This window comes from Companilactobacillus versmoldensis DSM 14857 = KCTC 3814, assembly GCF_001434295.1.
GTDB classification, from domain to species: domain Bacteria; phylum Bacillota; class Bacilli; order Lactobacillales; family Lactobacillaceae; genus Companilactobacillus; species Companilactobacillus versmoldensis.
In genome coordinates this window covers 1-49,869 of the sequence record NZ_AZFA01000016.1, presented here as the reverse complement: position 1 = coordinate 49,869, position 49,869 = coordinate 1, and the positions used below count along the sequence as shown (strand labels likewise).

The window sequence follows — 49,869 nt, the reverse complement described above, 5'->3', positions numbered from 1 at the left end:
TACAAGACAGATGCTCTGCCAGCTGAGCTAAGTCGGCAACACTTTGTTACGATTCAAATTGAAATGTAACTAATACGGGTGAAAGGACTTGAACCTTCATGTCCAAAGGGACACTAGAACCTAAATCTAGCGCGTCTGCCAATTCCGCCACACCCGCAAAACTAATTTAAAACCATTAAGCTTAATGGAGGATACAGGGATCGAACCTGTGACCTCCTGCTTGTAAGGCAGATGCTCTCCCAGCTGAGCTAATCCTCCATATCTTGCGAAACAACTATATAAGTATACCTAAAAGTAATAAAAGTTGTCAACGATAAATTGACGTCTTTTTAAAATATTTCGCAAGAAAAAATTTTTCCTAATAATTTACCTTATAAATAAGCACTTTCAAACAAAATAAAAACAGACATTCCTTGATATCTAGGGATGTCTGCTCGTTTAATTTTGCTATAAATAATTGTTTATATTACTCTTCGCTATCTGAATTATCTTCTGGTCTCATAGTTGGGAACAAAATAACATCACGGATCGATGGAGCATCAGTTAATAACATAACCAAACGATCGATTCCGATTCCAAGTCCACCAGTTGGTGGCATACCGTATTCCAATGCTTCCACGAAATCATCATCGATATGTTCCGCTTCATCATTACCCTTTTCACGTTCTTCAGCTTGTGCCTCAAAACGTTGCTTTTGGTCAATTGGATCATTTAATTCAGTAAAGGCATTTCCATATTCATGACCAAGAATATAAACTTCAAAACGATCGGTGAAATTAGGATTGTCTTGGCTCTTTTTAGCTAGTGGGGAAACTTCTAGAGGATATTCGTAAACAAACGTAGGTTCCTTGAGTGTTTCCTCGACAAATTCTTCGAAGAATTCAGCAATGATATGACCAACGCCCCAGAATTCTTCGTAATGAACGCCTTTATCATCAGCCAATTGACGTGCTTGTTCAAGATCCATATCTTGACTGAAGTCGATACCCGTTTGTTCTTTAATAGCATCAACCATCTTGATACGTTTGAAAGGCTTACTCAAGTCGATTGATTCGCCTTGATATGTGAATTGTTGCGTTCCTAAAGCCTTATCTGCTGCATGGCGGAACAATCCTTCAACTTCTTTCATAACGTCCGTCATATCCCAATATGCGGCATATGTCTCAAGCGAAGTATATTCAGGATTATGTTGTGTATCCAAGCCTTCATTTCTAAAAGCACGGCCAATTTCATAAACACGTTCAAAACCACCAACTACTAAACGTTTCAATGGTAGTTCCAAAGCTATTCTTAGATACATTTGCATATCTAATGCATTGTGGTGAGTGATGAATGGACGTGCAGTAGCACCACCAGCTTGTGTATTCAAGACTGGTGTCTCAACTGACATGAAACCTTCACCATCTAAATATTCACGAACAGCTGCAATGATCTTAGTCCGTTTCTTAAAACGGTCAAAACTATCTTGGTTGGCAATCAAGTCTAAATATCTTTGACGATAAATTTGTTCCACATTCGTCAAACCATGATATTTATCTGGCAAGGGACGTAAAGCCTTTGCCAACATGGTTACGTGAGTTGCTTTAACAGTCAATTCACCCATATCAGTCTTCATGATCTCACCATGAATTCCTAAATGATCACCAATGTCAGCACGTTTGAAGATGTGATAATTCTCTTCACCAACTTCATCCTTACGAACATAAATTTGAATTTTACCTGAGCGGTCACGGATATCAGCAAAGCCAACTTTACCTTTTCCACGTTTAGTCATCATTCTTCCAGCAATTACAACTGGGAGATCTTGTTCTTCCAAGGTCTCTTTATCTTCGTCACCATATTTGTCATGGATCTCTTGTGCTAGAGCAGTTCTTTCAAAACGTGAACCATATGGATCCACGCCTTCATCATAAAGCTCTTGCAATTTTTCACGACGAACTCGTAGTTGGTCGTTCATTTGTCTTTGTGCACCTGTTGGCTTCTTTTGATTACTCAAATTTCTTCCCCTTTTCCTACGAAACTCTACTTGATCTAGCTTCGCGTTTTTCGTAGTCTTCGATAAATTTATCCAGAATATCGAATACTTCCTTCATAGTATCTACTTCCATGACCTTTGCACGTGTTCGTACAGCATGGGGGATACCTTTTAGATAGTAAGCAGCCTGTGACCGAAATTCTGGTACAGCAACTTTCTCACCTTTTAAGTCTACCAGACGTTCGAGCTGAATTTTAGCAGTATTTATTTTTTCTCGAGGTTCTGGCTCTGGTAATAACTCACCTGTTTCCAAATAATGCTCCATGGCATTAAGTTTCCACAGATTACCCAAAACTGCCCGACCGACCATTGCTGCATCCGCACCGACTTGCTCGATCATATACTTAGCATCTTCTGGAGTTTTGATATCACCATTGCCCATAAATGGAATAGTTAGTTTCTCAGCAACGTCATGCAAAATGTCCCAATCAGCCCTACCTTGATAAAACTGTGCTTTAGTCCGACCGTGCATAGCAATAGCTGCTGCACCGCCTTCTTGTGCAGCCAAGGTATTTTCAACCGCATAAATATGGTCACTGTCCCAACCCGTCCGCATTTTTACGGTCAAAGGTTTATCGATTGCTGAGCTGACAGCTTTGACAACGTGATAAACCTTGTCAGGATCAAGTAGCCAGCGTGAGCCAGCGTCTTCCTTAGTTATTTTCTTAACTGGACAGCCCATATTGATATCAATGATATCAGCGTTCGAATTCTCTGAGACGTAGCGTGCAGCTTGGACCAAGGAATCTTGATCACCGCCAAAGATTTGAATGCTGACCGGCTTTTCTTGTGGATTGACATACAGCATGTCGAGTGTTTTTTTATTGCGGAATTTGATTCCCTTATCGCTGACCATTTCGCAAACCACTAATCCTGCCCCAAACTCCCGAGCAGTTAGTCGAAAGGACGAATTAGTGATTCCAGCCATCGGTGCTACCACGATTTGATTAGGAATCGTGACATTTCCAATTTTCCATTCCATAATTTGTACCTCTAAATTTTCAATTACAACTTGTCATGATAGCAAATTTTTAACTGTGATAGCAAATCACATTACTTCTTTGAAGCAATTATCTCAGCTAATTCTGCTTCTGAGAATTGATATTTATTACCACAGAACTTGCAAACAGCCTCAGCACCGTGATTTTCATCGATCATTGATTGCAATTCATCACCTGATAATGTAGCTAAGGATTTAGAGAATTTTTCTTTTGAACAATCACATTTGAATTGAACTGATTGTGTGGAGAGAACCTTCATTTTTATGCCATTCATCAATTTGTCCATGATGTCTTCGGGACTTAATCCCTCATTCATTAATTCAGAGATGTTAGGAACAATCTTCAAATTATTTTCGATCTTCGTGATTGCATCGTCATCGGCACCAGGTAGAGTCTGAATCAAGAAACCACCAGCTTTGCCGACTGATTCGTTTGGTTGAACAAAGACAGAAACTCCCACGGCTGAAGGTATTTGTTCAGATTTTGCCATATAGTAGGCAAAATCATCACCAATTTCTCCAGAAACGATTGGTGTTTGTCCTGTAAATGGTTCCTTCAAATGCAAATCTTTCGTAATGCTCAAGGTACCCTTAGTTCCGACTGCACCACGAACATCAATATGGTGTTTATCATTCAATGGCAAACTGACATGAGGATTTTGAATATAGCCTTTGACAGTTGCAGAAGCATCTGAGTCAACGACGATGGCACCTGAGGGTCCATCAGCAACGATCCTAGTTGTTAAAACTTCGTCTTCCTTCAAAGTCGAAGTTGCTACTAGAATCGAACCAATCATAGTTCTACCTAATGCAGCAGTGGAATTAGTCCAAGTATCATGACGTTTTTGTGCTTCAGCCACAGTTTGGGTAGCATCTACCACGTAGACACGAAACTTTCCATCAGTTGAAACAGCTTTTAATAGTTTATCTGCCATAAATTTACTCCTTCGTAAGAAAAAGCGACTCTTGCGAGTCGCTTCTTTTGTTATTTATTATTGTCGTCTGAATCATCTTTTTCAGAAGGGAATTCAATCTTATCGGGATCGTCATCGGACTTCTTTTCTTCAGATTGACTATTATTTGAATCCTTCGGTGCTTTTTCAGAACTTGCATCTGAATCTGAACTTGAATCAGCTGATCCTGAACCATTTGAGGAATTAGAGTCATCATTATCATCATCAGATTTAGTTGTTTCATTCTTTTGCTTTTCAGCATCTTTAGCTTCAACAGCGCGCTTAGCTTGTTCATAAGTAGCAGCACTTTCACTTGGGAATTCAGTATTCTTGTCATTTTCTGGCATCTTGCCGTGATCATATAAACTAAGAATTTCTTTTTCGTCAAGTGTTTCATATTTAAGAAGTGCCTCGGCAATCAACTTATGTTGATCACGGTGACTCTCAATGATCTCACGAGCTTGTTCATGACCTTCGTCAATAATACGTTTAACTTCTTGGTCAATAGCCTTAGCAGTATCTTGAGAATAAGTAGGTTCAGCACGATAACCACCAGCACCAACTGGCTGTCCATCTTTTTCAAGTTGAACCGTACCTAATCGATCAGTCATACCATATTCAGTGACCATTGTTCTAGCAATATTAGTTGCTTGCTCAAAGTCATTTGAAGCACCTGATGATTGTGAACCAAAGATAATCTCTTCAGCAGTACGTCCACCAAGCAAACCGGCGATTTGTTCAGTTAATTCTTTCTTAGTTAACAAGTTTTGATCATCCTTAGGAAGCATGATGGCATAACCACCAGCACGACCACGAGGAACGATAGTAACTTTTCTAACAACACGAGAATCATTCAAGACTAAACCAATCAAAGCATGTCCAGCTTCGTGATAAGCAACCATGTGACGCTCTTTATCAGAGATGACACGATTTCTCTTAGCTGGTCCAGCAATAACTCTATCTTCAGCTTCATCAATATCAGATGAATCGATTTTAGTCTTATGACGTCTAGCTGCAACTAAAGCAGCTTCGTTTAGAAGGTTTTCTAGGTCGGCACCAACGAAACCAGGAGTTTGTTGAGCGATAACCTTTAAATCAACATCATCTGTAAAGGTCTTGTTCTTAGAATGAACCTTCAAGATGGCTTCACGTCCCTTAACATCAGGACGACCAACTAAGATCTTTCTATCGAAACGACCTGGACGTAGTAAAGCAGGATCTAGGACATCAGAACGGTTAGTAGCAGCCATAACGATGACACCCTCATTACCAGTAAATCCATCCATTTCAATCAGCAATTGGTTCAACGTTTGTTCACGTTCATCATTACCGCCACCGGTACCAGCTCCACGCTGACGACCAACGGCATCAATTTCATCAATGAAGATGATTGAAGGAGCATCTTTTTTAGCGTTTTCGAACAAATCACGAACACGAGATGCACCAACACCAACGAACATTTCAACGAAATCTGAACCAGAGATTGAATAGAATGGTACTTTGGCTTCACCAGCAACAGCTTTAGCAAGTAAAGTCTTACCAGTACCAGGAGGACCTTCCAAGAGGACACCAGATGGTATACGAGCACCAAGTGAAACATATTTACGTGGATCTTTTAAGAAGTCAACGACTTCAACCAGTTCCTGTTTCTCTTCTTCCGCACCAGCAACGTCAGAGAAACGAACTTTATTTTTCTTAGGATCTTGCGGTTTGACTTTGGATTTTCCAAAGCTCATGACTCGGTTGGCACCGCCACCTTGTCCGCCACGACCCATTAAAGCGAAGAAAACAAAGAAAATAAGTACTAATGGTACAACGAATGAAATTATTAAGTATACCCATTGACTAGATTGTGACTTTGCTGCGGCAGTTGTTTTAACATTCTTCGCCATTGCAGCACTATTAATCTGTTTTAAAGTGTCATTGTTAGGAAGAACAGTTGAAGTAAATTGTGTAACCTTTGAACTTGAACTATTGTTACGACCTAATAATGAAACTGATTGGGTAGAATCAGATTTTTGAGCTTTCTTATAGTCACCGGTAACTTGATAAGCTCCACCGATTGGCTCAATTTTAAAGCTTTTGACCTTACCCTTTTTCAGTTGTGTAATGAATTGATCTTGGCTCAAAGTCTTTGATTGATCATTTGACTGACCGCCCGCAAACCAACTAGCAGCAAGAACCAATACAACAAATAATAAGATATAAAACAGACTATTATTAATTAGTCTATTTCGATTATTTTTCATATGTTTCCTCCTAAACTTAGACGTTACATATTGTAACATTAGTGGATATTAACACAATAATAATTGTACTGCTAATTTAACTATTTTGTGGAATAAATCTCTTGTTTTAAGACACCAACGTAAGGAAGATTACGATATCTCTCGTCATAATCCATACCGTAACCAACTACGAATTCATCAGGAATCTTAACACCATTATAATCAACATGAACATGCTTGATCCTTCGTGAAGGTTTATCCAAGAAAGAAACAATCTTAATTGAATTAGCGTGACGTGTCTTAAACAGCTCGATCAAACGGTCCAATGTATAACCAGTATCAATAATATCTTCAACAATGACCACATCACGATCACGCAATGAAGTATCAAGATCCTTAATGATCCGAACGTCTCCAGTTGTCACAGTGTTTTCACCGCCGTAACTTGAAACATCCATAAAATCATATTCCAAAGGAATATCAACATGCTTGATCAAGTCCATCATAAACATGGCCGCACCACGTAAAATACAAACGAACAAGGGATTCTTACCTTGATAGTCAGCAGTCAATTGCTGACCCAAGCGCTTATTGGCTGCAGCAATCTCTTCCTCTGAAACCAAAACTTTTTCTATATCGGGATTCATTCTTATACCTCATTAAAATCAATTTTGTAGAATATTTGTTTCTTAATTAAATAGTCACTTATATTATATATTTTTTCAACCCAAACAACTTGATTATCGAACAATAATATTGGGATTTGTGCTCGTTTTTTGGCTGGAACCTTCTCATTGATAAATCTTTTGCTCAATTTCTGATGTTTTTGATGGTCCAGCAACAGCCTGTCACCTGGCTTCCGAGTCCTTATTCGCATACTATCTGGTCTCTTGGTCACGGCAATGTCAGCATTCTCCTGGGTAGTCTCAAATATTTTGAATCTCCGTTTGCCCAACGAATATTCTTGACCAGGCTTGATTGCCAAATCAAAACTTGCTAATTCATCAGGTTGGGTGATTTCAAAATCGAGATAACTACGTCTGAAACGCCAGCCGTTCTCTAAATCGACTTCGCTATTAGGTTTTTCTGACTTGATGACTGCAATAATTTGTCTAATTTGTTTATTGCTGATCGACAAATGCGGCATTTTTTTAGTGAACAAGCGTCCCCAAAATAAACTTTGCTGATTAGCTGGAATTTCTTGAAGAGATCCAATCTGACCGGAAATGGTAGAATCGGTCTCTTGCAGTTTCATCTCTGACTCTAGTCGGTCGAATTTATCGGCGGCTATAGAAAGCAAAGCGTTCATTTGTTGATCAAACAAACCAAAATGTCGTAGCAACTGGCCATTCTCCGTTTGCAATTTGGGTAAAATATCACTCCTTAGACGATTACGCATGGTGATATCCTCAAAATTTGACTCATCTTGAACATAGTTGAGTGAGCGTTGCTGCGCATAATCATGTAAATCTTTTTTTGAAGCGGTCAGCAATGGTCGCACAATTTGTCCATGACCGAATTCCCGCTGACTTTTTAAACTGGTGATCTCATAAACGTTTCCTGATCTAACCAACTTCATCAAGATATTTTCTGATAAATCATTAGCGTGGTGGGCTGTCAGTAAAGTGTCAAAGCCATTTTCTCGCATGATTTGTTGAAAATAGTCATACCGAAACTCTCGAGCGGCTGCCTCAACACCGACATTTGCCTGATTATGATTCCACTTAGTAGTAAAAAATTGAATATCACGATTATGACAAAATTGTTGAACGAATTCGGTCTCTTTTGCACTGGTTGGTCGCAAGTCATGATCAACATTGACTATCCCCCAGGCTCTTTTGGACCAAATCTGGTCAACAATATCCGACAGGGCCATGGAGTCTACCCCGCCGGATACAGCGACTAGTATTTTCTTAGCTTTATTCTGCTGTAAAACATGTCTAACTTGACTGATTAAATCAATTTCTGCAGTCATTTACTCTCCTAATTAAAAAGGTTGAGACCAACAGTCCCAACCCCTAGATTATTTAGCTACGACGACCGCCACGACCGCCACGTTTGCCTTCAGTATTCTTACGAAGTGTACTCAAACGTTCCTCACTTTGTTTCATAAAGCCTGACATCATATCGTCAAAACTTTCAGCATGATGTTGTTGTGGTCTTGGCTTTCTTTCGTGGTGATGACGAGGTTTTGGTTTGTCGGATGCTTGCTTGATCGACAAAGCTATTTTCCCATCTTTGTCGTTCAAAACTAACACCTTTACAGTATCTCCGACTTTCAAAACATCATGGATATCTTTGACATAACTATCAGCAATCTCACTGATATGAACCATGCCGCTCTTATTATCTCCTAAATCCACAAATGCTCCAAAATTAGTAATGCCGGTAACCTTACCTTCTGTTTTGGATCCTACTTCAACTGTCATCTAAATTAATAATTCCCTTTCCCTATTTTTGTCCGATTGGGTCATTAACAGGTAAATTGTAAACCTGTTCACCCGGTTTAGAATACATATATTTATCACGAATAAATTTTTCCAAATAATTCGTATCTTGTAACTGATTAAGCTGAACCTTTAAATCTTTTTCGGTCGCCTTTTGCTTTTTCAATTTCTGCTCACTTTGCTCCACTTGGGCATTCGTTTGAGAATAGGTCCGTTGTGACAAAATGATTTGTGAACCAAAGAACAAGATCACAATGGCAAAGAGTGCGCCTAGAAGAATCAATCTTCGTTGATGGACTTTTGCCACATAATCAGATTCATTTTGATTGGTTTTTGCAATTGAATCACGTTTCGGAGTAAGTACCGAGACGTTTGAATTGGCTGTGTTTCTTATCTCCATGCCATGTTCTCCCCCTAAAAAAAATCATTAGGTTAAGTATACCAACAACCAGAGGGATTTTGTTAAATTTTTATATTTTTTAAACTTTGGTTAAGAAATTAACTAACTAATTTCTTCATACAAATCGGCTGATTCGTTCTTTTTAGTAGTCTCACGGGTGTTCAAGACACGGACTTTCATCGTTCTTTCACCAAAATGTAATTCAATAGTGTCACCTTCGGTAACATCAGTTGATGATTTGGCAACTCGGTCATTGACTAAAGCACGACCGTTATCTGTGAACTCTTTGGCGACAGTTCGTCTTTTAATAATTCGGCTTACCTTTAAAAATTTGTCTAATCTCATATCTTATTCCTCTATTTTAATAATCTTGGTCAACCATTTTCCAAGTGGAAGTATTTCCCACTCTTGTTTCTTCAATAACTTCAATAAAACCGCAAGGACCACAAAAATGATGATCCCTATCGGGATTAAAACAACATTCACAAAAATTGAAGAAAGACGATTCAAGGGAATGTAATAGACTATCAACTGTTCAATAGCTCTTACTGACAGTGACATCAATAGTCCAGCCCAAATGGCTTTCCCAAGAAATGTCCATTTCAATACTAAAAATCCCAATTGATTCCGATAAATAAATAGCATCCCCAATAAGATGACCAGTTCACTCATGACCGTTGCCAAGGCTGCGCCAGCAATATGGAAAGCTGGCACTAAAACGATATTCAAGCCAATCTTGACGATCAGGGAAATAATGAACAAAACCAACTTGGCTAAATTTTGTCGTGAATCACTGCTAGTTACCGCAACTAATAAATTGATGATCGATACAAAGAATATCGAGCACATATAAATTGCTAAAGCAACTGAGCCATTGGTATTAGTGAACAACATCGTATTGATATCCGGCATCAAAGCGACCAATCCGGCTGTCTCTGCAACAGCTATAACCGTACAGACACGAACCAAACGTTCAATCAAATTTTTGCGTGTTTGACTATCATCGCCCTTTTTCAGTTGCGGCATAATGGTTGAAATAAACGACAACGAAATGACGATACCTAATTGGATCAACGGCTGGGCCCGGTCAAAGACACCTTTAGCCACTTCAGCGGGTCCCAAAGCCATCCCATCCGACATCAATAGTCTAATCATACTAAAAGAATCTATAAATTGATAAAAAATCGTAATTCCTGTAAAAAAAATTATTAAAACGATTTCAAGACCCAGACCAGTTTCAAGTTTGATAACTGGCTGAGACTGCTTTTTCGTTATTGGTGCTTGTCTCAATAAATATGTAAAAAATAATATCACGACCGCAAACAGACCACCAACGAAAGCGCCACTATTAGCTAGTGCCCCCATTTGATATAAATCGATCGACTGGCGACTGAACATCAAGGCTGCAGCAATAATTAAAACGATCCGGACCAATTGCTCAATAACTTGTGAGATGGCGCTTGGCTCCATCACGAGATCACTTTGAAATAAACCTCGTAGACTTGCCTCAAACGGAATCAACAAGAAAGCTAGACTAACAGTTCTGATCTCGGGATACAAATTAATATCACCCATGAATCTTGCCATACTTTTTGACAACATCCAAATGACAGCCGTAGCAATGATCGCTAAGCCTAAAAGAATTAGGAAGACCCACTTCAACAATTTCTTCTTACTTTCAGGATCTGCCTGCTGAGCAAAAGTTTTCGACAACACCACTGGAAGACCAGTCAAAGCTAAAACAGAGAAGATCCCATAAATTGGATAAACTTGCTGATATATAAAGTAGCCTCGATCACCGACGATGTTTTGCAGTGGTATCCGATAGACAGCACTCAATAATTCCGAAAACAGTGAAGCAATCGTTAAGACCCAAGTTCCACGAATAGCTTTGTGTACGGTATTATTCATCATTGTTCTTGTTTCTCCGCTTTTTTAGCTCGCTTTTTTTTCATTTGTTCAAACTTGATTGCCATTTTTTCGGCAAACACTTGCAATTGTTTGAACCATTCACCAGCATCGACACTCTTAGAATCTAAGGTAATGGTGAATTCTTCGTTTTTATCTTTAACAGTTGCCTTCATATTCGTATTCTCTAAAAACTTAAAGACCAAATCACCTGTTAAGTAATCACTAGCCTTCTGGTCAAAGGTAATGGCAATTGCGCCATTCCTCATCATGACCTTTTTAACTAGAGATTGATCTAAGTTGGCCTTCAATAAGGAAACGTCCAACAAATTAGCAACTTGAGCAGGATACTTTCCGAACCGGTCGATCAATTCTGAACGAACCTCTTGATAATTTTCAACGGAATCAATTTGTCTGATCCGTTTGTACAATTCAACTTTTTGCCGCTCATCGGTAATGTAATCCGCTGGCAGATAAGCATCGATCTCCAGATTAAGTTCTGAATTGGTTTTCTCAGTTTTAGTATGGCCTCGTTTTCTCGCTACAGCTTCATTAAGCATTTGACTATATAAATCAAATCCAACTGAATCAATAAATCCATGTTGCTGTTTGCCTAGTAAATTACCTGCACCACGAATCGACAAGTCACGCATGGCAATCTTGAAGCCAGAACCTAATTCTGTAAAGTTCTTGATAGCTTCCAATCTTTTCTCACCGACTTCGGTCAAGACCTTATTTGGACGATACATCAGATATGCGTATGCTACCCGACTGGAACGACCAACACGTCCTCTGATTTGATAAAGCTGAGATAATCCGTAACGATCAGCATTTTCAACGACCAATGTATTGGTATTGGGCATATCAACACCTGTTTCGATAATTGTTGTCGTGACTAGAACATCATAATCGCCCTCCAAATAATCAGAAATAACACCTTCCATTTGAGTCTGGTTCATTCGTCCGTTGGCTGTGGCAACACGAGCTTCAGGAACCAAAGCTTGAATCTGATCAGCAACTTGTTCCATATCTTCAACCCGATTATGCAAGTAAAAGACTTGGCCGCCTCGCTCCATTTCACGTTTGATAGCACTAGCAACCACGTCAAAATTTTGTTCCATAACGTAGGTTTGGACTGGATAACGATTACTTGGTGCGGTTTCGATCAGTGATAGATCACGTACACCTAACATTGACATGTTCAAAGTCCGCGGTATCGGTGTCGCTGTTAAGGTCAATACGTCAACGTTAGCTTTTAATTCCTTGATTTTTTCCTTGTGTTTAACACCAAATCTTTGTTCCTCATCTATAATCAAAAGACCGATGTCATGGAATTTAACATCCTTGGACAATAACCGATGTGTTCCGACGACGATATCTATTTCACCAGTCTGTAATTTCTCAATGATTTCTTGACTTTCTTTACGAGTTTGGAATCGTGATAGGACGGCGATATTAACAGGAAAGCCTTCAAAACGGTCTTTCATGGTCTCGTAATGTTGTTGTGACAGCAAGGTCGTTGGTGCTAAGAATACGACCTGCTTACCATCTTCGACGGCTTTAAAGGCTGCTCTTAAGGCAACCTCGGTCTTACCAAACCCAACGTCCCCAACCAACAGCCGGTCCATGGGATGAGCTTTTTCCATGTCACGCTTGATCTCATCGACTGATCGCAATTGGTCTGGTGTTTCTGGATATGGAAAGGCGTTGTCGAAGTCATGCTGCATTTGGTCGTCTTTCGGGAACGGATGACCTTTTTCAGCTTCACGTTTAGCGTAAAGATCAATCAGGTCATCAGCGATATCTTCAATGCTCGATTGAACCTTACGTTTCGTTTTAGCCCACTCTTTACCACCAAGTTTGTTGATCTTGGGTGATTTTCCTTCAGAAGAAACATACTTTTGTACCATGTCCAATTGAGATACGGGGATGAACAAACGTCCATCGTCACGATATTCAATCGTGATATAGTCTTGATGCTTACCATCAACTTCCATCGTCTTCATACCGATAAATTTACCGATACCATGGTTGACGTGAACGACATAGTCGCCAGGTTTCAACTCGGAATAACTCTTCAAACGTTCCGCATTAGCCAATGTTTGATGGCGACGACGTTTAGGCTGTTTATTGAAGAGTTCTTTTTCAGTAATGACTGCCAATCGCTCTTCCGGGATTTCAAATCCAAACCCTAGATCAGCATTGATGATCTGTGTTTGTTCCGGCAGAATCTTATCCGGGCTCGTCAAAGTAGCCTTGATCCCAAAGTCGACCAAGGTCCGATTGATGGCTTGAATCCGTTTATCGTTACTGATCATGATGATGACGGTATAAGCCTGCTTTTGCCATCTTTCAACTTCAGATTTGAGCAGTGGCATTTGACTGAAGAATTGCTGCATCGACCGAACCGGCACATTATGCAATTGATCCAGTCTCGTATGACCCATCCCTTGTTGGAACGTCGATAAATAAACTTGGCCATGATGGTCAGCTTTCACGCAATCGACGAATTTTTGACGGATCTTTTGCTCTGGCAAAGCCTTGCCATATTCTAACTGACTGGCAAGCCAATCTTGATTGTCCTGTTGATTGTCATTCGATTGTTCAACCAAACGGTTGTATTCATTGAAGACAACCAAGTCGTCTTTGTCTAAATAATCCAGCAAACTGCTAGGTTGGTCGATCAAATAGTCGATGATGCTGCCAAGGTTGTCAGGACGCATCCCTTCTGCCAAGGCATCGATTGTCTGACCAAAGGAGACTTGGAGATTGTTTTTAACATCTTTATCATCAGTCTGAAGTTGTTTGTCATAACTTTTTTGTAATTTCTTTAATCCAGCGGTTGCTTGTTCATCCGTAACGATCCGGTCTTTGGCTGGCAAAATGGTTATTTCTGTCTGTTCTTCAATACTTCTTTGCGTTTCGGTGTCGAAAGTCTTGATCTTATCCACTTGATCGCCAAAAAATTCAATTCTGACTGGATCATCTAATGTCAGTGGATAAATATCGACGATATCACCACGGATCGCAAAGTCCCCAGGCTTAGCAACTAATTTTTCTTTACTGTAGCCTAGTTGAACAAAGACACTGTTCAAACTTTCGAGATCGTACTCTTCATCACGAACGATCTTCAAGCGCGATTGTTCAAAGAGTTCCTTGGCTGACAAGGCATATTCAATGCCTGATGTAGAAGTCACCAAAATACCTGGCTGATCTTCGGTCAAGAAATTCAAGGCATCGATTCTTTGACTCAATTCATCCGGTGAACTGGTAGCAATCTCAGTTGAGATTGCTTCCTCAACTGGGAAAAGGTGAACTTGTTCATTATTAAGGAGATTCAGATCATCAAACAGTCGATTAGCATGATAGTTAGTGTTTTCGACAATGATGATTTTTTGTTCAGTTTTTCGCAATGTTTCCAATGCAAAAAGGGAAATCGTCGAACCGGTCAAACCTGTTAACATACTTTTCGTATCAGGCTTAACATTCTCGATAAATTCCCCAAGCTTAAGCTTATTGGTGATGTACTTTAAAAAATGCACATTTGGCCCCCTTCCAAAAGGTAGCTAATTATACTTATTCATTAATTGATTGAAGTTGGCACCGTCGACCCAATCAACACAAGCTGCAGCAGCATTATCGATACCGTTGAAGGCAGCAGGTGCATCGTCTTTAGAAAATGGCGTCAAGACCCAATTTACCACGGTCTGTCTTTGTGGATGCTGAATCCCAATCTTGATTCGTTTGAAATCCTTGGTGCCTACAGCTGAAATTATACTCTTTATTCCATTGTGACCACCAGCTGAACCCTTAGAACGTATTCTAATTTTTCCAATTGGCATGTCGAGATCGTCTTGAATGACCATGATCTCGTCGTCTTGAATTTGGAAATAGCCTTTGAGCATCCGGACTGCTCGACCTGAATCATTCATGAACGTTAATGGTTTAACTAAGAAGACTGTTTCACCATCAACTTTGAATTTACAATATTCAGCATCGAAGTCTTTCTTCATTTGGGTTTGATCATAGTGCTCCATTAGCTTGTCGATAGTCATGAAGCCCATATTATGCTTTGTTTTGTCATATTTTTTGCCGGGATTTCCCAAGCCGATAATACATTTCACTGTTAATTCCTCATTTCGAAGTCCAATTATATCATTTAAGATAAGAAAAATTTTCACGAATTTCGTATCGTTATTGTACATTACTAGTTATTATTTGTATAATTGTTTACGGAACAAATTATTTTTTTGAAGGGATGATATTTAAAAATGACGACTCCAACAAATGAAAAGAATCATCAAAAAGTACTATTAGTCGGTGACGGTGCTGTAGGTTCAACTTACGCATACGCTATGACACTTCAAGGTATTGCTCAAGAATTAGTTATCTGCGATATAGCTAAAGACAAGATCAAGGGTGACGCAATGGACCTTGCTGATGCACTTCCATTCTCATATCCTAAGAACATCCGCGCCGGTGAATATTCAGACGCTAAAGATGCTGACTTAGTTGTTATCACTGCTGGTGCACCACAAAAACCAGGTGAAACAAGACTTGACTTAGTTAACAAGAACTTGAACATCTTGAAGACAATCGTTGATCCTATCGTTGATTCAGGATTTAATGGTATCTTCTTAGTTGCTGCTAACCCAGTTGATATCTTGACATACGCTACATGGAAACTTTCAGGTTTCCCTAAGGAACGTGTCATTGGTTCAGGTACATCACTAGATACTGCCAGATTACAAAAATTTGTCGGTGAAGCATTAGACGTTGACCCTCGCTCAATCCATGGTTACATCATGGGTGAACATGGTGATTCAGAATTTGCTGCATGGTCACATCTTACAATCGGTGGCGTTACAATGAACGAATGGATGGAACAACATCCAGAAATCACACAAGAAACTCTTGACGGAATCTACAAGAAGGTTGTTAACGCAGCTTACGACATTATCAATACTAAGGGTGCTACATTCTACGGTATCGGTACTGCTCTTGCAAGAATTTCAAAAGCCTTGCTTGCTGACGAAAACACTGTTCTACCATTATCAAATATGATGACTGGTCAATACGGCGTTTCAGACATTTATATTGGTTCACCTGCTATCGTTAACCGTAAAGGTTTGAAGCAAATCATCGAAGTTCCATTAACAGATGAAGAATCAAAACAAATGCACAAATCAGCTGATGAATTAGCTAAGATCCTCAAAGATGGTTTCGAAGCTACTGGAATCAAAGGTCGTCAATAATCCTGATTATAAAGAATGCTTAGGCATTCTTTTTTTTTGTCCAAATTTACTGTATTATAGGTACATCTAGTTCAAATGGAGCGTATATTATGTTAGTTAAATCATTAGTCCAAAAAAAGGAAAAATTGACGACTGTCAAAGAAAGTATCACCCTCGAACAAGCACTGAAAATCTTGGAAGACTCAGGCTTCCGCTGTGTGCCCATTTTAGACGAAAGCGGTCAAATATTTAGGGGAAATATTTACAAGATGCACATCTATCGTCATAAATCACGGGGCGGCGACATGAGCTTACCCGTCACAACTTTGATGAAAAACGCAACAAAAACAATCAGCGTTGACTCACCATTTTTTAAGGTCTTCTTCAATATTAAAGATTTACCTTACATCGCTGTTTTAGACGAGTCAAATTTATTTTACGGGATCTTAACTCACTCACGTTTGTTGAGCATGTTATCTGATGCCTGGAACCTTGAGATCAGTAGCTTCGTGCTAACTGTCAACTCATCTGGTGACCGTGGAGATCTAGTGAAAATGTCAAAGATCATTTCCCGCTATGTTTCGATTGCTGCTTGTGTGACCTTAGATGCTAAGTCGAATGAAATTGTCCGTCGTTCTCTTTTCACATTACCTTCAGGAACTTCAGTCGATACTTTGAAACTGATCATCAAAAAATTAGAACGTAAAAGTTTTGTCGTTTCCGAAATCGATGACCTTAAATCAGGCCGAATCTTAGATAAGAACACTTTATAAGATCAACAAAATAAGGAGCTCTCAAATCATCATTGATGACTTGAGAGCTCCCTTTTTTATTTATTTTCTAATGACATATCTAAAAGTTGGACCATTTTGCTCAACTAACAATATCTCATGATGCCGATTCTTAGCATCGACAGGAATATTATTGATCGATTGCGGACAATCACTGATGATCTCAATGACCTCACCATCTTTCATGTCGTCATAGGCATCAACAGTTTTCATTGCTGGGAATGGACAGGGTTCTCCTTCAAGATTTAGAAAATAGTCAATCGTATAATCTGTTTTTGCTTCTTTCATGATAACTCCTCCTGTTGTATTGCGTGTGTATTATTATTTTGTTTCCGGAAATACCATTTAACGTAAACATAAACTAATCCAAGCATTACTAGTAATCCTACATAAGTGATGATCAATCCACCATATGGCCCAAAGGTTTGTAGCAAATTGACTTCTGGATAATTGTAGGCCATAACGGGTGCAATTTGATCCCAAACTAAGACTAGTAAAATCGAGCCCAAAACATTGCCAACACCAACTAGCATGTAATGCACTTGACCTTCAACGGCCCGATACATCCAACCAGTCTCACAACCACCAGCGATAACGATACCAACACCGAAGATAAAGCCACCAACGATCGTGTTCAGGCCAGCCCAATGAATTGTTGCTGGTGTACCACCCTTGATAAAAATAAAGGTACCGATAGTACTGAAGATCATTCCTAAAATAATAGCTACGGTCATGTTCGAACGTCCAGCCGTCCATAAGTCTCTAAAGGCTGAAGTAAAACAAACTTGACCCTTTTCAAGCAAGAATCCAAAACTCAATCCAAAGACTAAGACTAATGGGAACATGGCTTGAATATTGAATTCAAAGAATAGTAAGAACAAGATCAAAGCTGCACAGGCAACTAATAACCAATTATTTCTCTTTGTATGATCAACATCGTGGATACCATACAAATGGTGCTTGTGGACTTTTTTCATTTTGATCTTCGACTGAAACATTGGCCTTTTAATTATTTGCGTCCCCACATACGTACCAATGATCGTAAAAATAGTAAAGAACCAAGCGTGTAATGAGAACTGTGGAATTCCAGTGAAGAATGCTGCCAAATTACATCCCATAGCTAACCTAGCACCAAATCCTGCCATAATTCCACCACCAAGTGCTTGAAAGACCCGAGTCTTAGAAGTTGGCATCCTAAATTTAACGTTATTTGAAATCAAGGCTGAAACAAACATTCCGATGAACATCCCTATGATCATTACCCCATCGATCCTGGTTAAAGGTGTTCCCTTAAATTTGATCAGCTTGAAATATGAGAATTGTGAAGTATCAACTCCAACAAAGTTCATTAGATGTCCACCCCATCTAGTGAACTCTCCAGTGACAGCCCACTGTTTGGAAGTCAGTCCAAAAAAGTAAGCTGAGAGCATGCCTAATATAGGAACCACAATTAATGGGTTCCACGTTTTTCGTAATCGATTCATAAAGTCCTCCTACTTTGTAATATTCTTCACTATTTATTATATCAAATATGAATGATTTATAAAACGTTTTCAGTAAGATATTTATATAAGTTAGGGTATTCCCTAAGCTTCATTTAGTGGGCTTCTGGTTATCATTTGATAAGCGATTTGGCACTGTTGATTAATCGTGAACAAGTGTATTTCCATAATGCTGACTTTAAATTTTGTAAGAAATAAAAAAACTTTTGAAATTAATTAACTCATTTCAAAAGTTTGTGAATTATTTATTAATCTTTTTTGCAACATCATTTAAACTAATGATAATTTTTTCAAAGTCACTTTCATCGATCGATCTAAGATCAAGAAAGACTTGTCCATGATTGATCCGACTAATGATCGGATACTTGGCATATTCCAATAAACGATTCAATTTTGTTTCCGAGGCACTAGCCTTTAAATCAATCAAATACGTCGGTAATTGAACATCAGGGAACGAACCGCCACCGACCATTGAAGTACCTTCAGCAATCGTAGCTTGAAAGTCAGTTTTATCTAAGATCAGTTTTTGTAATTTCGTAGCTTTCTCTAAGACGACACCTTTGTCCATTGTCAGTTCACGCAAGACAGGAATTTTTTCAATCGCATGTTCTGGGTCCCGATAGATCTTCAAAGTCGCAATCAGAGCTGATAAGGTCATTTTATCGACACGTAAAGCTCTCAACAACTGATTATGCTTGATCCGATCAATGTATTTCTTCTTACCAGCAATGATACCAGCTTGAGGACCACCGAGTAATTTATCACCAGAGAACATAACTAGGTCACAAGATTCCACCTCTTCACGGATGGTAGGTTCATGACCAAAACCATATTGATCCAAGTTCAACATCAAGCCACTACCTAAGTCATTGACCAGTGGTAAATGGTATTTAGTGCAGAGTTGAGCTAGTTCTTTAGAATCAGGCGTTTCTGAAAAACCAATCAACTTATAGTTACTAGTGTGAACACGCAAGATTCCACCAGTTTCTTCATTGATGGCATTCTCGTAATCTTTGATATGAGTCTTATTAGTTGTTCCGACTTCTTTTAAGATGCCACCAGTTGAAGTGATGATATCAGGAATCCTAAATGATCCGCCAATCTCGACTAATTGGCCACGCGAAATGATCAATTCCTTCTGGTTGAACAAGGTACTCAAAACTAGCATGACGGCTGCGGCATTATTGTTGACGACGATGGCATCCTCAGCACCGGTTAATTCAGACACCAGTTGACCAACGTATTTATAACGATCCCCACGTTGACCGATAGTAATGTCATACTCCAAATTAGTGGCGTGATTGGCAACTGACTCGATAGCTTTGACCGCTGAATCAGGCAACTTTGCCCGACCAAGATTAGTATGCAGGATTACCCCTGTAGCATTGATGACCGGTTGTAAGCGTCTGACGCGCCGATCAGCCAATTTTTTCTCGACCTGTTTGCTCAAATAGTCATCATTGATGTCATCTAGCTTACCTTCTAAAACTTGTTGGCGTGTTTCATCGAGGACATCATCGATGATTTTTTTAACGACCGGTTGAGTTGAATTTTTGATCCAGCGTTTGGCGTCGGAAGAATTCAGCATTTCATTGACTGATGGTAATTGACGTAAAATTTTACTTGCTTCCATTAAACTTCCTCAGCACTTTCGGCAATCATTTTAGCAATTGCTTTTAATAAGGTGTCAACTTCGGCTTCTGTATTGAAACTCGAAAGCGACAATCTGACGATTCCTTGTTCGACGGTGCCAAATGTTTGATGGACTTTGGGTGCACAGTGAGCACCTGAACGCGTGGCAATTTGGTAATTATCCCATAACCACTGTCCGACGTCGGCTGAATTTACGTCTTGCAAGTTAAAGGAAACGATACCTGTAGTTTCGAAATCCTTTGGTGTATAAATTTTTATTTGTGGATATTGTTCTAAACCAGCATAGATTTTTTTAGTTAAACTATTCACCTGCTGACGGATATTTTTGACACCTTTATCTAGGACATATTTAACGCCTTCGGACAATCCAGCGATACCAGGAACGTTTAAAGTCCCAGCTTCCAAATGAGTCGGAAATTGGTCAGGCATACTAGGATTAAATGATTCGATCCCAGTACCACCACTCTTTAAAGGTTCAATCTCTAATGACTGCTTGAGGCAGATGCCACCGGTACCTTGTGGACCATAAAGTGATTTATGACCGGTAAAACACAAAACGTCGATACCCATTTTTTGGATATCAATATCTTCAAAACCAGCAGTCTGTGATGCATCAACAACAAAAATGATGTGATGCTTCTGACAAAACTCACTGATTTGTTTGATTGGCAAAATATAGCCAGTAACGTTTGACGCATGAGTACAAATAAAGAGTTTAGTATTCGATTGGACAGTTTTTTCCAACTGGTCAACTGCTAGCTGACCTGTCTTAGGATCGAATGGCAAATAGCTAACTTCTACCTGATCATTTTTCTTCAATTGTTCCAACGGACGGATAACTGAATTGTGCTCATAATCAGTCGAAATGGCGTGGTCACCGGATTTTAAAATTCCCTTCAAGACAGTATTCAAACTCTCAGTGGCATTATGGGTAAATGTTACCAGTGATGTGGAAGGAACATTGAAAAGCTGTTTGATCCGTTCACGAGCTAAATTGACCTCGTCACTACTATTAACACTGTAATCAGATGAATCGCGGCCGGGGTTCCCGTAGTCACCACTATTTAAAATATTGCCAACCTTTTGGCCAACCGTCTTGGGTTTCATTGCCGTAGTAGCTGAATTATCAAAATAAATCATTAGCTTTCCCTCCTAGTCAAAACTCTCATGTTCTCTTTACGGCGTGTCACACCTTGTTTATCCATATATTCAAGGATCATCATCCCATATTTCCGGCTTGCACCTGACAAATCACGGAATTCAGCAATCGTCATAGTTTCGTTTTCTTTCAAATATTTGATGACTTTTTTAGTCACATCATCAAAGACTGATTTGAGCATGACATTCTTTTCACCTAAACGAACGACTTGTTGACCTTCGAGTGATTGTAAGACTTCTTTCTTATTCTTATCATCACCTGTCAAATCAGTGTCACTGGGTGGCATCAAAGGCTTTTTCTGCAAATCGGCGATGATCTCTTGATAAGCCTTTTCCTGATATTTATTGAATTTAACCTTAAAATCAGCATCGGCGACAATGTATCCAGAGATACGGACTTTCTTTTGTGTCACCATGTTTTCTAAGATTTTCTCCATCGTCTTGCCATCGACTTGGTCCTTGAAACTACTCAATAATTCCTCTTTATTCATGCCCTTTTGCAAACGATTCTTTTTGTGATAGGCATCTAAAGCAGCAATGACTTCCTTCTCGAAACTAGCTAGTCTTTCTTGATTGATAACTATCTTGCCAAATTTAACGGCCGTTTTAGCTTCAACTAAGTCATTAACGATCTCTTTAGTATCATCGACTGAGATATTCAAATAATCGGCAATACCATCAACTGTAACCCCTAATTCAGCTTGATTCATCAGGAATTCCAAAACAATTTGTTCTTGATTACCTGAGGCTTGGATCGACAATTGCTCCAAAACATCTTCATTATAGCGACGATGTTTTTTAGGATTAGGATCGAGGATCGTGCCACCACCAATCAAGGTCATTGGTGAGTAAGAGCGCAAAATATAATGATCTCCTTTTTTGACAGCAACTGGTTCTTCAAGACGCAACTGTAAATAGTTATCACCATTAGCACTGACATGTTCCTCTCCTAATGGCACTACTCTAGCGATGACTTCTTGAGCCCCTAAATAAACCCGGACCCGACTCCAAAGATTGACTAAATGGGCACTTTTATCAGGTAATAACTTGAATGAAATATCCAACATCGAAGTTGGTTTGACGTTACCTGGTAAAGTCAATACATCTCCACGTCTGACCTCTTCAGTTTTCAAATTGGCTAAATTAATGGCTGTTCTAGTCCCCGGCATAGCTTTATCGACATCTTCATCATGAACTTGAATATTTCTGATCTTTGCCTGTTTACCGCTTGGGAAGACTTCCAAGGTCATGCCATTTTCAACTGAACCTTCCAATAAAGTTCCAGTGATAATAGTTCCAAAACCTTTGATTGAAAATGAACGGTCAACATTGATCCGTGGGACACCATTGAATTTCGGCTTTTTGATGGATTCAACTTTTTGATCCATTACTTTGATCAGTTCATCCATACCAGTTCCACTGACCGCATCAACGGGCATGATGGGTGCCTCGATTTTATGAACTTTCATGAAATCTTTCACATCTTCAGTAACTAAATCTTTCATTTCATCGTCAACTGTATCGATCTTACTGAGAACGACAATATAATTATCGATACCTAACAATGACATGATTTCAACGTGTTCTTTAGTTTGTGGCATGATACCTTCACCAGCATCGACCACTAGCAAAACTAAATCAATCCCACTCAAACCTGCAATCATATTTTTCAAGAAACGTTGGTGTCCCGGGACATCAACGATTCCTACTTGTTCATGATTTGGTAAATCGAAAAAAGCGAAGCCCAAATTGATCGTTAAGCCACGCTTTTTTTCGGCTGCAGTGGTATCTGTGTCGATACCTGTCAGAGCTCTAATTAATGTTGTTTTACCATGATCAACATGTCCGGCCGTCGCAATAATGATTTGATCTTGACCTACTGTTTCCATGATAGCCCCCTACTGGTCAATCTGATAAGTGCTTTTGACACCTACACGATTGCCTTTATAAATCGCTTGATATTGCAGTCCTTTTTTCGTTAACAGATCCAAGATCTCAGCTTTCTTCTGATAGTTGAATCTGACACTCATGCCGCATCCCGCAGAAATACTGCCTGGCGTTGATATGATGCTTGACGTGTAATCAGGATATTGCTTGAGCAATTCCTTGATCGAGATAGCTTCATGAGTTGTTTTAAAGGTCATTAATCCAAAAGTTTGTGCCATAAAATTGCCTCTAATCTGGTCTAACGATTCTATTTTGTTGACGCATCATTTCAACAATATTGAACATATTAGTGATTGATCCAATAGCAATCTTATCTTTCAGACCGAAATAATCGATACATGCACCACAACCAATGATCTCAACACCTGCTTCTTCAAGCGCCTTCAAGTCTGTTAAATAATCTGAACCTTCTTGTAACAATTTAACACCGCCGTTATAACAGATGATCTTATCTGGTAAGACGTCTTGTTCAGTTAATGAATAAACGAAACCATGAAGTAAGTTTTGCCCTAGAGTTTCATCACCGTGTCCCATAGTATCGGTATTAATGACTACGATATATGATTCACCTTGATCATTGAAACCAGCTTTAGCAGGCTGTTGTTGATCTGATTCATCAGTTTTCTTCAAAGTGACTTTCCACTCATTGTCGCCTGATTCAACCACGTTATAATCATATTTCTTTTGAATAGCTAACTTTTTCAAGTTATGTGGAGCCATGTCATCGTCAACTTGTACTTCAACTTCGTCAGTTGACTTCAATGCCTTCTTGGCCATAATGATTGATGCTGGACATACCTTACCTAATGCGTTGATCTTTTCCATGATATTTCCCCCTATTTAACAATAATTTCCTGGTCCTCTTTTTCAACGACATGCCCAATACATGAACTTCTTAAATCAAGAGTATTCAACTTATTGAGCACGTCATTGGTATATTTAGGATCGATACTGAACAATAATCCACCTGAAGTTTGTGGATCAAAGAGAACTTCCTCGAGTCCAATATCGTCAAACGTAAAGTCGATCTTTCCTTTCAAGAATTCACGATTACGTTCTCCACCACCAGTGGTCAAAAGATCACCGGCACATTCATAAGCTGATGGCAAGATAGGAATATTGGTCGAATCAAGCACAGCAGTGTATTTATCATCTAAAAATTCATTCAAATGACCTAAAAGGCCAAAGCCTGTGACATCAGTACATGCTGAAATTGGATAATCACGAATAATATCAGCGGCATATTTGTTCAAAGTTGTCATGCTGTCTACGGCATTGTCGAAAGCATCTTCACCCACAGCATCCACTCCGTAGGCAGAAGTGATGATCCCGACACCTAATGGCTTAGTTAAGATCAAGTCATCGCCTAATTGGCAAGTATCGTTTTTCCAAATTTTCTTCGGATCAACGATTCCGTTGACCGACAAACCATATTTAGGACGCTGGTCTTGAATCGAGTGGCCACCGGCTAGAAATCCACCAGCTTCATTGACTTTTTCCAAGCCACCTTGAAGGATCTTCTTTAAAATATCCTGGTTCATTTCTTGGGGAAAACAAACCACATTTAAAGCAGAAACCACTGAACCACCCATGGCCCAAATATCACTTAACGCATTGGTTGCAGCAATCTTTCCAAACAAATATGGATCACTGACCATCGAAGTAAAGAAATCGATTGTCTGAATAATTGCTGTGTCGTCGTTGACTTTGATGATTGCCGCATCGTCAGTCGTCTCGAAGTCGACCATTACATCTGGTTTTTCTTTTTGATGTAAATCCTTTAAAATATTTTCCAATTTTCCAGGTCCCAATTTAGCATTGCAACCACCACACACAATTAATTTTTCAGTTGTATCCATAATCTCATCCCCCGATTGATTGTTAATCTATTAAACTTGATTATTTTGTTTCTGAACTAGCCTGAGAGTCTTTATCAGAATCTTTTTCGGATTCCTTTTCAACTTCCTCGACCGTTTGTGACTTCTCTTTGATACCTTGATAAAGCATTTGAATACCAGTAAATGTAACTACGACGATGATCAACCATGTCAAGACGTTCAAATCAAGACTCTTGACGAAGAGTACAGCGATAGCAACACCGATAACACCACCAATAGTGATACCTAAACTGGCATGACGGTTATAATTTCCAGCTTTAATAAATTCATAGGCAGCAACTGGCATCAAGACAGCACAAGATGTCATCATGATTGGAAAAGCAACGTCAGGACTCATACCTAACATGTAGACCATAGCCATACATGGAGCATACAGACCAACACCGGCAGTCATCAATGAACCCAAGATAAAGTTACCGACGATAGCGATCACAAGGTTCAGACCGTGTAGTCCAATAGCTGTATTCCCGGCACCTAAGGCACTTAAAATACCTAATTGAGAAAGCAGCATCAAGATTGCTGTCAGAACTAGTGCGACACCCATGACGATCCGAACGATTTTTTCGTTGAATTTGCTCATTACTTTAGAACCGATGAATGATCCTAAGGCAGCAGCAACAACTAAGGAGATCAAAGTCGTTCCTTCAACCTTGATAGTATTAGTAAATAAGAAGGCTTCAACGATAACCGGAATCGAGCATGATACTGTCAAAGTTCCTGGAATATACTTATCTGATTTCATATATTTGGTAAGTTTCAGTAACATCGTTGTTGGTGCATAACTTCCGATACCTAAAGCATCCAGAAAGTTCGTAATAAAACCAATACCTGCAGCTTTAGGAATACTTCCATCATTTTCTTTTTTGTGCTTGAGGTAATCGCGCCCAAACAAGATGAAAATATAAACTAAAAGGATGGCAAGTACGATATGAATAAAGCGTAATATCATGATAGTTCCTCCTTATTTTAATTCGAATCCGTGTACTAATGGATCAGTTGGATCAAATACAAATCGATTGAATCCAGTTATCCAAGCGGAACCGGTGATTTCAGGAATTATCGCTGGTATATCGCCTGCTTTAGTCTCTTTAACAACGCGTCCATAAAATTTAGTTTTCAAAATACTTTCGTAAACGAATTCTTCGTCAATACCTAATTGACCCTTGGCATGCAAGGTAGCCAATTTGGCACTCGTCCCTGTACCACAAGGAGAACGGTCAACTTGACCATCACCAAAGATGACGACATTTTGCTTAGTGCTTTCTTCATCTTTGGGATCACCGTACATTTCAACTAAGTCGACTGTCTTGATGTAGTCCAAAGTGGGATGTTGGACCTTGACTTGCTCATTGACTGCTTTAAGGATCTTCATCCCTGTATCAGCTAATTGTTGCGAGTTTTCTGGTTCGATCTTTTCTTTGACTTCCGCGATTGGCAAGATAGCGAAGAAACTTCCACCAAAGGAAATATCCAACTTAATCTTACCAATATCTGGGACATCTACAACGACATCTTTTTTGTACAAGAATGATGGTACGTTTTGAAACGAAACACTGGATACTTGATGGTCACCACTCAAGTGAGCCACAGCGTGGATCAACCCTGCTGGTGTGTCTAAAACAACTTTTTGCTCTTTAGCACCAGGTTTAACATCGATCATGCCCGTTTCCACGATTGAAGTGACCGCAGCAATCGTATTGTGACCACACATGTTCAAATAACCACCTGTGTCCATAAAAATAATTCCAAAATCAGCTTCCGGCTTCATAGGCTCAACTAAGAAAGCGCCAAACATTTCGTTGTGCCCTCTTGGCTCAAGCATGACGGCCGTTCTGATATCATCATAGTGATCGATCATATATTGTTTCTTTTCGGCGATAGTATTACCTTTTAAAATTGGAACGCCGCTTGTAATGATTCTGGCAGCTTCACCAGCGGTATGTGAATCGATGGCTGTCATCATTTTATTAAATTGCATGACTTTATCCCCCTAATTAACTTCTTGTCCATCGTGTCGCATCTTAAGTTTCAACAAGCCTAACGCTTGATGTGCATCTTTTTCAGATAGATTATTTTCACCAACCACAGTAGTTTCGATCCCGGCTGAGGATTTGTTGATATCGACCACGAATTTGGTCAATTCGTTGTTGACGACAAATCCCGCCTGGACACCAATGAATTTCAAACCGACCACGGAAATTTTTCGGTCGTCGATTTCCGTCATAGTGTTCATAAAGTCCACATCAGAATTACCCCAGCCATCAGCTGAAATAATTGCTCCATTTGCCCGCATAGCTTCAAGCATGACTGCAGTCCTGACACCGACAAGCGTCTTCAAATAATTGTCTTGTGGCGTCCCAACAACAATGATTCCTTGAAAATCAATGTCTGGATCAACTGCAACAGTCCGCACTAACGGATCACGGAAATGGTGGAGCGTGGTCTCTTTAGTTGAAGGTCCAATACCCATTTTTCATCCCTCCTAAACTAGCGCGTGAATAGCGCCATCGCGGTATTCATTCGCTGTCAATAAGATTGGCATGTTATCCATATCAATAATGGAAATGCCTTGATCTATTCCTGAAGGCTCTTTAGGAAAAACGATGTTGTCGTACATGGCACCTTGGCCGGCAACTTCTTTAACGATGGCTACTTTTGGTTTGCCGGGGTGCTTTGTATTGAAATAATCGAAACTTTCAGATGCCTCTCTAGCACTGAGCATCTTCAATTCTTCTCTAATTGGTTGTAAATAATCATCAACGGTCTTAAAGATCATCTCGCACGTTTCACGATTGAACTCAAAGTCTTGATACAATTCAGCATCGATCAAGATAACTTGATCATCTAGATCAGGAGTGCCATCTTGGCCAAATTTGATTTTCTCGTCCAAGTATCCTTCCGAAGATCCGAATTCATGGAGCTGAATACCCGTTTCGTCGGCACCGGTCAATATGACGTTGACGCCTGTTAGGGTATTGGTTAAGCCATAACCGATTTTCCCCAAAACTTTGGTGGAAATTGGGATGACATCCATGATGGTATTGACTTCAAAATGACAGTCTTTAGGGTCGACCAACTTGATGGTCAGTGACTTTAGTCGGTCATCGAGTTCAAATAACGGATGGTCGGGAATGCTTAAGCTATCTTTAGTCAGATGGTATTCCTGATCAAAATCAACATGCTGCATTGAAAAAGCTTGAATTGTTAATTTATCTTTTTTCATAGGAATAGCTCCTTATAAATAATAAAGGAGGGCTCACATTTGTGCCCTCCTTCAAGATAGCTAAATTAAACTTTAGCTATATATTCATATGGTAAAGGTACGATCTTCCCAGCTGACTCAATTGAGACAAGTTGTTTCAAGGTATCTTTAACTATTCCTGTTTGCATTTCGACGTTATTAGGTTCTCCGGCATTAGCTCCCATTGGAACACGAGGTGCTACAGCTCTAGGTGAACCATTTTGACGAACTACAGGAGGTAAAGCTGCTATTAAAATTGTTGGAATCCCTGCGGATTCAATTGCTCTCTGCACGATCACGGCAGATCTATGACAAGTTCCTCAACCGGCTGTCATGATGATGCCGTCGACATCTTCGGCTTTAAGCTTTTGAGCAATTTCTGGACCAGTCTTGTGTGTGAAGACATCAACATCTCCACCACCACCCATGAATCCATATTCAATAGGTGCTAGTCCACGAATAAATCCTGCTTTAGCTAATTCACGAAGTCTGTCAATTGGGAACATACAATTGATATCCTTGTTAACATCACTGTTATCGTAACCACCATGAGAAACCATCAAATCTTCGGCTGGTGTGTCCCAAGGGATTTCACGATAACTAGTATCTCCAGCTAAATTAAATCTTTTATCACTTTTTAGATGAACACCGGCAGCAGTAGCGATACCGATATTCATATCTTTCAGTTCTTTAGTTACCGGTGCCCAAACTGGCTTTGGGGTGATCGGAACATAAATCTCTGATTGAAGACCATCATATTTTTTTAAGGTCATTCTTTTTCCTTCCTCTCTTCAGTACGATGCTTGATCTCATCGCGATGTTTTTTATAATCATCAAAAGCTTTCACATATTTAGGATTGGGGGTCTCGGATAAAACTTCTGGGTATGACATCAAAAATCCTACTTCATGGCCTACTTGAGGCTCATGTTCGCAGATCAACATCCGCTTTGGTATTTCTAATGTTCCCAATCTACCCTTAAGTTCAATTGTCACACCGGCATCAGTTACTTCAGAGATAACTCCTTCGTAAACTGATTCGGTTGACGGATAATTCAATTTATCGTAATTGTCCATTCCTAGTACCCTTCAATCATTATTCTTTTTCGTAAATTTCTATTCTCTTCTTGCTCTTTGGTAATGATTGTTCATTTGGTTCTTCTTCAATCTTAATGTTGTCATGTTTTTCAATAACTTTAATGTTATTTTCTTTGACGTTTGGATTCCACTTACGTTCAGGTTTTTCGATCTTGCCACCGGCCATCTTTGTTTCAAGCATAGCCATAGCTCTGATTGCGTCTTCTGGACAAAGTGTATTATTTTCAAAGATTTCATTTTCGATACCTTGAGCTGACTTGTTATTATCAACCATGGCATCCATGTATTTGTTGCCGACAACTAATTGACCTTGAACGGCACTATATGTCATTCCGACAACGGGAACGCCACGTTTACCGATTTCCTCAAGATGAGAAGCAAAGTCAATATGATTATTACCAAAACCTTCTGTTGTAACAATTGCGCCGTCAACGTCCATTGCTTCAATAGTCATTCCCAATCTCTTTGAGACATAGAATTTCTCTGTGTTAGCTTGTGGTGACCCTACAAAGAGGACACCTACTAGATCGATATCTTCATCATTCATTGCTTCAAGGACCATTGGTTCACGCCAATAATGTCTTGAAGTCTCCTTTGAAGCAGGTCCGATACATGTCAAAGCATGAATACCACCATCTAATACTTCAAGTGGAGAAAGCATGATAGGTAAATTACCAAGGTCAACGTTTGGCTTTGCACCAAGAGTACCAACTGGTTCGACTGGCATGATCAAGTTATCGTGCATAGCACCTTGACCCATGATTTCCTTAACGATTACCACACGTTTTTGATTTGGATGACGTTTTTGAACTAGTTTTTCTTTATTAACGATCAGACTATCATCAGCCTTCTTCAAAGCCTCTCTGATTTCTTGAGTGATGATATCAGCAGCTTTGTGAGAAGACAAAGGTCCGATACGTTCCATGTTACGTCCAGCATCGATAGTAACTTGCGCTTTGATCATGATGTCACCTTTGTCAGGTGAACCTGGACGATTCCACATGATGTTCTTATTCATTTCACCTTCTGATGAACCGAATTCACCAATTTGGATCCCATTTTCGTCAGTACCTGTAAGAACAAAGACTGCTCCATCAAGTACTCTTGTAACACCAGATCCAATTTCGCCTTCAGCTTTAGTAGCTATAGGTTGAACATCCATGATTGTTTCACTGTATTTGTCGTAATCATCGGGTGTAATAATTTCCAAAGTCATATCTTGAACGATTTTTTCAGTCTCAACGGCTTCTTTACAAAGATCCTTTGGAGTTCTGATCGTTAAAGTTGTTCCATTGATCTCTGTCTTGTCACCAAATTTAACTTCAGTGATCTTGAAGTGATCTCTTTCTAGTTCACGAACTACCTTTGTTTGTACTTCATCCGGATTGTTATCATCTGTATCAGCAGTCGCATTGTTGTCAGCTGAATCATTATTGTTGTCATTGTTATTGGCAACAGCATTTTCAGTTGTTGAATCGTTTACGACTTTTTGGTTTGATTGATTCGGAATTGAGGTAGTGCTCGCATTTGTTGGAACTTCAAGATGAATCCCTTCACCTTTAGCAATATCGATCTTGATAACTCCATTGGAAGTTGTTCCGCTGGTAATAACTGGTGTTACCGTTTGTGCTGCGTTTTGCGCTGATTGATCAGTACTTGTTGCAACGGATGCATCTGAATTTGCATTGTCAGCTGTGTCATCTGTTGAGTTGTCCTCTGAATCATCCTTATCGGAATCATCATTTGAATCATCTGATGGTGATTGAATATTATCAACCATGTCAGGTGTCAATGGAAGCAAGGCATCAGTAGTATCTTTTAAAGTTGCTCCTAATACTTGTTCAATATTTAGGACATCATCTGGTAATTCCAAAAGGCCAGAATCCTCATAATCTGGAAATAGATCCGGGTCCTCCAAGTTTGAAGCTTGGAGTGTGATTCCGCCTTCTGCTCTACAGCATAAGACAGCTGGATCCTTGAGATGATCCATAGCAGTTTCTTTTGAAATAGACATATGTCTTCCTCCTTAAATTTTAATCTTATAATGATTGAAAATCTGCTGGAAGCTTACGATATAGTCTATGTCCTGCTGCTCTAAGTACATGATCTGTTGAATGATAAACTGAAACTCCTACACGAGGAGCTATACCTGTGACGGTATTTGTTCAATCCTGGCAGGTTCCAGTCAAGATTGATTCAGCACCCTTCTTCTTCATTGCAAGAACCGCATCAGCCTGTCCAGGACAAATTCCTGGTAGACTACACCGATATCTTCCATTTACTAAAACCATGCGTTTGCACCGTTGAAAGGCAACAACTTCGCTGCCCATCTTCTTAGCAATCTCACGAAGACGTGGTTCTTGACCACCACATTCACATTCAAGCAAGCCAATTTTCTTATGAACTTGTGGATAAGGCATTGCGACTAAGAAGGCACCAGTAGTCTTTGTTACTGGAGTTGACTCTTTACCTGTATGTCCTGTGAAAGGACCACCGACTGTAATATCACCATGTGGATTAATGTATCCACCAGCTGCATCGATAAATTTCTTAGCTGGCAATCCAATTGGCACGTTTTCAAAGACGGTTGAACGCTCTTTGATCCGACCATCCAAAGTAATATCCTTATCGATAAATGGTTTTCTTAATTCGATCGCTTCAGCGACACGTTTGATTGTTTCAGTGTTTTGAATAATTGCATGAGCTTTAATTGGTAGTTCTCCAGGTTTTAAGACGACTCCTAACAATTGACGAACGATGACACGTTCATCACCGGCAGGATACATATTCGTCAAAAACTTAACTTGAATCTTAGGTTCATTCTTGCATGCTTTACCTAAGGCCAAGACAGCTGCATGATGAATCTTCTTGACAGCAATATATCCAACCTTGGCATCAGTGATCTCTAGCAGGTATTTCATACCACGGACTATTTGATCAGCGTAACGCTCTTCAACTTGGGTATTATGACAAAGCAATGGTTCACATTCAGCAGCATTAGCAATCAAATATCCGCCAGGGATCTTATTTGAAAGTTTTACTGAAGTTGGGAATCCAGCACCACCGGCACCGACGATTCCGGCATTTTCAATGTCAGTTAAATAATCATCTGAGTCAGGGATGTGTACAAAGTCTTCTTTGCATTGATCTTCGTCAGCATCAATAATAATTGCATCATCAGTTATATCTTCGACCGTTCCAGTAAGACTAGTATGAATATTTGCACCTAAACCAACTGGTTCAGCAATCAATTCTCCTCTTTTTACACGTTGGCCCACTTCAACGAGTGGCTTATCTGGTTTACCAACATGTTGTTTTAGTAAAATAGTGACTTTTTCCATTATTTTCACCCCCTTCTATTTGAAATTAGCGAATACAACCGTTTTCATTCGCAAGTTCATATTATCACAATTAATAAAGTATATTAAGCGGTTTCTTACATTTAATAATATTAAATTTCTGTTAATTACATCCAACTTGATATCTCTAGGCCTTAATCAATTTCAGAAAACTATTTCAAAAGTTTTTTAAAAATAAGACTAATAATTATCCAATAATTATTTCATTGACAGGTTCATGAACTGTTGCTAATATTATTAATTGGGAGTGGATAGGTTCTGGTGTTCCTTCTAGTCTTCAAAACTAGTATGAGGGGTTAGTAGCTTCTTGGGTGGGTTCGATTCCCACACATTCCCGCCACGCATATAAAACTAGATCGATCGATCTAGATAAAAAAATTGAGCAAAATAAAAGGACTACATCGAATAGATGTAGTCCTTTTATTTTGTTTTCAATCAAATAACTCTAAGATTTAAATCAATTTCTGAAATTTTATTTCATAATATATGTCATGAAGATTGTGATTTTCTTATCTTTACTTATTTCTGTAAAGCGTTTTATAAAAATAATTGTATTTTGAAAATTATTCTAAATATACTCTCGGCAACCTTTCAGCCAGACTGCAAAGAATTTCATAATTGATTGTACCGGCATATTTTGCTACGTCAGTCGTTGTAATCTCATCATTACCGTTTTTACCTATCAAGGTAACTTTCGTCCCTACGGGCATCTCATGCGGTAATTTGACCATAAATTGGTCCATGCAGACCCGACCAACGATTGGACAACGTTGACCTTCGATCAAGACATCTGAACCCTGCATCCGCCTCAACCAACCATCAGCGTACCCCATCGGCACTGTTCCGATCCATTCTTCTTCATTAGTCGTATAAGTAGCACCATAACCAATGCTTTCACCAGGTTGAACCTTTTTAGTAAAAACTAATTCTGAATGTAAACTTAAAGCTGGTTTCAATTCAAACGGTAAGTCAGTGATATCTGTTTGCGATGGATTCAAGCCGTACAAAGCAATTCCATATCTGACCATATTAACTGCCAGATCTTTATGCCACAATGCCGTGGCTGAATTAGCACAGTGAACATATCTGAATTTGATTGGCAAATCATGTTTGATCTCATTGAATCGTTTAACTTGTTTGTCGAAATAACTTTGATCAGGACTATCGGCTGTTGAAAAATGAGTAAACAAACCTTCTGGGATGAATGATTCAGGATGATCCTTAACAAACTTACAGGCAGCTACCAAACTTTCATGATTCAAAAAACCGATCCGACCCATGCCACTATCGATTGCCAAGTGAATCTTCAATTGATAAATATTTTCACTAGCAGCTTGTTGCAGCCACTCTAGTGATGGAACTGTTAAGGAGATGTCTGCCTTATTAGCTATCTCAGCATATTTTACTGGGGTTACGCCTAAAACTAAGATTGGAGCAACAACGCCAGCATCCCTGACCTCGATTGCCTCATCGAGAGTAGCGACACACAGGCCGCTTGCTCCATATTCGATTTCTGCTTGGGCAACTCTTACGAGTCCATGACCATATGCGTTAGCTTTGACTACCGCAAAAACATCGGTCCCCTCAGGGACTGCTTTCAACTCATTACGTAAATTACTTTTTAAATTACTGAGATTTATTTCGACCGTAGCTGGTCTATGTATTGATGGTATCATGCTTTATTCCTCCTCTATGATAACTTCAGTAATTACCAATTCATCTGTGTCAGATATTGAGATTTGAATATTGCCATCAAAAATATCGGTCTTGATATAAGGCTGACCGGAAGGATGATTCAAGATGCTTAGGTCGTGGAAACCTATTTTACCGAGACCCGTTCCCATTGCTTTAGTAAACGACTCCTTGGAAGAAAAGCGACCAGTGAGATAAGTCATTTTTTGTTTCTCAGTATTTAAGCTATCGAACACTTCTATTTCGTCTGGATTCAGGATCTTATCAACGAATTTAGGATGCTTCCCATAAATTTTTCTGACACGATCGATTTCTGCAATATCGACTCCTAAGCCTTTAATCATAATCTTACATCACCTTATTTTCAATATTTTGTAAAAAAAATGAGCCATTCCACGATGTGAAATGCCCCATTTTGACATAAAAACTATTTGTTCAATCAACAGATGAGGCTATCATTTTCAAGTATCTCATCTCGTCTTGTGACTCTGTAATACTTTTATCATTTTAAGACCGTCAAAGATATTTGAATTCTTCTTCAACATTATAAAACATTTGATAAAAATACTTTATTTCAATTTCGACTAAAGATTTGTTCTAATCTTGAATGACTTCTTTGATTGAGTTGATTTCTTATTTTCATTACGACGACGGTTCCCACCGTTGCCGTTTCCGTTACGTCCACGGCCGCCACCACGACGGTCGTCATTACGACGATGGTGTTCATTTCTTTCACCACTACGACGACCATGACTGAAACGATGGCGTTTGCCATGACCTGAACGGTTATGACTTTGCTTACGATTTGGTAATGGACGTTCGGGAGCAATTTTAACTGGAACACTTTGAGCATCTTTGATTGCAGTGTTCAAATAAATCATAACCAATTGTTCTGGTGTGTATTCTGCTAATAACTCATCAGCAGCGTCTTTGAAACGATCAAGATTACTATCATGAGCTAATGTGCTCTTGATATCTTCTTTAACAGCACCCATTTGTCCTGTAAGGACTTCTTTATCAGTAGGTTGTGCTAATGGCTTCATGCGCTTCTTGGTTAGGTTCTCGATGGTTCTTAGGTAACTCATTTCATTAGGTGTTACAAAAGTAACTGAGACACCTGATTTACCGGCACGCCCTGTCCGTCCAATTCTATGTACATAGCTATCTGGATCTTGAGGGATATCGTAATTATAAACGTGCGATACACCAGAAATATCTAATCCTCTGGCAGCAACATCAGTTGCGACTAGGAAATCGAGTTTACCAGCCTTAAATTTACGTAAGACACTAGTTCTCTTATCTTGAGATAAGTCACCATGGATACCTTCTGCATTGTATCCACGAGCTTGTAATCCACGAGTCAATTCATCAACTCGACGCTTTGTTCTACCAAAGATCAAAGCTAGTTCAGGTCCTTGAACATCAAAGATCCGAGTCATCAAATCAAATTTTTCAAAGTCACGAGCTTTGACAAAATATTGATCGATGTTATCAGCAGTTAATTCTTTGGATTTGATCTTAACAATCTCAGGGTCAGTCATAAACTTATCAGCAATCTTCATGATAGGTTTTGGCATTGTAGCTGAGAATAGAAGTGTTTGATGATCGTGTGGAACGTTTGACAAGATACTTTCAATATCTTCAACGAATCCCATATCAAGCATTTCATCAGCTTCATCTAAGACAACAGTCTTAACATTGTGTAACTTCAAAGTATGGCGATTGATATGGTCAAGGATACGACCTGGAGTACCAACAACGATACTTGGATGACTCTTCAAAGCATGGATCTGTCTTCTAATATCAGAACCACCATATACAGATTGAACACGGACCTTTTTATTACGGCCCAATTTGTACAATTCTTCTTGTGTTTGAATTGCTAGTTCACGTGTTGGAGAAATAATCAAAGCTTGGATATCACTTGAGTTCGTATCAACAGCATCCAAGATAGGTAAACCAAAAGCTGCAGTTTTACCAGTACCCGTTTGGGCTTGTCCAATCACGTCATCACCTGTCATAACAAGTGGAATAGTTTGTGCTTGAATAGGGGTTGTTTCTTCAAAACCGGCCTCGTCAACAGCACTTAATAAGTTTGAATCTAAATTTAATTCGCTAAATTTCACAAAAATCCTCCGTGTAAACATGGTTTAAACGTAATCAAATTACCCTACCATGTTATCCAACGTTACTCAACCAACACGCTTAAACTAATTCTTTTAAGACATTTTCCAGATGAATGCCGTGACTTGCTTTCAACAAAATTGTGTCATTTGAGTTCGTTTCTTCTTTTAAATTTTCAGTTAGTTTGTCTAACTGTTCTTTGCTATACCAGCTCAAGTCAGCTGGGTCATACTTTGTAACTAGCCTATCGTACAAAGCTTTCATTTCGTTGCCTACAAGATAGACCTTTTGAAAATCTTTGGGATCGATATGGTCCGCCAATGACTCATGCAATTGTTTGGAAGCAGAACCTAATTCCAACATATCTCCAAGAACAACAATCTTACGCCCTGTCGACAATTTTTTCAAATTATTGAGCACCTCAGCAGCTGCAGTTGGATTAGAATTATAAACATCGCTTAAAATATCCGCGCCATTGCGGGCTTTTAACCATTCTGTCCGATTTTCAGTTAAATATAAATCTGACAGAGCTTTTTGCATATTTTCAACTTGAACATGATATCTTCTGCCAACTAATAATGCTGCCATTGCATTGTTAACATTGTAATCACCCATGATTGGAACAGTGAATTCAATTTCTGGCCACAAATTAGTCTTGAAACTAGTTTTTTGCTTATCACTTTCAATCGTGGTTGCATATATAGTATTGGTTTCTTTTTCACCAAAAGTTGCTTTGTTCCTTTGTACATCTTCAGCACGTTCTGTCAATAATGGTTCATCACCATCATAAATGAATAAGCCATCTTCTTGGAGATGACGTGTGATCTCCATTTTGGCATCGGCAATCTTATCTCTCGTTCCGAAAAATTCGATATGCGCTTCACCGATCATCGTCACAACTGAAACATCAGGATGAGCTAAACCACTTAGGTGGTCGATCTGACCAGGACGATCCATTCCCATTTCTACCACTAACACTTCAGTATTGATGGGCATATTTAAAATCGTAAACGGAACACCAATTTCATTGTTGAAATTTTTTGGTGTCTTAGCTACGTTATTGTTAACAGCTAATATGCTAGCAATCATATCTTTAGTAGTAGTTTTTCCGTTGCTTCCTGTTACTGCAACTACCTTAGGATTGACCTTAGCTAAATAGTATTTGGTCAAAGTTTCAAAAGCTTTCATTACATCGTCAACGACCACATAAGGAATAGATTTATCAACGATCTCATGATCTTTTTGCCAAACAGTGGCTGTAGCACCATTACTGATGGCACTTTCAATAAATTCGTGGCCATCGCGGTCACCCTTTAATGGAAAGAAAAGGTCCCCAGTCTTAGCCTTACGACTATCGAAACAAACACCTGTGATCTCCACATTTGGTATCTCATCTGCTTGAATTTTCAAAGCAGAATAAACTTCTTGTAACTTCATCTTCATGAACAATAATCCCCAGTTCTAAAAAAAATTTTCTCCTAAATAATAAAAGAGTATACTAATTTACTTAGAAAGGATTTGATGTATTAATGGATTCAAATACACAAAAAACTCCAAAAGAGAATAACTATTGGAAAAAGAATCTAATCGTCCTCTGGTTCAGTACCTTTATGACAGGTATCGGCTTTAGTATGATAACACCCTTTATGCCATTATACATTAACACAATGGGCAATTTCACAAAAAGTCAACTAGTCATCTGGAATGGTATTGCTTTCTCATCCACATTTCTAGTTATGGCTATCATCTCTCCTATTTGGGGTAAAATTGCCGATCGACGTGGTCGAAAACTAATGTTGATTCGAGCTGCTTTAGGAATGGCAATCGTAATCTTCTTACAAGCCTTCGTAACAGCTCCTTGGCAATTAGTCGTTTTAAGACTGCTTCAAGGTGTATTTTCAGGTTTTGTCAGTAACGCCAACACACTGATTGCTTCAACTGCTCCTAGGTCAGAGAGCGGTAAAGCACTAGGTACTTTAAATACCGGTGTCATCTCAGGAACACTTTTAGGACCATTAGTTGGAGGTGTCATTGCACAATACCTTGGTTATCGGATTCCTTTTATGATCACTGGATCCTTACTGTTCATCGCCTTTATTTTGGTCGTTATCTTCATTAAAGAAGATTTCAAACCTATTCCTAAAGGACAAGAAGCAAGCACGAGTGAGATTTTTCATAAACTTAAGAACCCTAATATTATTCTGGCAATGTTTGTCACCACTATGATCATTCAGACTTCCAATAACTCAATCAACCCCATCATCAGTTTGTATGTTAAACAATTGATGAAAGGATCAGATAAGGTAACTTTGATTGCCGGAGTTGTTGCAGCTTTACCAGGTATCGCTAATATCATCGCTGCACCACGATTTGGTGCCCTGGGTGATAAGATAGGTACCGGCAAAATCTTGATTGGCGGGCTAATTTTTGCCGTCTTAGTATATATTCCGCAAGCCTTTGTCAATAATATCTGGCAGTTAGCAATCTTGCGCTTTCTAGTCGGAGTTTCAGATGCTTGCTTAGTTCCACAAGTACAAACTTTATTAGCTAAAAATACTGACGCTGAAAACACCGGACGGATCTTTGGTTATAATCAATCATTCCAGTCGGTTGGTAATGTCTGTGGACCATTACTTGGTTCATACATTTCCAGTGCTTTAAGTTATTCAGCCGTTTTCTTGACCACAAGTGGTCTAGCATTAGTTAACTTTGTCTGGGTCTTTACCCACTTACATCGAAAAAAAGCCAAAAAATAAAAGCCATCCGAGAAAGGATGGCTTTATTTGTTTGATAAACCATATTTCTTGTTGAAACGATCGATACGTCCATCTGCTTGAGCAAACTTTTGTTTACCAGTGTAGAAAGGATGTGAATCTGATGAGATTTCAACACGAATCAATGGATATTCTTTACCTTCATAATCAGTTGTTTCACTTGAATTAACAGTTGAACCTGCTAAGAACTTCTTGCCAGTTGAAGAATCCATGAATACAACTTGGCGGTAATCTGGATGAATTCCTTGTTTCATTATAAATGTCTCCTTTGCCCTAAATCATTTGCTGAAATAGAGATTAATTTGCTAACGGTATTAAATAATATCATGAACAACTAAGATATTCAATATAATTCTATTTTTTAAAGCTGACTTTTTGGTCGGTAATTTCTTCAAGCAAGCCAAAATCGTGATCAATCAACAACATCGTCGGATGTTGTTTTTTTATTGCCGTCACAATTTGGTCACGTGTGATGACATCTAAATAGTTGAACGGCTCGTCCCATAAATATAGATTTGCTGGCGTCGATAGACTTACACTCAGCGCGACCTTCTGCTTTTGACCTTGACTCATATTTTCGATTGGTTCATTGAACAAAACTCGTTCAAAACCTAGCTTACGCAAAGTGGAAAATATTTTTCCGATCTCTAAATCATAATTCTTGGCGACCTGTTTTATAGTACCACGAAGTCTTGTCTCTTGGGGCAAATAAGAGACTAGTAGTTTTTTGCCGTCAATCAAACCGGATTGCTCAAATGGCAGTTTTTCACCAAGAATAGTTTTCAATACAGTGGATTTACCAGCGCCATTAGGTCCAACAAATGCAACAATCTCTCCTTCTTTGACTGTGAAGGAAACTTTCGGTGTTATGGTGTCTTGATTGCTCAGTTGTAATTTTTCAACATTAATAAAATAGTCAAAATGATTAATTTTCTGATAATTGAATGTCAGCGGCTGTTCGATCTCAATATTTTGTAAAAGTTGTTCTTTTTGATCAATAGCTTTCTCAGTACGTTTTTGCATCATCCGAGCTTTTTTCATCATCTTAGCTGACTTATGCCCTAAAAAACCTTTATCGAGATTGGCATGATGATCCATTTTGACATTCTTTTGCTTGCCTTTTTCAGTTTGTTGGGCCCAGTTGCTCTTTTTGACTGCAGATTGTTGCATCAGCTTGATATCTTTTTGTAACTGATTTTTTTCATTCAGTTCATGCTGATCCTGTTGAGTCTTAGACGTTTCCCAGGTATCAAAATCTCCTTGGTAAACCGTGATATCCTTTCGATTGATTGAGATGACATGATCAATGATCTGGTTAAGAAAATTTCGATCGTGACTGATAACGATAAATCCCTTTTTAGCTCGTAGATAATCAGCCACAACTTTACGTCCTTCGATGTCCAAATGATTAGTTGGCTCATCGATCAATTGAAAACCAGTTGAATTAGCAAACATGACCACTAAGAGTAATTTTGTCCGTTCACCTGGACTCAATGTACTGAATTTTCGTTCTAAGAGCTGAGAGCTCAATTTTAGCTTAGCTAGTTCCATTTCAATTTTCCACATATCATAATCAACCAGGCCTGATAATTTCAAAACCAAATTCCTGACCGTTTGCCGTGGATGGACAATTTTCTGCGGATAATAGTAGAACTGTAAATTGGTCGTGATTTGTCCCTGAAAATCCAATTGGTGCATTAAGATCTTTAACAAAGTAGTTTTACCGCGTCCATTCCGACCAATCAATCCTAGCTTCCAAGCTTCGTCAATATTTAAATCAACGTGATCAAAAAGTTGATCTGACATTTGGTTATATTTGAAACTTAAATTATTTATTTGAATTGTACCCATAAGAATCCCCTCATTTCGGGTGTTCAGCTGGTTTTAACTAATGGTTAGATGGAAAGAAAACGCCCTCAATATTGTCTCCAATACTGAGGGCGTACTTCATCCTTAAGAAGTTAATTGTGCAAGGAAGTCCACCATTGGAGAAAATAAGTCAAAACCAAATAAACACATACGTATTAATTGGTATTTCGACTTATTTTCTCAATGGCTACACTTCCTCTCATGATAATTTCTTTTAAAGCATCAATAAAAATCTTTTTTCAATTTCAGGCTAAATCGTCAATTCCGACTAGTTCTACATCGGCTTGCAATTGATGTAACTTCCAAACTACTCGGTCGTAGCCACGTAAAATATTTTCTGCATTTTCGATGGTCGTTGTGCCATCAGCAATCAATCCTGCAATCATCAAACAAGCTCCCGCACGTATCTCATCAGCTGAAACGGTAGCTCCGCTCAATTTGGAACCGCCATGAACGAAGATCAAGTCGTTTTCACTTGAGATGTCTCCGCCCATTTTTTGGAGCTGTGAGATGTGCTTGACGCGTTTTGGATAAATAGTATCCATAATCATTGCTTCGCCTTTTGATTGCATCAATAACGGCGTGATGGGTTGTTGCAAGTCAGTAGCAAAGCCTGGATAAGGCATTGTCTTAATATTGACCGCTTTGATTTCGGGAGATGGCTTAACATAAATACTATCCTCGCCAATCTCCAAATTAACACCCATCTCATCTAATTTAGCTAAGAATGCGTCTAAATGCTCACTAATGATATTATTGATCAAAATATCTCCACCATTAGCAGCTGCTAAACTTAAATAAGTCCCAGCTTCGATTCGATCAGGAATGATGGTGTGCGAGTTGTTCGAACGTAACTCGTCCACTCCTTCAATTCTGATAGTCTCAGTTCCGACACCACGGATGACTGCACCCATGTTGTTCAAGAAAGTGGCTAAATCGATAATTTCTGGTTCCTTAGCGGCATTTTCAATCACGGTAGTTCCCTTGGCACGAACAGCTGCCAGGATAAAATTGATTGTTGCGCCCACTGAAACCATATCTAAGAAGATCTTAGCACCCTTTAGTCCTTCTTCAGGAGCAGTGATGATAATCTGGCCTTGTTTGTTTTCAACATGAGCACCCAAAGCCTCAAATCCTTTAATGTGTTGATCGATTGGACGTGGTCCAATATCATCTCCACCAGGGAAACCAACTACAGCCTTACCAAAACGGCCAAGCATAGCACCCATAAAGTAATATGAAGCTCGTAAACTGCTAACTTTTCCACTTGGCAATTCTGCAAAATGGATTTTGGTTGGATCAATTTTTAAAACATCATTTTTAACTTCAGACGTGACATTCATATCAAGTAGGATAGATCGTAGATTATCCACGTCCCTGATCTGTGGGACTGAATCTAGTACAACCGGTGTACTTGACAAAATTGCGGCGGGAATCAAAGCAACGGTGCTATTCTTGGCACCACCAATCGTCACTTCTCCCGACAATTTCTTTCCACCATTAATTACAAGTTTTTGCATAAGTTTTTCCCTAACTATTATTAACTACATCAAATTGAAAGATCCTGATTTTAAAGATCTTCTTCGTCAAGGCCGGATGCAGCACCGATGAAGGCTTTGAATAATCCTTCTGGCTTAGTTGGTCTTGAGAGGAATTCAGGATGATATTGAGCTGCAATAAAGAACTTGTTCTCAGGGATCTCGATCACTTCTACTAAGTGATTATCAGGTGATACACCTGAGAAGATTAGACCGTGATCTTCAAACTGTTTCCGATAGGCATTATTAAATTCATATCTATGTCTATGTCTTTCTTGGATAACTGATTGATCATCATATGCAGCGGCGGTCTTAGTGCCTTCCTTTAGTTTACATGGATAAGCTCCTAAGCGCAAAGTCCCACCGACATTTTCGATATCTTTTTGATCAGCCATCAAATCAATGATCTTGTTATCACCATCTGGTTCGATCTCACCGGTAGTTGCATCGTTGATGCCGACTACGTTACGGGCAAATTCGATACTTGCCATTTGCATACCTAAACAAATACCAAAATATGGTACATCATTTTCACGGGCATACTTGATCGTAGTGATCATACCTTCAAGACCACGACTACCGAAACCACCAGGCACGAGGATTCCATCATAGTCCTTCAACATCTCATCAACATTATCTTCTGTGATCTTATCAGCAGAGATCTTATCTAATTTAATATCTGTATTATATACATAACCTGCAGCATTTAAAGCTTCTGTAACAGAAATATAAGCATCTTGTAATTTTGTGTACTTACCAACTAAAGCAATCTTAGTTGTATGTTTCAAATTATGGATCCGATCAACTAATTTGTTCCAGTCAGACATATCTGATTTTTGAGTGTCTAAGTTCAAGTAACGACAAACGATATCATCAAAGTCTTGAGCTTGTAAGTTCAAAGGAACATCATAAATTGAACTAGCATCACGTGATTCGATAACTGCTTCTGGATCAACGTCACAGAATGAAGCAATTTTGTCTTTCATACTTTGTGGCATAGGCTTTTCAGTTCTAACTACCAAAATGTTAGGTTGAATACCGATACCACGTAATTCCTTAACACTGTGTTGTGTTGGCTTAGTTTTCATTTCACCAGCAGCCTTCAAATATGGAACCAATGTTGTATGAATATAGACAACATTTTCTGAACCGACATCAGCTTTCATTTGACGCAAAGCTTCAAGATATGGTGTTGATTCGATATCACCAACTGTACCACCAACTTCAGTGATAATGACATCTGAGTCAGTCGTCGTTGCGGCACGTGTTATTTTTTCTTTAATCATATTTGTAATATGTGGTATTACTTGAACGGTTGCACCGTTATAATCTCCATGACGTTCACGAGAGATAACTTCTGAATAAATCTTTCCGGTTGTAACATTTGAATATTTGTTCAAATCGTTATCAATAAATCTTTCATAGTGACCTAAATCAAGATCAGTTTCTGTACCATCATTAGTAACATAAACTTCACCGTGTTGATATGGACTCATAGTTCCAGGATCAACGTTGATGTATGGGTCAAATTTTTGCATTGTGACCTTCAATCCGCGATTTCTTAATAATCTACCAAGAGATGCGGCCACAATCCCTTTTCCTAAAGATGAAACAACTCCACCTGTAATAAAAATATACTTCGTCATAGCTTTCCTCCACATATTATATCTAGGGATTTTCTTAACTAAAAAATAAAAAAGCTCCCTATTCATCAGAACAGGGAACTTGTAATTAGTCTATCTAATAGAGCCCAAACAATATAATACTGTTTCAGGGTTCAATCGTCAAACCTTTACTCTTAAAAATGTCAATCTATTTATCAGTATCGTCAGAATCGTCGTCATCATCACTGTCTTCATCGTCATCGTCATCATCTTCGTCAGATAAATCGATGTCGTCATCATCAGCGTCAAATTCAGTCAATTGACCTTCGATACCATCATCAAGATCGTCTTCTTTGTCGTCACCTTCATCACTATCGTCAACAGAAATATCTGAATTAGTGAATTTAGACAAATCAGGACCATTGCTCTCACCTGAGTCATCATCTGATAAGCTTAAATCACTATCATCATCATAATCAACGACATCATCGTCTTCTTCATCGTCACTCAAAAAGGCATTAACCTTTTGGGCAGCTTTGTGAGTATTTTCAGTTCCGTTATCTTCGGGATGGTTAACCTCTTCGTCGATAGAATCAAATGGGTACCATTTACGTAATCCCCAAACGTTTTCACCAAGTGAAAGGAAACTACCATCATTATTCAAATCTGTGTAGAACTGTGGCAAATGCTCTTTGATCTGCTCATCAGTTTTCCCTAAAAATGATTGAATATCATTAACGATATCAGAGAAGTTCATTGCTTCTTTGTTATTCTCATTGAGGATCTCATAAGCAACTTCGATCATTGATAATTCTTCTTTATTTTGATTCTTGAATTTTTCAAGTTTCAAACGTGTACACGTCCCTTCACAGCGTCTTACATCTAATAATATCTATTTAGACACCAAAAATCAACCTAAACTTGTAATTACCTACTATATTATCATCATAAATCAAGTCATAATCAATATTTATTTTTCCTTGAAGCGGTTTATCTTTAATTTCGACCAAGGAATCCTTCGTATATGTCTTCATTTGCATGACTCCATACTCAGAATGAACACTAGCGGAATTATGATCATGATGCGTAAAGTAAAGCATCGAAGCTAAATTATTTTGCTTAGCCTCTCTTTTCAAATGAATTTCGCCATTTTCAGTGATTTTTACTAAAATAGAGGCAGACTCATTATTTTCCATCGTTTCATTAAATGTTAGATAACTAGATTTACCCATGCGTGTAAACCGACCAGGCTCAGAAATCTTGGTGTGAGTCATTTCACCAGCTTGAAAAACTGACATATCTAGATCGACATTTACATCAATGCGATTATTTTCCAAAATATAACACCCCACATGATAAAATTAATAAATAGACTATTTAAAGAAGTGATTAAGTGAATCAGCAAATGTTATTATACGACCAATATCTAACTAGTGCTCAACAAATGCTTGAACCCTTCGCCGACACAGGAGCTATCCTGCAATTCGTTTCCGAAGAAAAAATTTCCGTCGCCCATTTTTGGACGACCACGCCAACTGTTATCCTAGGCCTTCAAGATCAACGCTTGGAAAACTTAGCTGGCGGCCTAAAATTCTTAGACGACAACGACCACATTTATTATTTAAGAAATTCTGGTGGCCTCGGGGTCGTCACTGACCCAGAAGTTTTGAATTTCACTTTGTTTCTACCTAATAAGGATGACTTGTCGATCGACCAAGCGTATCAAAAGATGGCCGATATCATGCAAGCAACTTTTTCGCAAAAAATCAAAACTGGTGAGATCAAACATTCTTATTGCCCCGGCACTTTTGATTTGAGCATCAATGATCAAAAGATAGCTGGCATCTCGCAAAGACGTTCCGGAAACGCCGTCGCCGTAATGGCATATATTTCCATCACCGGAGATCAGAAGAGACGCTCACAATTAATGAAAGACTTCTACGAGGTCAGCAATTATCCAGTTAGCCAAAAAATCGACTTCCCAAATGTCGACGTCCACTCAATGGAAAATCTCGACAATTTGATTGATCAACCATTGACCAGTACTAGTGCTGAGCAAAAAATATTAACCACTTTAACTAGTAACAATTATAGCATTGACCGTAAGAATTTTAACATTGTTAGAAACTCACAGCCATACCAAAATGCCTATCAAAAAACACTCGAAGAATTAGTTTACAAAAATACCAAACTCTTAGGAGAAAATTATGACTTATAAGATTGAAAAACTACCTCGTGAAAAAGTTTTTCGCGATCCACTGCACAACTATATTCATGTCCAACACAAGGTCATCCTTGACCTGATAAACACTAAGGAGTTTCAACGCTTAAGACGCATCAAGCAATTAGGGACCTCCTCGTTCACTTTCCAAGGAGCCGAGCATTCACGTTTTACCCACTGCATGGGTGTATACGAGATCACTCGTTTGATCTGTGATAATTTCCAAAGAAATTACCCGACTAGAACCCCCGGAGACGGCTTGTGGGACGATAATGAACGTATCGTTGCTCTCTGTGCCGCTTTATTGCACGATGTCGGACACGGCCCATATTCGCATGCATTTGAGCATATCTTTAATACTGATCACGAACAATGGACCCAAGAGATCATCACTTCACCAAAAACTGAGATCAATCAAGTTCTCCGCCAAGTTTCGGATGATTTTCCTGAAAAAGTTGCGAGTGTGATTGCAAAAACTTATGAAAACAAGCAAGTCGTCCAAATGATCTCCAGTCAGATCGATGCTGACCGCATGGATTATTTATTGCGTGATGCCTACTTCACAGGTACTAAGTACGGTATGTTCGATCTAACTAGGATCTTACGAGTTATGCGTCCTTATAAAGGTGGAATCGCCTTTGATGCTAATGGGATGCATGCTGTTGAAGACTATGTGCTCTCCCGTTTTCAAATGTATCAACAAGTCTATTTTCATCCAGTGTCTCGAGGGATGGAGGTAGTTTTAACTAAATTGATGAAGCGTGCCAAAGATCTCTATGAACACAATCAAATGAACGGTTTTGAAATGCCTAGCTTACTAGTTCCCTTCTTTGAAGAACGAGTAACGATCGACGATTATTTGGCCCTTGATGATGGGATTTTAAATACTTACTTTACTCTTTGGTTGGACTATCCAGATGAAATTTTAAAAGACTTGTCTTCTCGTTTCTTGTCTAGAAAACCATTCAAGTCAGTCCAATTTACTGAAGGAACTAAGGATAAGATTCCTGGACTTGCTGCAATCGTTGAAGCAGCCGGCTTTGATAAAAAATATTACACGTCCACTAATACCAGTTTCGATTTACCATACGATATTTATAATCCCGGTGAACACAAAGAGCGCACGCAAATCGAAATTATGCAAAATGATGGTTCATTAATTGAACTTTCAACCTTAAGTCGTCTGGTCAATGCCTTGACTGGTAAGATTCTCGGTGATGAGCGTTTTTATTTTCCTAAAGCAATGCTTGAAGAACATTCGAACGATATTTTTAGTGATCAATATCTCAAATTTCAGAAACATATTTACAACGACATGATTATTTAGATTATTTTGTCTTATTTTGTCTTATTATAAAAAAATTTAGGCTTTTCGAATAAAAACGCTTTCAAACTTTGGTAAATTTTACTATGATGTATATAGAACATTTTCCCGAGGAGGAACTTTCATGAAAGAATTTTCAAACGAAACTAGAGCTAAAAATTTACAGAAGATGCAAGATGAGGAATTGGATCTTCTTGTTATTGGTGGCGGAATCACTGGTAGTGGTATCACTCTTGATGCACAATCACGTGGCATCCAAACTGGTTTAGTTGAAATGCGTGACTTTGCTTCAGGTACTTCAAGCCGTTCAACTAAATTGGTTCACGGTGGTTTACGTTATCTCGCACAATTTGCATTGGAGGAAGTCCATGAAGTTGGTACTGAGAGAGCTATCGTTTATAACAACGCTCCCCAAATTACAACTCCATTGAAAATGATGCTTCCATTCTATGCAGGTGGTACATATGGACCATTCATGACTTCTGTCGGTTTGGATGTCTATGACCGTTTGGCTAACGTTAAGAAATCAGAACGTAAGACAATGCTTGAACCTGATGAAACAACTCAAAGAGAACCTTATGTTAAGTCAGAAGGTTTACTAGGTTCAGGATTATATGTTGAATATAGAACCGACGATGCTCGTCTAACACTTGAAGTAGCCAAGAAAGCCAGTGAATTAGGTGCTTTGATCGCTAACTATACTAAAGTAACTGGTTTGTTATACGATGCTAACCATAAAGTTTGTGGTGTTAAGTTCGTTGATACTCAATCAGGTGAAACTGGTGAGATCCACGCAAAGAAAGTTGTCAACTCATGTGGACCATGGGTTGATGAGATTCGTGACATGGATGGTTCAAATAAGGGCAAACATCTTCACTTAACTAAGGGTGTTCACTTGGTTATCGATAATGCTAAGTTCCCTATTTCAAACTCATTGTTCTTCGATACACCATTCCATGATGGTCGGATGATGTTTGCCATCCCTCGTGAAGGCAAGACTTACATCGGTACTACTGATACTACATGGGAAGAAGATCCTAAAGAACCAAATATCACTGTTGCCGATGTGACATATATCTTAGCTGCTGCTAACCAAATGTTCGAACTACCACAAAAGCTTACACCTGATGATGTTGAAGCTGGTTGGTCTGGTGTTCGTCCATTGATTCAAGAAGAAGGAAAATCACCTTCTGAAATTTCACGTAAAGATGAAATTTTCCAATCCGATTCAGATTTGCTTTCGATTGCCGGTGGTAAATTAACTGGTTACCGTAAGATGGCAGAAAAGATCGTTAACCGTGTTGCCGAACAACTAGCTAACGAAACTGACTACACATTTGAAGGTCAACAGACAGAACATTTGCTCCTTTCGGGTGGTGATGTTGGCGGTGACGAAGGCTGGTCAACATACTTCGACAAAATGGTTCACGAAGGTATCGTTAACTACAATCTTGAACGTGAAGATGCAGAAAAATTAGTTCAACGTTATGGTTCAAACGTAACTGACATTTATGAATTGCTTCCAGATGGCGACAAAGATGGCTTACCTCGTGTTGATTGGGCAATGCTCAACTATGGTTTGAAAGCTGAAATGGTTGAACATCCAATTGATTACCTACTTCGTCGTAGTAGTCAGATGCTCTTTAACATCAATCATATGAAAGAAGTTAAGGATGCTATCATCGACTATATGGCTGATTACTATAGCTGGGATGAATCTACTAAACAAGCTATGACTGATGAAGTTAATACTAAACTTGCCTTAACAGACTTACATGACATCAAAGCAAAATATGCTGATCATGTTGCTGCTGAATAATCATTAAGACAAAAATAATAGACGTACTAATTCTGGCTCTAAGTCAAATCGTAT

General features: G+C 38.9%; 45 protein-coding genes and 3 tRNA genes. 7 read left to right on the top strand and 41 right to left on the bottom strand.

Annotated features, from left to right (window positions below; all coding sequences use genetic code 11):
- Window positions 1-73: 73 nt before the first annotated feature.
- From FC27_RS08570 to pth, 14 genes are all read right to left on the bottom strand, one after another.
- Window positions 74-157: transfer RNA gene (locus FC27_RS08570), tRNA-Leu, on the bottom strand.
- Window positions 158-185: 28 nt separating this feature from the next.
- Window positions 186-258 (bottom strand) — tRNA-Val (locus FC27_RS08565).
- Window positions 259-466: 208 nt separating this feature from the next.
- On the bottom strand, window positions 467-1,957 hold the full coding sequence (gene lysS / locus FC27_RS08560) for a lysine--tRNA ligase (protein WP_040521312.1): 1,491 nt from the start codon (window positions 1,955-1,957) through the stop codon (window positions 467-469).
- Between the two features lie 55 nt (window positions 1,958-2,012).
- A complete protein-coding gene (gene dusB / locus FC27_RS08555; protein ID WP_010624936.1) occupies window positions 2,013-3,017 on the bottom strand; it encodes a tRNA dihydrouridine synthase DusB in 1,005 nt (334 codons plus the stop codon).
- A 71-nt stretch (window positions 3,018-3,088) separates the two neighbouring features.
- On the bottom strand, window positions 3,089-3,970 hold the full coding sequence (gene hslO / locus FC27_RS08550; protein ID WP_010624937.1) for an Hsp33 family molecular chaperone HslO: 882 nt from the start codon (window positions 3,968-3,970) through the stop codon (window positions 3,089-3,091).
- Between the two features lie 50 nt (window positions 3,971-4,020).
- Complete coding sequence (gene ftsH, locus FC27_RS08545) at window positions 4,021-6,237, bottom strand: ATP-dependent zinc metalloprotease FtsH (RefSeq protein ID WP_010624938.1); 2,217 nt, start codon at window positions 6,235-6,237, stop codon at window positions 4,021-4,023.
- A gap of 80 nt (window positions 6,238-6,317) precedes the next feature.
- Entirely contained in the window at window positions 6,318-6,863 is a 546-nt protein-coding gene (hpt, locus tag FC27_RS08540; protein ID WP_010624939.1) for a hypoxanthine phosphoribosyltransferase, read from the bottom strand.
- Between the two features lie 2 nt (window positions 6,864-6,865).
- Window positions 6,866-8,191: a tRNA lysidine(34) synthetase TilS gene (tilS, locus tag FC27_RS08535; RefSeq protein ID WP_010624940.1), complete on the bottom strand. Its 1,326-nt coding sequence runs from the start codon at window positions 8,189-8,191 to the stop codon at window positions 6,866-6,868.
- A 52-nt stretch (window positions 8,192-8,243) separates the two neighbouring features.
- A complete protein-coding gene (locus tag FC27_RS08530; protein WP_010624941.1) occupies window positions 8,244-8,645 on the bottom strand; it encodes a S1 domain-containing RNA-binding protein in 402 nt (133 codons plus the stop codon).
- Between the two features lie 22 nt (window positions 8,646-8,667).
- Window positions 8,668-9,063, bottom strand: coding sequence for an FtsB family cell division protein (locus tag FC27_RS08525; RefSeq protein WP_010624942.1), 396 nt, complete (start codon window positions 9,061-9,063; stop codon window positions 8,668-8,670).
- A 102-nt stretch (window positions 9,064-9,165) separates the two neighbouring features.
- Window positions 9,166-9,408 (bottom strand): RNA-binding S4 domain-containing protein, encoded by a 243-nt coding sequence (locus tag FC27_RS08520; RefSeq protein ID WP_010624943.1) that lies wholly within the window; start codon window positions 9,406-9,408, stop codon window positions 9,166-9,168.
- Window positions 9,409-9,411: 3 nt separating this feature from the next.
- On the bottom strand, window positions 9,412-10,977 hold the full coding sequence (locus tag FC27_RS08515) for a putative polysaccharide biosynthesis protein (protein WP_056938098.1): 1,566 nt from the start codon (window positions 10,975-10,977) through the stop codon (window positions 9,412-9,414).
- Window positions 10,974-14,513 carry a transcription-repair coupling factor gene (mfd, locus tag FC27_RS08510; protein ID WP_010624946.1) on the bottom strand — a complete coding sequence of 1,180 codons (3,540 nt, stop codon included), beginning with the start codon at window positions 14,511-14,513 and terminating at the stop codon, window positions 10,974-10,976. Before mfd ends, FC27_RS08515 begins: the two co-directional genes overlap by 4 nt.
- Before the next feature lie 24 nt (window positions 14,514-14,537).
- A complete protein-coding gene (pth, locus tag FC27_RS08505) occupies window positions 14,538-15,095 on the bottom strand; it encodes an aminoacyl-tRNA hydrolase (RefSeq protein WP_010624947.1) in 558 nt (185 codons plus the stop codon).
- A gap of 147 nt (window positions 15,096-15,242) precedes the next feature.
- On the opposite strand from pth, the gene FC27_RS08500 reads away from it, so the two are divergent.
- Entirely contained in the window at window positions 15,243-16,226 is a 984-nt protein-coding gene (locus FC27_RS08500; RefSeq protein WP_010624948.1) for an L-lactate dehydrogenase, read from the top strand.
- Between the two features lie 89 nt (window positions 16,227-16,315).
- Entirely contained in the window at window positions 16,316-16,978 is a 663-nt protein-coding gene (gene cbpA, locus FC27_RS08495; protein WP_010624949.1) for a cyclic di-AMP binding protein CbpA, read from the top strand.
- Between the two features lie 60 nt (window positions 16,979-17,038).
- Here cbpA and yedF (FC27_RS08490) read toward each other — a convergent pair whose 3' ends face one another.
- The 17 genes from yedF (FC27_RS08490) to prdC all read right to left on the bottom strand — a co-directional run bounded on the left by yedF (FC27_RS08490) (window position 17,039) and on the right by prdC (window position 32,832).
- The gene (yedF, locus tag FC27_RS08490) at window positions 17,039-17,284 is read right to left on the bottom strand and encodes a sulfurtransferase-like selenium metabolism protein YedF (protein WP_010624950.1); all 246 of its coding nucleotides are present in this window, start codon (window positions 17,282-17,284) and stop codon (window positions 17,039-17,041) included.
- Window positions 17,281-18,480 carry a selenium metabolism membrane protein YedE/FdhT gene (yedE, locus tag FC27_RS08485; RefSeq protein ID WP_010624951.1) on the bottom strand — a complete coding sequence of 400 codons (1,200 nt, stop codon included), beginning with the start codon at window positions 18,478-18,480 and terminating at the stop codon, window positions 17,281-17,283. Before yedE ends, yedF (FC27_RS08490) begins: the two co-directional genes overlap by 4 nt.
- Before the next feature lie 259 nt (window positions 18,481-18,739).
- On the bottom strand, window positions 18,740-20,131 hold the full coding sequence (selA, locus tag FC27_RS08480; RefSeq protein ID WP_010624952.1) for an L-seryl-tRNA(Sec) selenium transferase: 1,392 nt from the start codon (window positions 20,129-20,131) through the stop codon (window positions 18,740-18,742).
- A complete protein-coding gene (locus tag FC27_RS08475) occupies window positions 20,131-21,291 on the bottom strand; it encodes an aminotransferase class V-fold PLP-dependent enzyme (protein WP_010624953.1) in 1,161 nt (386 codons plus the stop codon). Before FC27_RS08475 ends, selA begins: the two co-directional genes overlap by 1 nt.
- The gene (selB, locus tag FC27_RS08470; RefSeq protein WP_010624954.1) at window positions 21,291-23,198 is read right to left on the bottom strand and encodes a selenocysteine-specific translation elongation factor; all 1,908 of its coding nucleotides are present in this window, start codon (window positions 23,196-23,198) and stop codon (window positions 21,291-21,293) included. Before selB ends, FC27_RS08475 begins: the two co-directional genes overlap by 1 nt.
- Before the next feature lie 9 nt (window positions 23,199-23,207).
- The gene (locus FC27_RS08465; protein WP_010624955.1) at window positions 23,208-23,474 is read right to left on the bottom strand and encodes a putative Se/S carrier protein; all 267 of its coding nucleotides are present in this window, start codon (window positions 23,472-23,474) and stop codon (window positions 23,208-23,210) included.
- Between the two features lie 10 nt (window positions 23,475-23,484).
- Complete coding sequence (gene yedF, locus FC27_RS08460) at window positions 23,485-24,081, bottom strand: sulfurtransferase-like selenium metabolism protein YedF (protein WP_010624956.1); 597 nt, start codon at window positions 24,079-24,081, stop codon at window positions 23,485-23,487.
- An 11-nt stretch (window positions 24,082-24,092) separates the two neighbouring features.
- Window positions 24,093-25,115, bottom strand: coding sequence for a selenide, water dikinase SelD (selD, locus tag FC27_RS08455; RefSeq protein ID WP_010624957.1), 1,023 nt, complete (start codon window positions 25,113-25,115; stop codon window positions 24,093-24,095).
- Window positions 25,116-25,155: 40 nt separating this feature from the next.
- Window positions 25,156-26,103: a sulfite exporter TauE/SafE family protein gene (locus FC27_RS08450; RefSeq protein WP_010624958.1), complete on the bottom strand. Its 948-nt coding sequence runs from the start codon at window positions 26,101-26,103 to the stop codon at window positions 25,156-25,158.
- Between the two features lie 12 nt (window positions 26,104-26,115).
- A complete protein-coding gene (locus FC27_RS08445) occupies window positions 26,116-27,132 on the bottom strand; it encodes a proline racemase family protein (RefSeq protein ID WP_010624959.1) in 1,017 nt (338 codons plus the stop codon).
- A 12-nt stretch (window positions 27,133-27,144) separates the two neighbouring features.
- Window positions 27,145-27,624, bottom strand: a complete 480-nt coding sequence (locus FC27_RS08440) for a glycine/sarcosine/betaine reductase component B subunit (RefSeq protein WP_010624960.1) — start codon at window positions 27,622-27,624, stop codon at window positions 27,145-27,147.
- A 12-nt stretch (window positions 27,625-27,636) separates the two neighbouring features.
- Window positions 27,637-28,377: a proline reductase cluster protein PrdD gene (prdD, locus tag FC27_RS08435; protein ID WP_010624961.1), complete on the bottom strand. Its 741-nt coding sequence runs from the start codon at window positions 28,375-28,377 to the stop codon at window positions 27,637-27,639.
- A 65-nt stretch (window positions 28,378-28,442) separates the two neighbouring features.
- Window positions 28,443-28,688, bottom strand: coding sequence for a hypothetical protein (locus FC27_RS12290; RefSeq protein WP_029508212.1), 246 nt, complete (start codon window positions 28,686-28,688; stop codon window positions 28,443-28,445).
- 27 nt (window positions 28,689-28,715) lie between these two features.
- Window positions 28,716-29,168, bottom strand: coding sequence for a glycine/sarcosine/betaine reductase selenoprotein B family protein (locus FC27_RS12285; protein WP_010624963.1), 453 nt, complete (start codon window positions 29,166-29,168; stop codon window positions 28,716-28,718).
- Window positions 29,165-29,470 carry a CBO2463/CBO2479 domain-containing protein gene (locus FC27_RS08420; protein ID WP_010624964.1) on the bottom strand — a complete coding sequence of 102 codons (306 nt, stop codon included), beginning with the start codon at window positions 29,468-29,470 and terminating at the stop codon, window positions 29,165-29,167. The genes FC27_RS12285 and FC27_RS08420 overlap by 4 nt, the downstream gene beginning before the upstream one ends.
- A gap of 19 nt (window positions 29,471-29,489) precedes the next feature.
- Window positions 29,490-31,505, bottom strand: a complete 2,016-nt coding sequence (gene prdA, locus FC27_RS08415; protein ID WP_010624965.1) for a D-proline reductase (dithiol) proprotein PrdA — start codon at window positions 31,503-31,505, stop codon at window positions 29,490-29,492.
- A 25-nt stretch (window positions 31,506-31,530) separates the two neighbouring features.
- Window positions 31,531-32,832 carry a proline reductase-associated electron transfer protein PrdC gene (prdC, locus tag FC27_RS08410; protein ID WP_268869699.1) on the bottom strand — a complete coding sequence of 434 codons (1,302 nt, stop codon included), beginning with the start codon at window positions 32,830-32,832 and terminating at the stop codon, window positions 31,531-31,533.
- Window positions 32,833-33,093: 261 nt separating this feature from the next.
- Between prdC and FC27_RS11825 the strand changes: the two genes are divergently transcribed.
- Window positions 33,094-33,190: transfer RNA gene (locus FC27_RS11825), tRNA-Sec, on the top strand.
- Window positions 33,191-33,413: 223 nt separating this feature from the next.
- On the opposite strand, the gene alr is transcribed toward FC27_RS11825, so the two are convergent.
- From alr to FC27_RS08390, 4 genes are all read right to left on the bottom strand, one after another.
- The gene (alr, locus tag FC27_RS08405; protein ID WP_010624967.1) at window positions 33,414-34,526 is read right to left on the bottom strand and encodes an alanine racemase; all 1,113 of its coding nucleotides are present in this window, start codon (window positions 34,524-34,526) and stop codon (window positions 33,414-33,416) included.
- 3 nt (window positions 34,527-34,529) lie between these two features.
- Window positions 34,530-34,886 carry a holo-ACP synthase gene (gene acpS, locus FC27_RS08400; protein ID WP_010624968.1) on the bottom strand — a complete coding sequence of 119 codons (357 nt, stop codon included), beginning with the start codon at window positions 34,884-34,886 and terminating at the stop codon, window positions 34,530-34,532.
- A 240-nt stretch (window positions 34,887-35,126) separates the two neighbouring features.
- Entirely contained in the window at window positions 35,127-36,668 is a 1,542-nt protein-coding gene (cshA, locus tag FC27_RS08395; RefSeq protein WP_010624969.1) for a degradosome RNA helicase CshA, read from the bottom strand.
- A gap of 79 nt (window positions 36,669-36,747) precedes the next feature.
- Window positions 36,748-38,109, bottom strand: coding sequence for a UDP-N-acetylmuramoyl-tripeptide--D-alanyl-D-alanine ligase (locus tag FC27_RS08390; RefSeq protein WP_010624970.1), 1,362 nt, complete (start codon window positions 38,107-38,109; stop codon window positions 36,748-36,750).
- A gap of 86 nt (window positions 38,110-38,195) precedes the next feature.
- Here FC27_RS08390 and FC27_RS08385 point away from each other — a divergent pair, with 86 nt between their 5' ends.
- A complete protein-coding gene (locus FC27_RS08385) occupies window positions 38,196-39,422 on the top strand; it encodes a multidrug efflux MFS transporter (protein ID WP_010624971.1) in 1,227 nt (408 codons plus the stop codon).
- Between the two features lie 23 nt (window positions 39,423-39,445).
- Here the strand turns inward: FC27_RS08385 and FC27_RS08380 are convergent, their stop codons facing one another.
- The 6 genes from FC27_RS08380 to FC27_RS08355 form a co-directional block, all read right to left on the bottom strand.
- Window positions 39,446-39,694 (bottom strand): type B 50S ribosomal protein L31, encoded by a 249-nt coding sequence (locus FC27_RS08380; protein WP_010624972.1) that lies wholly within the window; start codon window positions 39,692-39,694, stop codon window positions 39,446-39,448.
- Between the two features lie 100 nt (window positions 39,695-39,794).
- Window positions 39,795-41,291: a ribosomal protection-like ABC-F family protein gene (gene abc-f / locus FC27_RS08375; protein WP_010624973.1), complete on the bottom strand. Its 1,497-nt coding sequence runs from the start codon at window positions 41,289-41,291 to the stop codon at window positions 39,795-39,797.
- A gap of 263 nt (window positions 41,292-41,554) precedes the next feature.
- The gene (locus FC27_RS08370) at window positions 41,555-42,829 is read right to left on the bottom strand and encodes a UDP-N-acetylglucosamine 1-carboxyvinyltransferase (protein ID WP_010624974.1); all 1,275 of its coding nucleotides are present in this window, start codon (window positions 42,827-42,829) and stop codon (window positions 41,555-41,557) included.
- 50 nt (window positions 42,830-42,879) lie between these two features.
- Window positions 42,880-44,493, bottom strand: coding sequence for a CTP synthase (locus FC27_RS08365; protein WP_010624975.1), 1,614 nt, complete (start codon window positions 44,491-44,493; stop codon window positions 42,880-42,882).
- A 166-nt stretch (window positions 44,494-44,659) separates the two neighbouring features.
- The gene (rpoE, locus tag FC27_RS08360) at window positions 44,660-45,301 is read right to left on the bottom strand and encodes a DNA-directed RNA polymerase subunit delta (protein WP_010624976.1); all 642 of its coding nucleotides are present in this window, start codon (window positions 45,299-45,301) and stop codon (window positions 44,660-44,662) included.
- Window positions 45,302-45,347: 46 nt separating this feature from the next.
- Entirely contained in the window at window positions 45,348-45,788 is a 441-nt protein-coding gene (locus FC27_RS08355) for a YwiB family protein (protein ID WP_010624977.1), read from the bottom strand.
- Window positions 45,789-45,856: 68 nt separating this feature from the next.
- On the opposite strand from FC27_RS08355, the gene FC27_RS08350 reads away from it, so the two are divergent.
- From FC27_RS08350 to FC27_RS08340, 3 genes are all read left to right on the top strand, one after another.
- Window positions 45,857-46,669: a lipoyl protein ligase domain-containing protein gene (locus FC27_RS08350; RefSeq protein ID WP_010624978.1), complete on the top strand. Its 813-nt coding sequence runs from the start codon at window positions 45,857-45,859 to the stop codon at window positions 46,667-46,669.
- Window positions 46,659-47,999 (top strand): HD domain-containing protein, encoded by a 1,341-nt coding sequence (locus tag FC27_RS08345; RefSeq protein WP_010624979.1) that lies wholly within the window; start codon window positions 46,659-46,661, stop codon window positions 47,997-47,999. Before FC27_RS08350 ends, FC27_RS08345 begins: the two co-directional genes overlap by 11 nt.
- Before the next feature lie 121 nt (window positions 48,000-48,120).
- A complete protein-coding gene (locus FC27_RS08340; RefSeq protein ID WP_010624980.1) occupies window positions 48,121-49,815 on the top strand; it encodes a glycerol-3-phosphate dehydrogenase/oxidase in 1,695 nt (564 codons plus the stop codon).
- The last annotated feature ends 54 nt before the right edge of the window (window positions 49,816-49,869 follow it).

What these genes read in the sequence shown, in the direction of transcription:
- lysS (WP_040521312.1), bottom strand. Translation starts at nt 1,957, where the DNA reads ATGAACGACCAACTACGAGTTCGTCGTGAAAAATTGCAAGAGCTTTAT.
- dusB (WP_010624936.1), bottom strand. Translation starts at nt 3,017, where the DNA reads ATGGAATGGAAAATTGGAAATGTCACGATTCCTAATCAAATCGTGGTA.
- hslO (WP_010624937.1), bottom strand. Translation starts at nt 3,970, where the DNA reads ATGGCAGATAAACTATTAAAAGCTGTTTCAACTGATGGAAAGTTTCGT.
- ftsH (WP_010624938.1), bottom strand. Translation starts at nt 6,237, where the DNA reads ATGAAAAATAATCGAAATAGACTAATTAATAATAGTCTGTTTTATATC.
- hpt (WP_010624939.1), bottom strand. Translation starts at nt 6,863, where the DNA reads ATGAATCCCGATATAGAAAAAGTTTTGGTTTCAGAGGAAGAGATTGCT.
- tilS (WP_010624940.1), bottom strand. Translation starts at nt 8,191, where the DNA reads ATGACTGCAGAAATTGATTTAATCAGTCAAGTTAGACATGTTTTACAG.
- FC27_RS08530 (WP_010624941.1), bottom strand. Translation starts at nt 8,645, where the DNA reads ATGACAGTTGAAGTAGGATCCAAAACAGAAGGTAAGGTTACCGGCATT.
- FC27_RS08525 (WP_010624942.1), bottom strand. Translation starts at nt 9,063, where the DNA reads ATGGAGATAAGAAACACAGCCAATTCAAACGTCTCGGTACTTACTCCG.
- FC27_RS08520 (WP_010624943.1), bottom strand. Translation starts at nt 9,408, where the DNA reads ATGAGATTAGACAAATTTTTAAAGGTAAGCCGAATTATTAAAAGACGA.
- FC27_RS08515 (WP_056938098.1), bottom strand. Translation starts at nt 10,977, where the DNA reads ATGATGAATAATACCGTACACAAAGCTATTCGTGGAACTTGGGTCTTA.
- FC27_RS08500 (WP_010624948.1), top strand. Translation starts at nt 15,243, where the DNA reads ATGACGACTCCAACAAATGAAAAGAATCATCAAAAAGTACTATTAGTC.
- cbpA (WP_010624949.1), top strand. Translation starts at nt 16,316, where the DNA reads ATGTTAGTTAAATCATTAGTCCAAAAAAAGGAAAAATTGACGACTGTC.
- yedF (WP_010624950.1), bottom strand. Translation starts at nt 17,284, where the DNA reads ATGAAAGAAGCAAAAACAGATTATACGATTGACTATTTTCTAAATCTT.
- yedE (WP_010624951.1), bottom strand. Translation starts at nt 18,480, where the DNA reads ATGAATCGATTACGAAAAACGTGGAACCCATTAATTGTGGTTCCTATA.
- selA (WP_010624952.1), bottom strand. Translation starts at nt 20,131, where the DNA reads ATGGAAGCAAGTAAAATTTTACGTCAATTACCATCAGTCAATGAAATG.
- FC27_RS08475 (WP_010624953.1), bottom strand. Translation starts at nt 21,291, where the DNA reads ATGATTTATTTTGATAATTCAGCTACTACGGCAATGAAACCCAAGACG.
- selB (WP_010624954.1), bottom strand. Translation starts at nt 23,198, where the DNA reads ATGGAAACAGTAGGTCAAGATCAAATCATTATTGCGACGGCCGGACAT.
- FC27_RS08465 (WP_010624955.1), bottom strand. Translation starts at nt 23,474, where the DNA reads ATGGCACAAACTTTTGGATTAATGACCTTTAAAACAACTCATGAAGCT.
- yedF (WP_010624956.1), bottom strand. Translation starts at nt 24,081, where the DNA reads ATGGAAAAGATCAACGCATTAGGTAAGGTATGTCCAGCATCAATCATT.
- selD (WP_010624957.1), bottom strand. Translation starts at nt 25,115, where the DNA reads ATGGATACAACTGAAAAATTAATTGTGTGTGGTGGTTGCAATGCTAAA.
- FC27_RS08450 (WP_010624958.1), bottom strand. Translation starts at nt 26,103, where the DNA reads ATGATATTACGCTTTATTCATATCGTACTTGCCATCCTTTTAGTTTAT.
- FC27_RS08445 (WP_010624959.1), bottom strand. Translation starts at nt 27,132, where the DNA reads ATGCAATTTAATAAAATGATGACAGCCATCGATTCACATACCGCTGGT.
- FC27_RS08440 (WP_010624960.1), bottom strand. Translation starts at nt 27,624, where the DNA reads ATGGGTATTGGACCTTCAACTAAAGAGACCACGCTCCACCATTTCCGT.
- prdD (WP_010624961.1), bottom strand. Translation starts at nt 28,377, where the DNA reads ATGAAAAAAGATAAATTAACAATTCAAGCTTTTTCAATGCAGCATGTT.
- FC27_RS12285 (WP_010624963.1), bottom strand. Translation starts at nt 29,168, where the DNA reads ATGACCTTAAAAAAATATGATGGTCTTCAATCAGAGATTTATGTTCCG.
- FC27_RS08420 (WP_010624964.1), bottom strand. Translation starts at nt 29,470, where the DNA reads ATGGACAATTACGATAAATTGAATTATCCGTCAACCGAATCAGTTTAC.
- prdA (WP_010624965.1), bottom strand. Translation starts at nt 31,505, where the DNA reads ATGTCTATTTCAAAAGAAACTGCTATGGATCATCTCAAGGATCCAGCT.
- alr (WP_010624967.1), bottom strand. Translation starts at nt 34,526, where the DNA reads ATGATACCATCAATACATAGACCAGCTACGGTCGAAATAAATCTCAGT.
- acpS (WP_010624968.1), bottom strand. Translation starts at nt 34,886, where the DNA reads ATGATTAAAGGCTTAGGAGTCGATATTGCAGAAATCGATCGTGTCAGA.
- FC27_RS08390 (WP_010624970.1), bottom strand. Translation starts at nt 38,109, where the DNA reads ATGAAGATGAAGTTACAAGAAGTTTATTCTGCTTTGAAAATTCAAGCA.
- FC27_RS08385 (WP_010624971.1), top strand. Translation starts at nt 38,196, where the DNA reads ATGGATTCAAATACACAAAAAACTCCAAAAGAGAATAACTATTGGAAA.
- FC27_RS08380 (WP_010624972.1), bottom strand. Translation starts at nt 39,694, where the DNA reads ATGAAACAAGGAATTCATCCAGATTACCGCCAAGTTGTATTCATGGAT.
- abc-f (WP_010624973.1), bottom strand. Translation starts at nt 41,291, where the DNA reads ATGGGTACAATTCAAATAAATAATTTAAGTTTCAAATATAACCAAATG.
- FC27_RS08370 (WP_010624974.1), bottom strand. Translation starts at nt 42,829, where the DNA reads ATGCAAAAACTTGTAATTAATGGTGGAAAGAAATTGTCGGGAGAAGTG.
- FC27_RS08365 (WP_010624975.1), bottom strand. Translation starts at nt 44,493, where the DNA reads ATGACGAAGTATATTTTTATTACAGGTGGAGTTGTTTCATCTTTAGGA.
- FC27_RS08350 (WP_010624978.1), top strand. Translation starts at nt 45,857, where the DNA reads ATGTTATTATACGACCAATATCTAACTAGTGCTCAACAAATGCTTGAA.
- FC27_RS08345 (WP_010624979.1), top strand. Translation starts at nt 46,659, where the DNA reads ATGACTTATAAGATTGAAAAACTACCTCGTGAAAAAGTTTTTCGCGAT.
- FC27_RS08340 (WP_010624980.1), top strand. Translation starts at nt 48,121, where the DNA reads ATGAAAGAATTTTCAAACGAAACTAGAGCTAAAAATTTACAGAAGATG.